A 57671-nucleotide genomic window follows, 5' to 3' on the forward strand; every position below is an offset into this window, starting at 1 on the left:
CCGCGTTCTCCGCCCCCCCCCGGGGGGGGGCGGGGGGGCCCCGGGCGGGGGGGGGGGGGGGGGGGGGCGGGTGGCGGCGGGGGGGGGGGGGGCGGCCGGGGCCCCCCCCCCCCCCGCGCCGCGCCCGGTGGCGTCGGCAACGGGGCGGGCGGGGCCGGTGGGGCCCGCGGGACGCGGGAAGTGCGGCGGAAATGGGGCGAGCGGCCGGTGCCCGGTTCGGTACGCTGCACTTGCCCGCAGTAGACCGTGTTCTGTGCGGCGGCGGCCCCGGCTGCCGGCTCCGACGGCGGGCCGGGCGCGGCCCAGCTCGAACACCGGAATTTGGAGCGTCCGAGGATGTCCCGACACCTGATCACCAGCGCCCTGCCCTACATCAACGGGATCAAGCACCTGGGGAACATGGTCGGCTCGATGCTCCCCGCGGACGTCTACTCGCGCTACCTGCGCCGGCGCGGCCACGAGGTGCTCTTCATCTGCGCCACCGACGAGCACGGCACCCCCGCCGAACTGGCGGCCAAGGAGGCCGGGCTGCCGGTCGCCGACTTCTGCGCCGCGGCGCACGACCTGCAGAAGGCCGTGTACGACGGCTACGAGCTGTCCTTCGACCACTTCGGCCGCAGCTCCTCCCCGCAGAACCGCGAGATCACCCAGGAGATCGCCCGCGAGCTGCACCGCGGCGGCTTCATCGAGGAGCGCGCGATCCGCCAGGTGTACTCGATCACCGACGAGCGCTTCCTGCCCGACCGCTACATCGTCGGCACCTGCCCGCACTGCGGCTACGACAAGGCCCGCGGCGACCAGTGCGAGAACTGCACCCGGGTGCTCGACCCCACCGACCTGATCGACGCCCGGTCGGCCATCAGCGGCAGCTCCGACCTGGAGGTGCGCGAGACCAAGCACCTCTTCCTGCTGCAGTCCCGGCTGACCGACGAGGTCGAGCGCTGGATCGAGGCCAACGGCGACCACTGGCCGGTGCTGGCCTCCTCCATCGCCCGCAAGTGGCTCACCGAGGGTCTGCACGACCGCTCGATCACCCGCGACCTGGAGTGGGGGGTGCCCGTCCCCGCCGACGTCTGGCCGGAGCTGGCAGCCGAGGGCAAGGTCTTCTACGTCTGGTTCGACGCCCCGATCGAGTACATCGGCGCCACCAAGGAGTGGGCGGACGCGGCCCCGGCCGGCGAGGTCCGGGACTGGAAGTCCTGGTGGTACGAGGCCGCCGACGTGCGCTACACCCAGTTCATGGCCAAGGACAACGTCCCGTTCCACACGGTGATGTTCCCCGCCACGATCATCGGCTCCGGCCGGCCCTGGAAGAAGGTCGACTACGTCAAGGCCTTCAACTGGCTCACCTACTACGGCGGCAAGTTCTCCACCAGCCAGCGCCGCGGCATCTTCACCGACGCCGCTCTGGAGATCCTCCCGGCCGACTACTGGCGCTACTTCCTGATCGCCAACGCCCCCGAGTCCGATGACTCCAGCTTCACCTGGGAGCTGTTCGCCACCACCGTCAACAAGGACCTCGCCGACACCCTCGGCAACTTCGTCAACCGCGTGCTGTCCTTCAGCCGCAAGCGGTTCGGCGACGACGTCCCGGCCGGCGGCACCCCGGGTGCGGCGGAGGAGCGCCTCGGCGGCCAGATCGCCGAGCTGCTCGCCGAGTACGAGAGGCAGCTGGAGGCCGTCAACTTCCGCAAGGCCGCGCAGGCGCTGCGCGCGCTGTGGAGCGCCGGCAACTCCTACCTGGAGGAGAAGGCGCCCTGGATGCAGGTGAAGACCGACCCGGAGGGCGCGGCGCTGACCCTGCGCACCGCGATGAACCTGATCTACGTCTACTCGGTGGTCTCGGAGCCCTTCATCCCGGCCACCGCCCGGGCGATGCGGGAGGCGTTCGCACTCGACCAGCAGGCCCCGGCGCGCGGCCTGGCCTGGGTGAGCCCCGAGCGGGCCAGGGCACTGGAGTTCGTCACGGCCGGTGTCGGCTTCACCGTCCCGCCGGTGCTCTTCGCCAAGATCACGGACGAGGATCTGGACGCGTACCGCACCCGCTTCGGCGGCGACCCGGACGCCGCCTGACCGGCCCGGCCTCGTACGCTCCCCCGGCACCGCCCGTCCGCGGCGCCGGGGGAGCTCCCGGCGGGGGCTCGGTGGGGCGATCCGCTGGCCGGCTCACCGCTGCGGCTCGGCCTGCCGCGCGAGTTCCAGCGCGGTGAACTCCTCGATCAGCAACCGGTAGCACCGCTCGGCCAGAGCCGGCGGCAGGCCGTGCCGCTCGGCCTGGGCGCGGACCCGGCCGATCACCTCGCCCACCCGGTCCGGAGCCCGGACCGCCGCCGCATCGGGCTTGAAGCGCGCCACCTCCCGGACGATCTCGTACCGCTCGGCCAGCAGCCGGACGATCTGCTCGTCCAGCGCGTCGATCCGCACCCGCAGCTCACCGACCCGGGGGTGGAGCCCGCTCACCGCGCACCCGCCGGGACGGCGTCCGAGAACACCCGGACGCCCGGACGCTGCGCCGACAGCAGCACCGGCTCGCCGACCGACCCGGCGGACCCGGCCGCCCCGGTCAACCGGGCCACCTCGGCCGCCAGCCGCCGCACGGCCGGCTCCACCTCGGCCGGCCCGCCCGGGTGGGCCGACTCCACGGTCAGCAGCAGGCGGCGCTCACCGGCCAGGGTCTTCGCCAGGTCACCCTGGCGCCAGTTCCAGCGCCGGGAGTGCGCCCGCCCCTCACCGTCCGCGTAGATCACCTCGCCCGACTCCACCGGCTCGGTCACTCCCCCGCCGCCGAGCGGCGCGAACGGCTCGCCGCCCGTGGCCCGACGGATCGTCAGCGCCGGACCCACGTGCTCCAGCGAGAACGCGGCGACCGGCAGCCGGCTCTCCAGCGACAGCGCGTTGCAGAGGTCCACCAGGGTGTTGATCCGCGGCAGCCGCCCACCCTTGGCCACCCGCCGCAGCACCGACTCGGCCGCGCACGGGAAGCGCGAGGCACTGATCCCCACGGCCTGGTAGGCGGCGCGCCAGGCGGCGATCTGCGGCAGCGCGGCCACCCCGGGACGGTCCAGGCCGGCCGCGTGCAGCCGGTCCTCGGCCGCGGTGAGCAGCGCCTCCACCCCGGAGTCGGCGTCGCGGACCTCGATCGCCGGCACCGCGACCAGTGCGAGCAGATAGTCGGGGGCGGCGGCGAAGACCTCGGGTGAGATCTCGACGTGCAGGCTCATGGTGCTCCGTTCGACCGGTCCTGGGACAACGTGAACCACTCCACCAGGTGCGAGGATTGACCACCCACACCACTTCCCGACCAGCGAGGCAGTCCACTTGGCCCGGCAGCTCGCGCTCACCCTCGACCGCTCCCTGCGCCGCCCGCTCTCCGCGCAGGTCCGCGAGGCGATCCGGGCCGCCGTCGAGGACGGCACGCTGAAGCCGGGTACCAGGCTGCCGTCCAGCCGTCAGCTCGCCGCCGACCTCGCGGTGTCGCGCAGCGTCCTGGTCGAGGCGTACGAGCAACTGACCGCCGAGGGCTACCTGCTGACTCGGCGCGGCTCGGGCAGCGTGGTGGCCGAGGGGCGCGGCCCGGCCCTGCGCGCGCCCGTACGGTCGATGCTCGCGCCCGTGGACGGCCCGGCCGCGGCCGGGGTCTGCGACCTGCGGACGGGCAACGGCGTGGTGCGCAGCTTCCCCCGGCAGGAGTGGCTGCGCAGCGCGGCCGCGGTGGTCAGGCAGTCCAGCACGGACGCCTTCGGGTACGGGCCGCCGGCCGGGCTGCCCGAGCTGCGCGAGGTCCTGGCGGGGTACCTCGGCCGGGTACGCGGGGTCCGGACCACGGCGGAGAACGTGATGGTCACCGCGGGCTTCGCGCAGGGCCTGGCGATGCTCTGCCAGGTGCTGCGGGCCCGCGGCATCACCCGGATCGCGGTGGAGGACCCGGGCCACCCGGGCGAACGCGAGTTCATCGCCAGGGCGGGCCTGGAGGTGGTCGCCGTGCCGGTGGACGGGCAGGGCCTGCGGGTCGAGGAGCTGGCCCGCAGCGAGGTCCGGGCGGTGCTGGCCACCCCGGGCAACCACTTCCCCACCGGCGTCCCGCTCGCCCCCGAACGCCGCGCGCTGCTGGCGGACTGGGCCCGGCAGGTGGACGGGTACGTCATCGAGGACGACTTCGACGGTGCGTTCCTGCCGGCCGGCCGCGCCCGCCCTGCCCTCCAGGCCCTCGCCCCCGACCGGGTGGTGCACGCCGGCACGGTCAGCAAGGTGCTGGCGCCCTCGCTCAGGCTGGGCTGGCTGGCCGGGCCGCCCGTGCTGATGGCGGAGCTGGAGGCGTTCCGGGCCGGCCTGGACATCGGCTGCCCGGGCCTGGACCAGCTCACGCTGGCCCATTTCATCGACACCGGCGCCCTGGACCGCCACCTGCGCCGCCTGCGGCGCGACCTCTCCAACCGGCGCGGCCAGCTGCACGGCGCCCTCGGGCCCGTGCCCGGCATCTCGCTGTCCGGGCTGGACGGCGGACTCCAGGCCTACGTCCGGCTGCCGGCGGGCGCCGACGAGAACGCCCTGGTCACCGCGGCCGCCCGCGGCTCGGTGCTGCTCCGGGGCGCCTCCCACTACGCGATGACCCCCGGGCCGCCGGGTCTGGTGCTCAACTACGCCGGGCCGCCGCCGTCCGCGCTGACCCAGGCGCTGGCGGTGCTGGCGGACCTCTGCCGGCGGCTCTGAGCAGCTGGGCGCCGGTCGGGGCTGCTCGGCTCTGGTCGGGCTGCTGGGGCCGTTCGGCGCTGGTCGGGGCCGTTCGGCGCTGCGCCGGTGTCGGGAGGAGCGCCGTGGGATGTCCGGGGCGCCGGGGCCGCCTGAGCGCCCAAGGGGCGCACCGCCGCAGCGATGCGCCCCTCCGACCGGGTTCGGGCAGCGGGTCCGGGCCCGTCAGCCCTCCCCCTCGGGTCAGCCTTCCAGCTCCTTGCGGAACGCCTCGGCCGTCGACAGGAAGATGTCGTTACCGGCCACCTCGCCGATCGAGACCCGCACGCCCTCGCCCGCGAACGGCCGGACGATGACGCCCGCGGCGGCGCAGGCGGCGGCGAAGTCCAGGGTCCGCTCGCCCAGGCGCAGCCAGACGAAGTTGGCCTGCGAGTCGGTGATCGTCCAGCCCTGGGCGGTGAGCGCGGCGGCGACCCGGGCGCGCTCCTCGACCAGCGCCTCGACCCGGACCAGCAGCGCGTCCTCGGCGCGCAGCGAGGCGACCGCCGCGTCCTGGGCGAGCTGGCTGACGCCGAACGGCACGGCGGTCTTGCGAAGCGCGGTGGCGACCGGCTCGTGCGCGATGGCGAAGCCCACCCGCAGGCCCGCCAGCCCGTACGCCTTGGAGAAGGTGCGCAGCACGCACACGTTCGGGCGCTCACGGTAGAGCTCGATACCGTTGGGGACCTCGGGGTCCCGGATGAACTCGATGTACGCCTCGTCGACGACGACCAGGATGTCGGACGGCACCGCGTCCAGGAAGCGCTCCAGCTCGGCCCGGTGGATGGCGTTGCCGGTGGGGTTGTTGGGGTTGCAGACGAAGATCAGCCGGGTCCGCTCGGTGATCGCGGCGAGCATCGCGTCGAGGTCGTGGTCCTCGGTGGCCGTGAGCGGCACCGGGACGGGCGTCGCACCGGCGACCTGGGTGATGATCGGGTAGGCCTCGAAGGAGCGCCAGGCGAAGATCACCTCGTCGCCCGGGCCCGCCGTGGCGAGGATCAGCGACTGCGCGACGCCGACCGAGCCCGTGCCGGTGGCGATGTGCTCGGCGGGCACGCCGAAGCGCTGCGCGAGCTCTGCGGTCAGCTCGGAGACCGCCATGTCGGGGTACCGGTTGAACGAGCCGGCCGCCGCGACCGCCGCGTCGAGCACGCCGGGCAGCGGCTCGTACGGGTTCTCGTTGGAGGACAGCTTGTAGGCGTCGGCACCGGCCGGCTTGCCCGGCTTGTAGGTCGGGATGCCGTCCAGGGTCGGCCTCAGTCGGGGGCCCTGCGCTGCCGTACCGCTCACGGTCGTCTCCTTCATGTGCTCTGCGCTGTGGTCCGCGCGCTGCTGTGCCGGCGCTCGGCCGCATGCGCTGCTGTTGGTCTCCGTACGCACGGGATCGCCGTGGCACGGAGCCCTCGGTAGGCACCCGTACCTCCCCGGTCGGGTGCCTTGAACGATACCGACCGCCCTCACCCGTAGGAGTGACATGCCCGGCCGGGTTATGGGTGCAGATCAGCCATTCTGCCGGGTTCCTATGGCACATGTCAGAGGTAAGACGGCCGATTTCAGGCGGGTATCGAAGGGCTCGGAGCCGCCACGTTCATGGAGAAACGTATCTTCTCCACCTTTGTCGCCCCCGGTCACAGAGCTGTGCGATGCGCCATACGATCGGTCCGCCATGACAGCAGCAGCCAACCAGAGCGGTCGGCGACCCACCACCTCACGGCGTCTGGAGCGGGCCGGCATCCGGGATGTGGCAGCAGCCGCCGGAGTGTCGATCACCACGGTCTCCGACGCGCTGAACGGTAAGGGCCGCCTGCCCGACGAGACCAGAAGCCGGGTACGCGAGGTCGCCGAGCGCCTCGGCTACCGCCCCTCGGCCGCCGCCCGCACCCTGCGCACCGGCCGGTCAGGACTGATCGGACTGACCGTCACCACCTACGGCGAGGAACCCTTCACCTTCACCGAGTTCGCCTACTTCGCCGAGATGGCCCGCGCCGCCACCAGCGCCGCGCTCGGGCGCGGCTACGCCCTGGTGGTGCTGCCCGCCTCCTCCCGGCACGACGTCTGGAGCAACATCGCCCTGGACGGCACCGTGGTGATCGACCCGCCCGACCAGGACCCGCTGGTCAGCGAGCTCTACCGGTCCGGCGTGCCGGTCGTCAGCGACGGCAAACCGGGCAACTGCCCGGTCACCGCCTGGGTCGACAACGACCACGAGGCGGCCGTGCTCGGCATCCTCGACCACCTCTCCGAGGCCGGCGCGCGCCGGATCGGCCTGCTCACCGGCACCAGCACCGACACCTACACCCGGCTCTCCACCGAGGCCTACCTCGGCTGGTGCGACCGGGTCGGCCAGGAGCCGGTGTACGAGGCCTACCCCGCCCACGACCCGGCCGCCGGCGCCCTCGCCGCCGACCGGCTGCTCGCCCGCCCGGACCGGCCGGACGCGGTGTACGGCCTCTTCGACCCCAACGGCACCGACCTGCTCGCCGCCGCCCGCCGCTACGGGCTGCGGGTGCCCGACGACCTGCTGCTGGTCTGCTGCTCCGAGAGCGATGTGTACGCCGGCACCGAACCGCCGATCACCACCCTGTCGCTCAAGCCGCGCCGGATCGGCACCACCGTGGTCAACCTGCTCATCGACGCCATCGAGGGAGTCGACTCGGGCACCGGGGTGGACCTCGGGCGGCTCTTCCCGCCGCGCTACCGCACCGCCGGGACGGGCCCGCCGCCGGGCACGCTGATGCCCACCGAGTTGATCATCCGGGCCTCGTCCCAGCGCCGCAGCCCGCGCACCACCATCAGTCCGCCCCGCCCACCGGGCGAGGTCTAGACCGATTCAGCTCATCCCAGCCCGGGACAAAACGGACCTGATGTGCCGCCCGGCTGACGCTCCGGAGGATTGGATACCCACCAGGTGAGGACGCCGGGAGAGTGGTCTTCCTATGATGGGCGAATGACACCCGAGGACCGCTTCCCCGGGCCTGAACAGTCGGACTCAGGCCCCCGCCACCAGCCGGACCTCGACGTGCTGCCCTACGGCTCCTACTACGAGCCAGCCGAGGCCCCGGGTTACGGCGCCGACGGCTACGGCGAGACGTACAGCGGCTACGGCGGCGCCCGCTACCTGGAACAGCACTGGCCGGCCGCGCACCAGCAACACCCGCAACACCCGCAACAACAGCCGCCGCACGGCCAGGAGCACCTCCAGCTCGCCGACCACGCCGCGCTCCACGACCACGGCCGGCCGCAGATCCAGGACCACCTCCAGCTCCAGGAGCACCTCCAGGTCCACGGCCAGGTCCAGGAGCACGGCCAGGACCACGGCCAGGACCACGGCCGGGTGCTGCACCACGAGGACCCGCCGACCATCGAGCTCGGCCCGCCGCTCAGCGAGGACGACCTCCCGTACTCCACCCCGTACCCGCCGCCCGAGCCAGGCGCCCCGCCCGGCCCGCTGTACGTGGTCGGCGACGTGCACGGCTACCTCGACGAGCTGGTCGCCGAGCTCCAGCACCAGGGCCTGATCGACGCCGACCGGCACTGGTCGGCCGGCCGCTCCCGGATCTGGTTCCTCGGCGACTTCACCGACCGCGGCCCCGACGGCATCGGCGTCATCGACCTCGTCATGCAGCTCGCCGCCGAGGCAGCCGCGGCCGGCGGCTACTGCCGCGCCCTGATGGGCAATCACGAACTGCTCTTCCTCGGCGCCCACCGGTACGGCGACGAGCCCGTCCAGTCCACCGCCGGCACCGCCTCCTTCCTGGCCGCCTGGCGGCTCAACGGCGGCCAGCAGCACGACCTGGAACGGCTGGAGGCGCACCACGTCAGCTGGCTGTCGCGGCTGCCCGCCATCGCACTGGAGGACGGCCACCTGCTGCTGCACTCCGACACCACCGCCTACCTGGAGTACGGCGAGTCCATCGCGGCGGTGAACGACGCCGTCCACGACCTGCTCGCCGACGAGGGCGCCGACGAGTGGTGGGACGCCTTCCGCCGCTTCACCAAGCGGTTCGCCTTCCGCGGCGAGGGCGGCCCGGTGGCCGTCCACGAGCTGCTGGGCGCCTACGGCGGACAGCGCATCGTGCACGGCCACAGCCCCATCCCGTACCTCACCGGCACGGCGCACGCCGAGGACGGCGCGCCCCCGCACATCCCGGGGCCCTACGTGTACGCGGACGACCTCGCCATCGCCATGGACGGCGGCGTCACCATGGAGGGCCGCCTGCTGATCGCCCGACTGCCCGTCAACTGACCATCCGCCAGGACAGCTGCCGGAACGCCCCTGAACACTCACCTGAAGGCCCGTTCTCGGCGCTGAACTACCCTGCCGACGCTGAAATTCCGGAAACCGACTGTCAGTACTCCCGCACCCGCCCCTACCATCGAGGCACACCACACCAGGCCGCCCCGGCCCCGTCCGCCGGGCCGCCCGCGTGGCAGTCCACCTCCGTGACGGAGCGAACGGGGACCTCATGAACAACGCCCCGCACCTGCTCGCCGAGGACCGCCCGGACTTCGAGCGCCTCCTCGACGACACGCTGCGCGACGGCACCATCCAGGCAGCGCTGCATCCACCGGGCGGCGAGGCCACCACCGACACCGGCCCGCGGCTCACCAGCGAGCAGCTGCGCACCAAGACGCTGCTCGCCGCGAACGAGGTGGCGGCCGGCGCGGCCGCCGAGTACGAGCACTACACCCGGCTGCGCGCGAACCTGCGCGACACCGGCGAGCAGCCACCACCCGCCCCCGCGCCCGACCACCGGCCGGCCGTGCGCCGGGCCGGCGCACGCGGCGGCGGGCAGACGCTCGGGGAGCTGGCCGCCCAGCTGCGCTCCGAGGACGGCGCCGGGCTCCTCCCCGTACTGGTCGTCCTGGCCCCGATCCTCGCCGGAGCGGCGGCGGTCGTCTTCCTGCTGATCGGCTACGTCCTGCGGGCCGCCGCTCCCCGGCTGGTGCTCGGCCGCTCACTGCTCACGGCCGGCTGGCTGGCGCTGGCGATCGGCACCGCGGCCATGGTGATCGGCATCATCGGGCTGCTGCTCACCGCCCTGCGGGACAGCTCCGCCACCCCCGACGGCGCCGACCCGGACCTGCACGCGGAGGTCGCCGACGCCCGGCGCGCGTGGCAGCTCGCGCTGCGCGAACGCGCCCTCCTGCCCTACCTGCGCGCCAACCTGGACTCCGAACCCGCCCTGCCCCCGCACCCCCCGGCCCCCCGGCCGGCCACCGAGGAGACCACCGAACCACGCGAGGCCCGGGAGCCCAGCACCCCACCGGACTTCACCAGCCCCGGCTACAGCAGCGCGGGCTACAGCAGCCCCGGCTTCACCAGCCCGGGCGTCGAGGGCGTCACCGACCCCGATGGCCGCACCCCCCGCACCGCCGATTTCAGCAGCCCCGGCTACAGCCCACCGTCCTTCACCAGCCCCGACGACGTCTGACCCGGCGCCGAAGACCCAGCACGGCCGGCCGCAGCCCCCGCCCCGGCGCAGCGCGCCACGCGCCGACCACGAGACCGGGCCGGAAGAGCACACGGCCCCGGCAGATGACGAGGCGCTGCCCTGGGAGACCCCCCTCCGGACTCCCAGGACAGCGCCTCGTTGGTATGCGGGTCAGTCTGCCAGCGGCAGGTAGACCCGGTTACCGGTCGGCGAGCAGACCGTTCAGGACGCCGGGGACGTCGAAACCGCCGGGGGTCCGGATGGCTTCGATGACTTGGCACCGCAGACCGTCGTCCCGGAGGAACACCCACACCTCGTGCTCCTTGCGCGGTTCACCGTTCGCCCTCGGTGACAGCCGCCAGGCCGGAAACCATCCAAGCCCCTCCGCTGTCAGACTCTCGGCCACTTCGTCCAGGACGTACTTGCCGAGCCTCCGATACCCGAGTTCCTCGCGCAGCTCCCCGAGCGTGACTCTGAGCAGGCCACCGGCGACGCGACAGCGTTCGACCACAGTGCCGGCGTTGCCTTCGGGTGCCGCGAGCAGCCCGCCCTGCGAATTCGTTGGGTCGTTCATATTCGGGCCAACGAATCCGTCCACCGGGCGATACGTCACTTCACCACCCTGGACGCGGCCATGAGGAAGAGCGGTACTGCTAAGGCGTGAGCGGCGGCTCGGGGAGGGTTGCGGTGGCGGTCGGATTGACGGGCTCCGCCGAAGGCCAAGCCGGGTTCCGTCGGCATGGCCGGACCCGAGGGAGCCGACCGAGACTGAAGCCGACGGCCCTGTACGCGGCATTGAGTACGCAGGCAAACGACACGCCGGAGCGCGGGAAGCATGCCCCGTTGGCGCCAGAGCGTCACCTGTTTGCATCCTTACCATTCTTTCCTTTCTATGTTGTTGTTGCACGGTGTACCGAGTTGGTGACGGTGCATCACCATCCCTGACTGGCTGCCGCTCCGCGGCCCCTCCTGGGGGTGACGCCCACGGCGCCCTGGCGCGTGTACGAGGGCTTGTGGTCCGACCAGAACTCACCATCGGCGCTCCGAATCCTCTTTCCGAGTGACGGAGCTAAACGGCGACAAGAAAGGGTCCTGTCCTATGGCAGTCGATGCCATTTCGCCCGCCCCACCTGAGAGAGGGCGCAGACGCTCCCGACTCACGGGGACACTCGTCCTGCTGTCCGGACTGACGTTGCTTGCGACAGCGGGTCTGGTCGCGAGCCCTGCGCACGCCGCACCGGCGCCGGTGACGCTGGGGACCGACACCAGCTACGCAGTCCTGGGCGCCTCAACAGTCACCAACACCGGCCCCAGTGTGATCAACGGGGACCTGGGCCTCAGTCCGGGCACCAGCGTGACGGGCTTTCCGCCCGGGATCGTCAACGGATTTCAGCACGTCAACGACGCACAGGCCGCACAGGCTCAGTCCGACCTGGTCATCGCCTACAACGACGCCGCAGGCCGGGCCCCCACGGCCAGCCTGACATCTCCGGGCGACATCGGCGGACTGACGCTGACGCCCGGCGTCTACAAGGCGACGTCGTCGCTGAACCTCACCGGGACGGTCACTCTCGACGCCCTGGGTGATCCAAGCGCCGTCTTCATCTTCCAGATCGCCTCCACCCTGATCACCGCCCCGTCGAGCGTCGTCAGCCTGGTCAACGGGGCGCAGGCCTGCAACGTGTTCTGGCAGGTGGGAAGCTCCGCGACCATCGACGTCAACTCCTTCTTCAAGGGCAACATCCTGGCCCTCGCGTCCATCACGGTGAACCACGCCTCGGTGATCGAAGGCCGTGCCCTGGCTCGCACGGGGGCCGTCACGCTGGACGACAACACCATCACGAGGGCGGCCTGCACCGTCGGCCCGCCTGGACCGCCCGGACCGAGCGGACCGGCGGGCCCGAGCGGTCCTGCCGGTCCCAGTGGGCCCGCCGGCCCGGCCGGCTCTCCCGGTGCGCCCGGTCCCAACGGCGCTCCCGGTCCGGCCGGCTCTCCCGGTGCTCCAGGTGCGCCCGGTCCCAACGGTGCTTCCGGCGTTCCCGGCGCGCCTGGTTCCCCGGGTGCCCCCGGCCCCAACGGTGCTCCTGGTGCTCCGGGTGCTCCTGGCGCGCCTGGTCCCAATGGCGCGCCTGGCGTGCCAGGTGCGCCTGGCTCTCCGGGCGCCGCGGGGCCTAATGGCGCCCCTGGAGCTCCTGGCGCCAACGGCTCACCCGGCGCCAACGGACTCCCCGGTGCCAACGGCTCACCCGGCGCCCCCGGACTTCCCGGTGCCAACGGCTCACCCGGCGCCAACGGACTCCCCGGTGCCAACGGCTCACCCGGCGCCCCCGGACCCGCTGGGCCGGCGGGGCCCGCAGGCCCGGCGGGGCCCGCAGGCCCGGCGGGGCCCGCAGGGCCACCCCAGTCTCCAGGCGGTCACGGCGGCGAGGGGCACGGCGGTCACGAGCAAGGTGATCATGGGAACGGCCAGGGCAACCACGGCAACGTGCCGGGCGGTCACGACCAGGGCGGCAAGGTTCCGGGCGGTGCCGCTCAGCACCCGAAGGAGTCGGGGCAGGCACTCGCCGCCACCGGCCCGGGCGGATCGATCGGCATCGTGGTCGGCTCGACGGTAGCCATCGCCCTGGGCGGTGGACTTGTCATCCTCGTGAGGCGAAGCGGACGAGCCGCAGCCCGCCGACGGCACTAACCCCGGCAGGGAACACCAAGGACGACGCACAGGAGGCCCCGTTGAAGTACGTCGCCGGCAGCTGGTCTCTACCGCTCGCGGTGCTGTCGGCAAGTCTCACAGCGACGGTCGAGGGCTGGCCAGAGCCGATCGTGACCACCCGGAACGTCTGACAACGCCTGAGCGCACCGGCCCGCGACCCGCCCTCGGGATGCGGGCCGGTGCAGTCGGTGGTGGTCAGTCCGCCAGCGGAAGGTAGACCCGGTTGCCCTGGGCGGCGAACTCCTCCGACTTGGCCTGCATGCCAGCCACGGCCTCGGCGTCGTACTCGTTGTTCTCGGCCTTGTCGCCGTAGAGCTCTGTGATGGATCGACTGATCTTCATCGAGCAGAACTTCGGCCCGCACATCGAGCAGAAGTGCGCGGTCTTCGCGGGCTCCGCCGGCAGCGTCTCGTCGTGGAACTCGCGGGCCGTCTCGGGGTCGAGGGCCAGGTTGAACTGGTCCTCCCAGCGGAACTCGAAGCGGGCGTCCGAAAGGGCGTCGTCCCACTCCTGGGCGCCGGGGTGGCCCTTGGCCAGGTCGGCGGCGTGCGCCGCGATCTTGTACGTGATCACGCCGGTCTTCACGTCGTCCCGGTTGGGCAGGCCCAGGTGCTCCTTGGGGGTGACGTAGCAGAGCATCGCGGTGCCCCACCAGGCGATCATCGCCGCGCCGATGCCCGAGGTGATGTGGTCGTAGCCGGGCGCGACGTCGGTGGTCAGCGGGCCGAGGGTGTAGAACGGCGCCTCGTCGCAGATCTCCTTCTGGAGATCCATGTTCTCCTTGATCTTGTTCATCGGGACGTGGCCCGGGCCCTCGATCATCACCTGGACGTCGCGCTCACGCGCGATCCGTCCGAGCTCCCCGAGCGTCTCCAGCTCGGCGAACTGCGCCTGGTCGTTGGCGTCGGCGATCGAGCCGGGCCGCAGGCCGTCGCCCAGCGAGAAGGTGACGTCATAGGAGGCGAGGATGTCGCAGAGCTCCTCGAAGTTGGTGTAGAGGAAGTTCTCCTGGTGGTGCGCCAGGCACCAGGCCGCCATGATCGAGCCGCCGCGCGAGACGATGCCGGTCTTGCGGCGGGCGGTCATCGGCACGTACCGCAGCAGCACGCCCGCGTGGACCGTCATGTAGTCGACGCCCTGCTCGCACTGCTCGATGACGGTGTCGCGGTAGACCTCCCAGCTCAGCTCCTCGGCCTTGCCGTCCACCTTCTCCAGCGCCTGGTAGAGCGGCACGGTGCCGATCGGCACGGGGGAGTTGCGCAGGATCCACTCGCGGGTGGTGTGGATGTTGCGGCCGGTGGAGAGGTCCATCACCGTGTCGGCGCCCCAGCGGGTGGCCCAGGTCATCTTCTCCACCTCCTCCTCGATCGAGGAGGTGACGGCCGAGTTGCCGATGTTGGCGTTGATCTTCACCAGGAAGTTGGTGCCGATGATCGCCGGCTCCACCTCGGGGTGGTTCACGTTCAGCGGGATCACCGCCCGCCCGCGGGCCACCTCGGCCCGGACGTAGTCCGGCGAGAGCCCCTCGCGCAGCGCGATGAACTCCATCTCCGGCGTGGTGATCCCGCGCTTGGCGTACGCGAGCTGGGTCACCGCCACCCCGCCGCGGCCCCGCAGCGGGCGGCGCGGGCGGCCGGGGAAGACGGCGTCGAGGTTGCGCAGATCCCCGCCGCGCGGCGAGGTGTGCTTGATCCCGTCGTCCTCGGGGCGGGCCTCGCGGCCGTCGTACTCCTCGACGTCCCCGCGCTGGCGGATCCACGCGTCGCGCAGCGCCGGCAGACCGCGCCGTACGTCGGGCTGGTACGCGGGGTCGGTGTACGGGCCGGAGGTGTCGTACAGCGGGACGGTCCCGCCGTTGGTGAGGAGGACCTCGCGGTACGGCACCCGCAGGTCGGGGCGGGATCCCTCGCGGTAGGCCTTGCGCCAGGCCGGGGTCGGGTAGCCGGTGGCGGCGCTGCTGACGGCGCGCCGGGCAGACTTCTCCTGCGAATCAAACGTGGTCATCAGACCTTCTACTCCCTACGCCGGCATTACCCGGTCCAGGTTCCTGCGGTCGGCGCAGCCGCTGGTACGTGTGGTGACGTACCGTTCAGCGCCCTCTCAGCCCGGTGCTCCGAGCTCCCGTTGTGTGCGGACGGTTTTGCCCGCAACAAGACGTCCAACACCGTAGCGGCAGCATCCGCGCCGGTCCAGAGGGGGTCCGGGCAACGGTCACCGCCGGCCCGGTACCCCGGCGGTTGCACGGGCGGTGCCCGCGCGCATACCCGCGCGCGTACCCGTCCGCGAGGTCGTGATCCCAACGCAGTAGTCTCTCCCGCGCATGTGTTCACGTGCATGAGTGGCATGCAACCCAACACGTGCATCACCTCCAGGGGAACCAGACATGAGGGCCTCGCGCCTCCTCGCCGCCTCCGCGGCCATCACCGTGAGCCTCGGCATGGGTACGGGCATGGCAGTCGCCGCCCCGCTCGCCGACCCGACCGCGACCACGGTGCCGACCAGCCCCGCCGGCCCGACCGGCCCGACCACGGCGGGCGCCACCGCCCCGGCCCCGAGCGGAAGCACCACGCCGGCCCCCGGGCCCACCGGTACGGCCTCGGCTCCGACGTCCGCCCCTGCTCCGAGCGGCCCGGCCACGGGCCCGACCGGCGGGGCGGCCACCACACCCGCCGTCGCCACCGGGCAGCCCTGCCACCAGGACGGTCGGGTCCCGCTCAATGCCTCCTGGACCGGGCTGCAGAACGTCAGGCTGGTGAAGGGCGGGCCGGCCGCGGAGTCCACCCTGACCATCCGGAACACCTCCGGCCGCGCGCTGCCGGACTTCTCCGCCTACCTGGTGCTGAACTCCTCGCGCTCCCTCACCTGGGAGGACGACCTCACGATGGAGATCAAGCCGCCCGGCGGCGCGTGGAGTCCGATGCCGCTGGGCGAGCGACGTCCGACGAACCTGGGCAAGCCCAGGCCGTACCAGCTGGCCAAGGACGAGGTGCTGACGTTCGCTCTGCGCCTCACCGCCTCCGGCTCCCGGGCGGGCGGGGACGTCAGCCTGGTCTGGCTCAGCACCGCCAACCTGAGCGCCGCCGAGGCGGGGCCCGGCAACTGCACGATCTACACGGCGGATGCCCATGCCGAGTTCACCGTGCTGGACACCACGGCCCCGGGCCCCACCCCCTCGACCTCGGCCGACTTCGTCTTCCCCGCGCCGAGCGCCACCCGCCCGGCCGCCTCGTCCGCCTCGCCGGGCATCGCCCTGAGCCCCGTCTCGGCGAGCACCTCGACGAGTTCGTCGAGCACCTCGGCGAGCACCGCCTCGCGGACCGTCCCGCCGAGCCCTGCTCCGCCGAGCACCGGCAACCTCGCCCAGGCCGGCGGCCAGGGCGACGGGCTCGCCCACACCGGCTCCGGCTCCACCACCGCGATGGCGGTCGGCGGCAGCGCCGCCCTGACCGCCGGTCTCGGCACGCTCCTGGTGGCCCACCTGCGCAGGAGGCGCGCCTCGTCCTGACCCGGGGCCCGCCCGGCGCCCGTTCGTCATCCGGCGGACGGGCACCGCCCGTTCCCGCTGCGGGATGGCACACTGACCGGCATGGTGGGACTCACAGGCCGGGTCACCGGGACGGTCGGCCCCGGACTGGTGGGCGAGGTGCTGGTGCACGTGCGCGAGCGGCAGGGGACGGAGGCGTTCCTGGCGTACCCGGCCGTGCCCGGCGAGACCCTGCCGGTCGCCACGCCGGTGGTCGTGGTGGAGTACCAGCCGCCGCGCACGGTGTACGTCGCGCACGCGCTGGGTTGACGCCCCGAAGTCCTGCCGCCCGCCCGCCCGGTGGCGATCTTGACGCCGTCTTGACGCGCTGACGCGAAGTCAGGACGAAATGTCCTTCCAACTGATCGGCAACAGGCGCAGAATCTCGTGCTGCCACCGGTTCCGCGCCATCCTGCACAACAGAGCGCAGCCACGGATCGCCGGTGTGCCCTGAAGGGGGAATTCGCCGATGCTGATCGGCATCGCGGGGGCGGCAGTCGCCTCCATCGTCATCCTGATCGTGCTCTTCAAGCTCATGTGGCGGGTCGCCGAGCCCAACGAGGCGCTGATCATCTCCGGGTCCAAGCACCGCGCCGAAGGGGTCGGCGAGGGGTTGGGCTTTCGAATCGTCACCGGCCGGGGAACGCTGGTGATGCCCGGCGTCCAGGTGGTCCGCAAGCTCTCGCTGGACCTCAACGAGGCCGAACTGGACGTCGAGTGCGTGACGTCGCAGGGCATCCCCGTGCACGTCAAGGGAGTCGTGATCTTCAAGGTCGGCGACGACAGCGTGTCGATCGCCAACGCCGCCCGGCGCTTCCTGGACCAGCAGCAGATGATGGGCCACCGGGTGCACAACGTCTTCGCCGGCCATCTGCGCTCCATCGTCGGCGGGTTGACCGTCGAGCAGATGATCCGCGACCGGGAGCGGCTGACCGGGGAGACCCGGGCGGCCTCCGGCAGCGAGATGGAGAAGCTGGGTCTGATCATCGACTCGCTGCAGATCCAGGAGATCCTCGATCCGACCGGCTACATCCAGAACCTGGCCGCCCCGCACGCCGCCGCCGTGATGCGCGACGCCCGTATCGCGCAGGCCGAGGCGGACCGGCAGGCCACCGAGGCCGAGCAGGAGGCCTTCGCCCGCAAGGCGGAGGCGACCCGCAACAGCGGTATCCAGCAGGCCGGCTACCAGGCCGAGATGGAGACCGCGACGGCCCGGGCGATGCAGGCCGGGCCACTGGCGCAGGCGGCCGCCCGGCAGGAGGTCGTCGTCCAGGAGACCAAGGTCGCCGAGCTGGAGGCGCACCGCAAGGAGCAGCAGCTCCAGGCGGACGTCCGCAAGCCCGCCGACGCCCGGGCGTACGAGACCCGTACCAAGGCCGAGGCCGACCGTGACGCCCGGATTTCCGCGGCGCAGGCGCAGGCCAAGGAGACCGAACTCAAGGCGGGCGCCGAGGCGAACCGGGTCAAGATCGCCGCGGTCGCGGAGGCCGAGGCCACCAAGGCCCGCGGTCTGGCGAGCGCCGAGGCCACCCGGGCGACCGGTCAGGCCGAGGCTGCGGCCGCCGAGGCCAAGGGTCTGGCCGCAGCCGAGGCCGCCCGCGCGCTGGGTCTGGCCGAGGCCGAGGCGATCAAGGCCCGGGCCGCGGCGCTGGCCGAGAACCAGGAGGCCGTGGTCGCCCAGCAGCTCGCCGAGAACTGGCCGGAGATCGTCCGGGCCGGGGCCGAGGCGTTCGGCAACGTCGAGCACATGGTGCTGCTCAACGGCGCCGAGGGCATGGGCGAGATGTTCGCCAAGGCACTGACCATGGGCGGTACCGGCCTCGGCCTGGCCCGCCAGCTGCTCGGCAGCATGAACGCGGGGCCGGCCGCCGACGGCGCCGGCACCGCGGCCGGCACCGGTACGGCTGCCGCTGCCGCCACTGCCGTGAACGGCTCGGGCCCGGACCGCCCCCGGGCGCAGGCCATCCCCGTCCAGGACGCCTGACCGCCGCCGCACCTGCGGGAGGCCCGCACCCCGATCCGACGGGGTGCGGGCCTCCGGGCGTTCGCGGGGAGAGGTCAGCTCTTGGCGGCCTTCTTCACCAGGATCACCACGGCGGCGGCGATGCCGACCACCACCAGGGCCTTGATCAGCAGGCCGATCAGCGCGCCCACGATGCCGACCACGAACCAGAGCAGGTTCCACGCGAGCACCAGCACGATGATCGGGACGACGATGTTGCGCACCCACGAGGGCAGCGACTTCCAGAGCTCAGCCATGTCAGGTCCTTCTCTCCCCTCGGGCCGGCTGCCTGTCCGGTGCCGCATCCCGTCTGCTTCGGTACTTCGATCGTACGGGCGCGGACAGGCCGGAACGAGGGGCAGCGGCCCCGAGAGAACCCGGAGATCACCCCGAGGCCCCACCCCGGGGTAACCCCCCATGTGCCCGCTCAGACGGGCCAGGTCTCGCCCCGCCAGGCGGCGTCCCAGAACATCCACTCGTAGCGCGAGGTGGTGGTGAAGTGCTCGACGACCCGGCGCCGTTCGGCGGGGGAGATCTCCTCGCCGAGCCGGTCCGTCAGTGCCAGCACCCGGCGCACCACGGCCTGGAAGGCCTCGTCGCCGTAGGTGGAGATCCACTTGGCGTAGAGCGGGTTCGGGGATGACCTGGTGAGCAGTTGCTCGCCGACCCGGGCGTAGATCCAGTAGCAGGGCAGCACCGCGCCGACGGCCTCCGCGAACGAGCCGCCGTACACGGTGGCCAGCAGGTAGCTGGTGTAGGCCCGGGTGGTGGGCAGCACCGGCTCGGCGGCGGCCTGCTCGGCGCTGGCCCCGAACGCGTCCATGAACTCGGCGTGCATGCCCTGCTCGGCGGCGAGCGCGCCGACCGCGTCGTCGGCGAAGGCCCGGACGTCCTGCTCGTCGGGCGCCTTGGCGGCGCACACGGCGAGGGCGCGGGCGTAGTCGCGCAGGTAGTGCGAGTCCTGGACGACGAAGTGGCGGAAGGCTTCGCGCGGCAGTGTGCCGTCGGTGAGACCGCCGATGAAGGGGTGGTCGAGGATCTCCGCGTAGATCGGCTCGATCGACGCCCAGAGTTCTTCGGTCAGGGTCACGGTGCGACTCCCTCCCTGTCCCGGACGGGGGGAGTGCCCCTGTCACGGCCAGGTTCTGGCGGTCGGCGCGGCGGGGGCCGTGGGGAAACCCGGCCGTCAGCGCCCTCTCAGCCCGCTGCTGCGGGCTCCCGCGGTGTTCGGTGTGTTGTCGCGCCCGACCCTATCGGGGCGCCGGCCGGGGCGGGCCCGGCGGTTCAGTCCTCGGGCGGGGAGAACACCACCAGCACCCGCAGCTCCTCGGTGATGTGGTGGAAGTGGTGCTCCACCCCGGCCGGTACGTACACCACGGTGCCCCGCCCGACGGTGGTGGTCTCGCCGCCGACCGTCAGCTCGGCCCGGCCGCTGATCACCTGGTAGATCTCGTCCTGGGCGTGCGCGGACTGCGGGTCGGTCTCACCGGGGGAGAGCGCGTACAGACCGGCGGACATCTGCCGCTGCTTCAGGAAGCGCAGGTACGCGCCCTGGTTGGCGGCGCGCTCCGCGTCCAGCTCGTCCAGCCGGAACACCTTCATGGGACTGCTCCTCTACTCCGTGCACGGGGCTGAGGGCATTCAACAACATGCCGCCTGGAGCTTCCCCCGGCCACGCCTGCCTGCGACGATCGCGCCATGAAGGGTTTCGCAATCAAGACACTTATCAACGCCGCCGCGATCTGGGTGGCCGCCGCGATCGTCACCGGGATCACGCTCACCGGTGACGACTGGACCAGCAAGACGCTCACGGTGGTCCTGGTCGCCCTGATCTTCGGGGTGGTGAACTGGCTGATCAAGCCGGTGGTGAAGCTGTTCTCACTGCCCTTGTTCGTCCTCACCCTGGGGCTGATCACCTTCGTCATCAACGCCCTGATGCTCTGGCTGACCTCGTGGGCCTCCGGCAAGCTCGAACTGGACTTCCACGTCCAGGGCTTCGTGCCCGCGCTGCTGGGCGCGCTGATCATCAGCCTGGTGTCCTGGGGCCTCAGCCTGGCCCTCGGCGACGACTGAACCCGCTCCCGCGCGCCCGCCGCGCCCTACCGTGCCCCGGCGGCAGCCACGACGGGGCCGCTGCCCGGGTATGCCACCGGCCGGCGGCCCCGTCGTGTCGTCCTCGTACCGCTCACCCTCTTGTCCCGGTACCGCTCGTCCGCGTACCGCGTACCGCGTGCCGCGCACCGCGTCCGTCACATCCACGGCGCCCCGAGCCGGTCACCCGGCGTTCTCGCACCCCCGGCTGAGGATGTCGGCGAGCTGCGCGTCCAGTTCGCCGCCGGTGAGCTCCTCGCCCATCGGCACCAGGCGGTCGGTCCGGCTGAGGAAGGCGATCAGCGGCGGGGCCGAGGCCAGCAGCAGCGCATCGCCCTCTGGGGAGTGCAGCACGATGCGGACGTCCGAGAGCTCGTCCCCGACGGGGTGGATGTGCACATCGCCCTCACCGGTGGGGCGGCTGATCCCGTCGAGCAGCAGCTCCCGGGCGAAGATCCAGGTCACCGGCTCGTCGCCGGGCAGGTGGAAGGTGAAGCGAACCGCGTACGGGTCGATCGGGTCGTACTCGAGATCGACCACGATGCGGAAGGAGAGCTCGCTGGAGACCACGAGGTTCATGACCACGTGGCCCTGGACTGTGCTGTGCATGCGCCAGTACCTCTCGTTCTGCCCGGCCTTGCGTGCTGAGTGGCTGAGTCTGTTGTGCTGCCAATTCTGTAGTTTTGGTCGTGGTTCCCTGTTCAAACCTCATCGTCCGGGTTCGTGGACGTATGGGGACAAGGTCCGCTTCTTCTCACACGGTGAACACCCGGGTACCCCTGAGGTGGGCCCCGGTCCGGCTCATGGCACAGGAGGGCATACGGAGCAAGCAGCTCCGCTTTGCCCAGCAGGCGCTCATTGCAGCACAGGCGGGCCGGGCCCGCAATCACTCCCGCATGCTTCGCCACACAAAATCGCTTGAATCAAAGATCAGCAGATCACTCTCCGAGATGAATTCAAGGGGATCCGGCACTCCGGCCTGGCTATTCAAGATCCATCGAGCCTGCTCCCTACGCCCGAACGGACGCACCCGGGCCAGGGCGCGTTTCGGCCCGGCCGAGGTGCGGCAGACTCCCGCACAACGCTCCAGCCCCGGAGGTGGCCCATGGCCAACCCGCCCCGTCCAGTCGTCAAGCGCACCGCACGGGCGATCCTGCTGGAGCTCGACCCGGACGCCCCGCACGCGCCGGCCTCCATCATCCTCATCAAGCGCACCCGGCCCGGCTCCCGGCCGTACTGGATCACCCCGGGCGGCGGCGTGGAGCCGGCCGACCGCACCGTCGTCGAGGCCCTGCACCGCGAGGTGGACGAGGAACTCGGCGGCAAGATCGTCGACGTCGTCCCCGCGTTCGTGGACACCATCGCGCACACGCACCACGACGACGGCACGCTCGCCCACCCGCACGGCGTCAAGGTGCAGCACTTCTTCGTCTGCCGGCTGGCCACCATGGACCCCTCCCAGCGACACGGCCCCGAGGTCGAGGAGCCGAACGGCGAGTACGAGATCGTCCGGCTGCCCTTCACCCGCGAGGGCGTGACCTCGGTCAACGTCGTCCCGCCCGCTCTGCGTGCCTTCCTGGCCGCCAATATCGAGGGCGTCCGCGCGATGCTCGCACCCGACCTGGCCTGAGCCCGGGCGACCGGGCGCGGAACGCGGCCGGACGCCCGCGCTACCCGGCGACCGACTCGCCGGCCAGGTCGTGGCGGATCCGTTCCTGCGGCACCCCGGCCCGCAGCAGCACACCGGCCCCGCGCCGCACCATCGCGGCCGGCCCGCTGAGGTAGGCGTCCCGGCCCTGCCACGGGCCGAACCGGCCGATCACCTCCGGCAGTTCACCGGCCAGTACGTCCCCCGCTCCGGTCCGCTGCCCGGACACCACCGGGCGGACGGAGAGCCAGGGGTGGCGCTGCGCGAGCCGGCGCAGCGCCTCCAGCTCGTACAGCTCGGCCTGCTTTCGCGCGCCGTAGAACACCTCCACCGACCGGCCGGCCGCGCCGTACTCGGCGACCTCCTCGACCATCGCGGCGATCGGCGCGATGCCGGTGCCGCCGCCCACGCAGAGCAGGTCGGCGCCGCCCGCGTGGTCGACCACCATCGAACCGGCCGCCGGCCCCAGCCGCAGCACGTCCCCGGGCGCGGCCCGGCGGACCAGCGCGTTGCTCACCCAGCCCGCCTCCACGGCCTTGACGTGGAAGGTCAGCAGGCCGTCCGGCCGGGGCGCGCCGGCGAAGGAGAAGGGCCGCCAGACCCGGGGCCACCACGGCGTCTCCAGGGTGGTGTACTGCCCGGCCCGGTACGGGTACGCCTGGTCCGGGCGGACGGTGATCACCGCGATCTCCGGGGTGCGCTGCTCGTGCGCGACCACCTCGGCCTGCCACCAGGCCGGCGAGCCGCCGGCCGCGCGCTCGGCCGCCGCGATCATGATCGAGGAGACCAGCCCGTACACCCGCCGCCAGGCCCGCTCGGTCTCCGCGTCCCAGCGGCTGCCCGCGTACCGGGCCAGGGCCGCCACCAAACACTCCCCCACCGGGCCGTAGTGGCCGCTCAGGGTGCCGTACTTGCGGTGGCCCCGGCCGAGGGCGCTCAGGTACTCGGTGAGCCCGGCCGGGTCGTCCGCGCTGCGGGCGGCCATCAGCAACACCCGGAACAGGCGGTCACGCTGTACGTCCATGGCGGCCGGGAACATCGCGCGGATCTCGGGGTGGTGCAGGAAGATCAGGGCGTAGAAGTGCGCGGTGGCCCGGTCCGCCACCGGCTCGACGACGGCCAGGCTGGCCCGGACCAGCTCGATGTCGCGGGCGGTGGGGGGCTGCTCCACCGCCGAGCGGAGCTCGGGAACGGCGGCCGGGGCAACTGCGGGGGACCGCGCGGCTGCGGGGGCCTGGACGAGGGCGGGGGCGGGGGCGGCCGGGCCGGCCGGGCCAGGGGCGAGGGCCCCGGTGGCCGGGGTGGCCGGGGCCCAGGCCCGGCTCCAGTGATCCCCCGGGCCGGCCCAGTTGAGGCTGGGTGCGCTGCTGAACAGCGGCTCGATCGCGGGGGCAGCCGGCGTCCGAGGGGCTGCCGGCGGGGCGAGGGGAGGTGGCGGGATCGCGGGCGGTACGGGCGGTGCGGGCGGCGGGTCCGGGATCGACATCGTGGCGGCCGTGGGTCCGCCCGACAGGGGAGGCAACCCGGGAGCGGGGACCGGCTCCAGGACGGGCTCCGTCGCCGGCCTCGGAGCGCGGCCGACGGCCGGCCCGGTGGTGTCCGGCACGGTCTCCGGCTCGGGTTCGGCGTCCGGCCCGGATGCGACGGGGGTCGCCCCCGGTACCGCGGTCGCCGTGCTCGAACCGTGTCCGACACGGACCAGGAGTGATCTGCGTGATTTCACCGCAACTTGACGAGTACTCAAGAGAATCGTTTCGCCTCCGGCCGTCCCTGCACCACCTGGCTCGTCCCTGCTGACGCCTTCGGTAGCGTGGCACGCCCGAACAGCTCATCCGACAAGTCAGGCGAAAGCCCGGACATCCGCGCCGTCCGCGCGCTACGCTCCCTCGTCCACCGCCTGCCGGCCGCCCGCAGCGGCGGCGGCGCGTCCGTGGGGCTGGCGGGATCGCCGCAGGTCAGGAAGCACGGACGGCCCGATCGCGGGATCGATCACCGCGATCGGGCCGGTCAGTGGAGGCCGGTCGGGACAGGCCGTCGGAGCCGGCTGTCAGAGTCGGCGCATCAGGGTGCCCGGCTGCTCGACGCAGTCGGCGACGAAGCGCAGGAAGCCGCCCGCCGTGCCGCCGTCGCAGACCCGGTGGTCGAAGGTGAACGACAGCTGCGTCACCCGCCGGACCGCCAACTCGCCCTGGTACACCCAGGGCTTGGCGACGATCCGGCCCACTCCGAGCATCGCGGCCTCGGGGTGGTTGAGGATCGGGGTGGAACCGTCCACGCCGAACACCCCGTAGTTGTTGAGCGTGAAGGTGCCGCCGGTGAGCTCGGCGGGAGTGAGCGAACCGGCCCGCGCCGCCTCCGTGAGCCTCCCGAGTTCGGCACCCAGCTGCTCGGTGGTCAGCAGGTGGGCGTCCCGTACGACGGGGACGACCAGCCCGCGCTCGCTCTGGGCCGCGAAGCCCAGGTGCACGGCGGAGTGCCGGCGCAGCGCCGTCGGGGCACCCGAGGCGTCGGTGTCCACGCTCGCGTTCAGCTCCGGGTAGCGGGCCAGCCCGGCGGTGCAGATCCGCGCGAACAGGGCCAGCAGGCTGACCTTGGGCATGCCGCTGTCGCGGTTCATCTGCTCGCGCAGGGCGAGCAGTTCGGTGGCGTCGGCGTCCACCCAGCAGGTCGCGGCGGGGATCTCCCGGTGGCTGCGGCTCAGCTTGTCGGCGATCGTCCGGCGCAGCCCGCGCAGCGGGACGACGTTCTCGGCCGGGAGCGCCGGTGCCGCTGCGGGGGCCGCAGTTCTGGCCCGTTCCACATCGGCCCGCATGATCAGCCCGTCCGGCCCGCTGCCCGCGAGCGTCGTCAGGTCGATCCCGTGCTCGCGGGCCATCCGGCGCACCAGCGGTGAGATCACCGAGACCACGCCCGGTGCCGCGGGGGCGGGTGCCTGCGGGGCGGGGGCCGCCGGGGCGGAGGCCGTCACGGTGCCCGCCGTGGCGGCCCGGACCCGGCCGCGCCGGGCGCCCTTGGGCGTGTCCGCGACCCCGAAGCCGACCAGCGGACGCTCGGCCGCGCCGCCGGCCACCTGCCGCCCGTCCGCCCGGTGCTCCTGCGCGCCCTCGGCGCCCACCGCAGGGGAGACCGCCACGGTCACCAGCGCGGCGCCGACCGGTACCTCCTCCCCCGGCTCGCCGTACCGGGCGGTGACCACCCCGCCGTACGGGCAGGGCACCTCGACGACCGCCTTGGCCGTCTCCACCTCCACCACCGGCTGGTCGACCGCGATCACCTCGCCGACCTCGACCATCCAGCGCACCACCTCGGCCCCGGTCAGACCCTCACCGAGGTCGGGCAGCGTGAACTCGCGAACGACAGGCATCATTTCTCAGTCCTCCCACTGCAACCGGGCGACGGCGTCCAGGATCCGGTCCACCCCGGGGAGGTGGTGGTGCTCCAGCATCGGCGGCGGGTACGGGATGTCGAAGCCGGAGACCCGCAGCACGGGCGCGGCGAGGTGATGGAAGCAGCGCTCGGTGACCCGGGCGGCGATCTCCGCGCCCGTCCCGCCGAAGCCGGTGGACTCGTGCACCACCACGGCCCGGCCGAGCGAGCGCACCACCTTGCAGACCGTCTCGTCGTCGAACGGGACCAGCGTGCGCAGGTCCAGTACCGCGAGGTCCCAGCCCTCGGCGGCGGCGGCCTCGGCCGCCTCCAGGCAGACGGGCAGCGAGGGGCCGTAGGTGATCAGTACGGCGGAGCGGCCGGTGCGGCGCAGCACCGCCCGGCCGATCGGCTCGACCGGCGCGGCCGGGTCGAGCTCGGCCTTGCCCCAGTAGAGCCGCTTGGGCTCCAGGAACACCACCGGGTCGTCGGAGGCGATCGAGGCGCGCAGCAGCCCGTACGCGTCGGCCACCGTCGCGGGGGCGACCACGTGCAGGCCGGGGGTGTGGGTGTAGTACGCCTCGGAGGCGTCGCTGTGGTGCTCGACACCGCCGATGCCGCCGCCGTACGGGATCCGGATGGTGATCGGCATCGGCAGCCGGCCCGCCGTCCGGTTGCGCATCTTGGCGACGTGCGAGACGAGTTGCTCCATCGCGGGGTAGGCGAAGGCGTCGAACTGCATCTCCACCACCGGGCGCAGCCCGTACATCGCCATACCGACCGCCGTGCCGAGGATGCCCGCCTCGGCCAGCGGGGTGTCCAGGCAGCGGTCGGGGCCGAACTCGGCGGTCAGCCCGTCGGTGATCCGGAAGACCCCGCCGAGTGCGCCGACGTCCTCGCCGAGCACGTGCACCGCCGGGTCCTCGCGCATGGAGTCCCGCAACGCGGAGTTCAGGGCCTGCGCCATGGTGCGGGTGGAAACGGCTGTGCTCATCAGTGCTGCACCTCGGCCTCGGCGGCCAACTCGGCGGCGAGCTGCGCGGCCTGCTCGCGCAGCTGCGGGGTGGGCTCGGCGAAGACGTGGGCGAAGAGCGACATCGGGTCGAGCTCCGCGTCGGCGTGGAACTCGGCGCGCATCCGGGCGGCGAGTGCCTCGGCCTCCTGCGCCGCCTGCTCGACCAGGGCGCCGTCCAGCACACCGGCCTCGCGCAGATGGCGTTCCATCAGCAGGATCGGGTCGTGCTCGCGCCAGGCGACGACCTCGTCGTCCTCCCGGTAGCGGGTGGCGTCGTCGGCGTTGGTGTGCGCCTCGACCCGGTAGGTGAGTGCCTCGACCAGGGTCGGGCCGCCGCCCGAGCGGGCCCGCTCGACGGCCTCGGCGAGCACCGAGTGCACGGCGGGCGCGTCGTTGCCGTCGACCAGCCGGCCCGGCATGCCGTAGCCGACGGCCTTGTGGGCCAGGCTGGGCGCGGCGGACTGCTGGGTGAGCGGCACCGAGATCGCGTAGCCGTTGTTCTGCACCAGGAACACCACGGGGGCGCGCAGCACGGCGGCGAAGTTCAGCGCCTCGTGGAAGTCGCCCTCGCTGGTGCCGCCGTCGCCGAGCAGTGCCAGCGCGACCACCGGCTCGCCGCTCAGGCGGGCGGCGTGGGCCAGCCCGACGGCGTGCGGGGCCTGGGTGGCCAGCGGGGTGCAGAGCGGTGCGGTACGGGTGGCGCGCGGGTCGTACCCGGTGTGGGCGTTGCCGCGCAGCAGGGTGAGCGCCTCCAGCGGGTCGACTCCGCGGGAGACCACGGCGAGGGTGTCGCGGTAGCTGGGGAAGAGCCAGTCGCCCTCGCCCAGTGCCATCGCGGCGGCGACCTGGCAGGCCTCCTGGCCGGTGGAGGCGGGGTAGACGGCCAGCCGGCCCTGCTTGGTGAGGGTGGTGGCCTGCTGGTTGTAGCGGCGGCCGACGACCAGCCTGCGGTAGAGCTCGCGCAGCAGCGCCGGGTCCTGCTTGTCCAGGGCCGGCGTGCCGAGCACCCGGACCGGGGCTGCGTCCGGGAGGAGGGGGGCCGGGTCGGTGCGCGGGGCGGTGGCCCCGGGAAGCCAACCGGGTACCGATGTGTGCGGTCTGTGATCGAGAACGGTCATCTCGGGCACCTCCAAGGGTGGGGGAGGGGCTGCGGGGGCAGCGATGGTGCCGTGGTGCGCGAGGGGCCGCGACAGGAGGTCGTGGAAAGGCTTTCCTCCCTACCGATTGTTCGGTTGTCTGTTCATTCTGGCCACAGGTCGGTGAAGGTGGTGGACAATCGGCCGCGACAGCGGTCGACTGGAGGCAGCACGTCCATTTCTTCAGAGTGGGGGGCCATGTCCGCTGAACAGATGTCCAGAGCCTCGGCGGCGGCCCAGCCGCTCGACCGGGTGGACAGATCCATCCTCCGCCTCCTCCAGCAGGACGGCAGGGCGTCGATACGCTCCGTAGCCGAGCGCGTGCACGTCTCCCGGGCGAACGCCTATGCGCGGATCGCTCGGATGGTCGAGGACGGCATCATCCGCGGCTTCACCGCCAGGGTGGACCACGAACGGGCCGGGCAGGGCGCATCCGCGTACATCACGCTGAAGATCGTCCAGAACTCCTGGCGGATGGTGCGCGAGCAACTGCTGACCCTGCCGGGGGTCGCGCACATCGCGCTCGTCGGCGGCGAGTTCGACGTGCTGCTGCTGGTGCACGCCGCCGACAACCGGGGCCTGCGGGAGCTGGTGCTGGGCCGGATCCAGGCGATCCCGCAGGTCCTGGCGACCCAGACGCTGATCGTCTTCGAGGAGACCGACCAGGTGCCGCCTGATTGATTGGGGCGCCCCCTCGTCTCCGGGGCGCTCCTTCTTCTGGTGCGCCCGCTCGCCTCCGGGGCGCTCACGTCCGGTGCCGATGGTCGGCGCTCCGGCGCTCGCTTCGCTCGCTTGTCGCTTCTCCCTTTCGGCACCGGCGCGCCCCTTCGGCTCGGGGCGCGGCCGGCGGGGGTGGGCGTCAGGACGCGGGGGCGGGGTCTGCGGGGTCCGCGGGCGGGTGGGTCAGGCGCGGAGGCCGTCGAAGGCCAGGTGGACCACGGTGTCCGCGACGCCGTCGGCGGCCTTCAGGCCGGGGCGGTACCACTCCACGATCGAGTTGATCATCCCGAAGAGCAGCCGGGTGGCCAGTCTCGGTTCGAGGTCGGAGCGCAGCGAACCCTCCGCGACGGCGGCTCGGAGCAGCTCGGCGACCTGGTGGTCGAAGTCCCGGCGGCGCTCCAGCGCCCACTGCTCGGTCACCGTGTTGCCCCGCACCCGCAGCAGCAGGGTGACGTACGGGAGCTCCGCGAGCAGCACCTCGGCGGTGCGGCGCACCACGTGCTCCAGCCGGTCCACGGCCGGGCCGGTGGTCGCGCCCGGCTCGGCGAGGATGCCGAAGAGGCCGTCCAGCGCCCGTCCGACGGCGAGGCGCAGCAGCTCCTCCTTGCCCCGCACGTGGTGGTAGATCGAGGACTTGGAGATCCCGGCCGCCCGCGAGAGGTCCTCCATCGAGGTGCCGTCGTAGCCCCGCTCGTTGAACACGTCGACGGTCACCGCGAGCAGCGACTCGACGGTGTAGGCGGTGCGGGTGGTGTGATCGGCCATCCTCCGAGTATCCCCGGCGGGCGGGGGCGCGGTCAGGCCGGGGGCGGTCAGGGACGGTCAGGGACGGGGCCGGCGGCGGTCCTTGGGCCGGGGTTCGGGCACCCGCTCCGGGCCGCCGTCCTCCTCCGGCTTCCCCTCGCCCGCACCCGCCTCCGCGCGCTCGCGGTCGCGGTCGCTGTCGCGGGCGATGAAGTAGGTCGGGCGCTGCTGGACGGCGGTGTAGATCCGCCCGACGTACTCGCCGAGCAGGCCGAAGCAGATCAGCTGGACACCGCCGATGAACAGCATCACGGCGAACAGCGAGGTCCAGCCGGGCACGGTGTTGCCCAGCGCATAGGCCGTCAAGGTGAAGGCGAGCAGGGCCAGGCAGGTGAAGAAGCTGACGACGCCGAGCCAGGTGGCGAGCCGCAGCGGGGCCGCCGAGAAGCCGGTGATGCTGTCGATGGCCAGGCGGACCATCTTGCGCAGCGGGTACTTGGTCTCGCCGGCCACCCGTTCGTCGCGGTGGTAGCTGACCTGGCCGCTGGGGAAGCCCAGCCAGGGCACCAGCAGCCGGTAGACCTGCTGCTGGTCGGGCAGCGCCTTGAGGGCCTCCACGGCGTCGCGGCTGAGCAGCCGGAAGTCACCGGCCTGGGAGGGGACGGTCTTGCCGACCAGCCGGCGCATCAGCCAGTAGTAGGCGCCAGCGGTGCGACGCTTGAAGCCGGTGTCGGTGGAGCGGTCGGTGCGCACGCCGTAGACGATGTCCAGCTGCTGGGCCGTGGCGAGGGCCAGCATCTCGGGGATCTTCTCCGGCGGGTCCTGGAGGTCGGCGTCGATGCTGGCGACGTAGTCACCGCGGGCGCTGTGCAGGCCGGCGGTGAGGGCCGCCTGGTGGCCGGAGTTGCGCCGCAGCCGGATCACCCGCAGCTCGGGCCATCCTGCGCGGAAGTCGTCCAGCAGGTCGGTGGTCTTGTCGCTGCTCCCGTCGTCGACGGCGACGACCTCGTACGGGACCCGGATGCCGTCCAGGACCGGGCGCAGCCGGTCCACCAGTGCCGGGAGGGCCTCCTCCTCGTTGTACATGGGGATGACGACGGACAGCTCGGTCCGGTCGTGGTGCACAGCGGTCATCGGATGTCCTGGCCCGTGGGGGGAGAGAAGGAAGCGGTCGGGTTTGCGCAAACGGTCCCAGACTGCCGTCCACGCCCATACCGTAAACTGCCGGGATGCCGCGCGGTGACCTTTGCGGTGTGACAGTCATCGATAGGTGAGACCCGATTATCCGATGAGCACATCACCTGGCGCGGTCTCTGCTGCCATCCCCCGGCCCCGATCCCCGCTCTCCTCCGGCCCCGCGGACCCCTCCGCGAAGCACGGCCACGGCCGGCGGCTGCGCGCGGCCGCCGACCGGTACGGCCCGGCGCTGGGCGTCTACGGCCTGGTGAAGCTCGCGGGTTTCACCACCTTCATGCTGTTGCTGAACGATGCCGGGGACTACCTCGGCAAGCACCCCCGGTTCGGCGGCGGCGCCCGCCCCTGGGACGTGCTGGCCTCGTGGGACGGCTGGTGGTACCAGCAGGTCGCCCAGTACGGCTACCACCCGCAGCTCGTCCCGGTGGTCGGTCAGGGCGCGTTCACCGTCCAGGAGAACTCCGCCGCCTTCTTCCCGCTCTACCCCGGCCTGATGCGGCTGGTCTCGGACTGCACGGGCCTGGGCCTGTACGGCGCCGGCATGCTCGTCTCCGTCCTCACCTCGTTCGCGGCAGCCGCCGGGATCTTCGGCGTCACCACCCGTCTCGGCGGCGCCAGGGCCGGCCTGATCGCCGCCGCACTGTGGGGCCTGGCCCCCGGTTCGGGCGTGGAGTGGGCGCTCTACTCGGACTCCACCTTCGTCGCGCTCGCCGCCTGGGCCTGCTACACGGTGATGACCGGCCGCTGGCTCACCGCCGGCTCGCTGACCCTGGTGGCCGGCCTCAACCGGCCCACCGCCGCCGCCCTGGTCGCCGCCCTCGGCGTGGCCGGCCTGATCGCCCTGTACCGGCGCACCGACGGCATCGCCCGGCCGCTCGCCGCGATCACGATGGCCCCGCTGGGCCTGCTCGGCTACGTCGGCTGGGTCGGCTGGCGGATGGGCGACTGGGGCGGCTACTTCAAGCTCCAGCGCGGCGCCTGGATGCACTACTTCGACTGGGGCGCCAGCACCCTGAACACCGTGTTCAGCGTGCTGTACGGCCACCGGGACTACCAGTTCGTCTACCCGGTCGAGGACCTGGTCGCGATGGCGGTGCTGATCGCCCTGCCCGTCCTGGTGGTCCTGCTGCTGCGGCTGCGTCCGCCCGCCGTGCTGGTGGTCTACACGCTGGTCACCATCGTCACCGCGCTCGGCAGCCAGCAGATCTTCGGCAACACCTCCCGCTACCTGCTGCCCGCCTTCCCGCTGCTCATCCCGCTCGCCCTCGCGCTGCGCAGGCTCAGCCTCCGGGTGCTGGTCACGGTGCTCGGCACCACCGCCCTGGCGTCCGGCTGGTTCGCCGGCTACGTCCTGTTCGAACTCGGGGTTCCGTAACCGATGCCCACCGACTCCTCCCCCGGCGCGCGCACCCCCGCGCCCCCGGCCGGGCCGCCGCCCGCGCGGCCCGCCCGCGTCACCCGCCAGCTGCCGGTGTTCGCGATCATCGGTTCCATCTCCACCGTCGCGTACCTGGGCCTGTACGCGGCCCTCCAGCCGCTCACCGGCGCACAGGCCGCCAACCTGATCGCACTGCTGGTCACCGCCGTCGCCAACACGGCGGCCAACCGCCGCTTCACCTTCCAGGTGCGCGGCTCCGAGGGCGCGGCCCGGCATCAGCTCCAGGGCCTGGTCGCGTTCGCCGCCGGGCTCGCGCTGAGCAGCGGCGCGCTGGCGCTGGTCCACCTCGCCTCGCCGCACGCCTCGCAGCTGCTCCAGCTGGGCGCGCTGATCGCGGCCAACGTGGCGGCGACGGCGCTGCGCTTCGTCCTGCTGCGACTGTGGGTGTTCAAGCACTCGAACGGGACGTCCACGGACAGGCCCTAGACTCGGCCGGACGATCGTCCCCGGCGTGAGGGTGGAGTCCAGTGAACGCGACACCGGCAGTCACCGCCGATGTGCCCGAGCTGCACAACGGCGGCGCCCCGGCCGGGCCGAACGGCTGGCGCGAGCGCTCCCGGCGTCTGGTGCTGCGCTACGGACCCGCCGTCTGGTGCTACGCGGTGCTGAAACTGGTCGGCTTCGCGGTCTTCATGCGGCTGCTGGAGTTCTCCGGCGACTACCTCGAGAAGCCCGCCCGCTTCGGCGGCGGCGACCACCCCTGGGACGTCCTGGCCTCCTGGGACGGCTGGTGGTACCAGCAGGTCGCCCAGTTCGGCTACCACCCGCAGCTGGTACCGATCACCGGCGCCGGCGACTTCACCATCGACCAGAACTCCGCCGCCTTCTTCCCGCTCTACCCGGGACTGATGCGGCTGGTCTCGGACTGCACGGGCCTGGGCCTGTACGGCGCCGGCATGCTCGTCTCCGTCCTCGCCTCGCTGTTCGCGGCCGCCGGGATCTTCGCCGTCGCCGAGCGGGTCGGCGGCGCCAGGGCCGGCGTCATCGCGGCGGGGCTCTGGGCCGTCTGTCCCGGCTCGGGCGCCGAGTGGGCCGTCTACTCCGACTCCACCTTCGTCGCGCTGGCCGCCTGGTCCTGCTACTGCGTGATGACCAGGCGGTGGATCGCCGCCGGAACGATCACCCTGGTCGCCGGCCTCAACCGGCCGACCTCCGCCGCGCTGATCGCGGCCGTCGGGATCGCCGCGCTGCTGGACCTGTACCGGCGCGAGAGCGGCGTCCTGCGCCCGGTGGCGGCGATGCTGATGGCGCCGCTCGGCCTGCTCGGGTACGTCGGCTGGGTCGGCTGGCGGATGGGCGACCTGGGCGGCTACTTCAAGCTCCAGCGCGAGGCCTGGCTGCACTTCTTCGACTGGGGCCAGCACACCTGGAACGCGATGCGCGGGGTGCTGCTGGGCCGCCAGGACTACCTGTTCGCCTTCCCGATCTCGGACCAGCTGGCCGCGCTGATCGTGATGGCCCTGCCGGTGCTGATCGTGCTGCTGCTGCGGCTGCGCCCGCCCGCCGTCCTGGTCGTCTACACCCTGGTCACCATCGCCACCGTGCTGGGCAGCCAGCAGATCTTCGGCAACATCTCCCGGTACCTGCTGCCCGCGTTCCCGCTGTTCATCCCGCTCGCGCTCGCCCTGCGCAGGCTCAGCTGGCCGGTGCTGGCCACGGTGCTCGGCACCACCGCGATCGCCTCCGGCTGGTTCGCGGGCTACGTCATCTTCGAGCTCGGCATCCCGTAACCACCGGCGGCGCTCGCGGGACCACCGGCCGCGCTCCCGGAACCGCCAGCGCGGGCCCTCTTGAGCCGACCGATCGTTCGGTTACTCTGTGACTTGTCCCGTCCGCCCCCTCCGAGGAGCGCACCATGGCTACAGCGGTCACCCACCCCTTCACCGCCGAACTCGTCGAACGCCACCAGGGCACCCTGAGCCGCGCGCTCACCGCCATCGCGGAGCGGGACTACTGGTCGCCCTACCCCGAGTTCCCCAAGGCGTACGGCGAGAGCGGCCCCGCGGACGGCCGCGCCGCGTTCGAGGCCCTGCTCGGCACCACCTTCGCCATCGAGGGCCAGCCCACCGACGGCGACCTGGTCGGCGGCGAGGCCTCCCCGTACGGCATCGACCTCGGCATCAGCTACCCGCACGCCGACCCGGACAGCCTGATCGCCGCCCTGCGCGCCGCGCAGCCCGGCTGGGCGGCGGCCGGCCCGGCCGCCCGCGCCGCCGTCTGCCTGGAGATCCTGGCCCGGATCAACGCCCGCTCGCACGAGTTCGCGCACGCCGTCATGCACACCACCGGCCAGGCGTACGGGATGGCCTTCCAGGCCGGCGGCCCGCACGCCCAGGACCGCGGCCTGGAGGCCGTCGCGTACGCCTACGCCGAGCAGACCAGGCTCCCGGGCAGCGCCAACTGGACCAAGCCGCAGGGCAAGCGCGAGCCGCTGCAGATGACCAAGGAGTTCACCGTCGTACCGCGCGGCATCGCGCTGCTCGTCGGCTGCAACACCTTCCCCACCTGGAACGGCTTCCCCGGCCTGTTCGCCTCGCTGGCCACCGGCAACCCGGTGCTGGTCAAGCCGCACCCGCGGGCCGTCCTGCCGCTGGCACTCACCGTCCGGATCGCCCGCGAGGTGCTCGCCGAGGCCGGCTTCGACCCCAACCTGGTGTGCCTGGCCGCCGAACACGAGGGCGCGACCATCGCCCAGGTGCTGGCCGTGCGCTCCGAGGTGAAGCTGATCGACTACACCGGCTCCACCTTCTTCGGCGACTGGCTGGAGGAGAACGCCCGGCAGGCCCAGGTCTACACCGAGAAGGCCGGCGTCAACACCGTCGTCGTCGACTCCACCGACAACTACCGCGGCATGCTGGACAACCTGGCCTTCTCGCTCTCGCTCTACAGCGGCCAGATGTGCACCACCCCGCAGAACCTGCTGATCCCGCGCACCGGCATCCGCACCGACCAGGGCGACAAGTCCTACGACCAGGTCGTCTCCGACCTCGCGGCGGCCATCGAGGGCCTGCTCTCCGACGACGCCCGCGCCGCCGCCATCCTCGGCGCGGTGGTCAACCCCGGCGTGCTCCAGCGCACCGTGCAGGCCGCCGGCGGCGAGTACGGCGAACTCGCCCTCGCCCCGCGCGTGGTGACCTCGCCCGAGTTCCCCGCCGCCACCGTCCGTACGCCCGCGCTGATCAAGGCCGACGCCGACAAGCCGGACGACCGGGCGACCTTCCTCACCGAGTGCTTCGGCCCGGTCTCCTTCGCCGTCGCCGTCGAGAACACCGACTCCGCCGTGCGGCTGCTGCGCCAGACCGTCCGCGCCCAGGGCGCGATGACCGCCGCCGCGTACACCGTCGACCCGGAGGTCGAGGCCGCCCTCGTCGAGGCCGCCCTGGACGCCGGGGTGTCCCTCTCGCTCAACCTCACCGGCGCCGTCTACGCCAACCAGACGGCGGCCTTCTCCGACCTGCACGGCACCGGCGCCAACCCGGCCGCCAACTCCGCGTACTGCGACGCGGCCTTCGTGGCCAACCGCTTCCGCACGATCGAGGTCCGCCGCCACAGCTGATCCACCCTCACCGCGGGCGGTCCGGCCCTACGGCCGGGCCGCCCGCGGCGTGCGTGGCGCGGCCGACGGGCGCCGGGAGCGCCACCGCCGCAGGGCCGGGCGACGGGCCAGCCGGGCCATCCCCCGCAGGTCCGCCAGCGCCGTACGGACGATGTCCACCCGGCTGTCCGGGTCGTCCACCCAGTCCACCGGCACCTCGTGGATCCGCAGCCCGGAGCGCTGCGCCAGCAGCAGCAACTCGGTGTCGAAGAACCAGGCGTCGTCCTCCACCCGCGCCAGCAGCCGCCGCGCCACGTCCGTACGGGCCGCCTTGAAGCCGCACTGGGCGTCGGAGAACCTCGCCGCCAGGGCGGTGCGCAGCAACAGGTTGTACGTCCGCGAGATGAACTCCCGCTTGGGCCCGCGCACCACCGCCGCCCCGTGGTGCAGCCGGCTGCCGATCGCCAGGTCGCTGTGGCCCGAGAGCAGCGGCGCCACCAGCGGCAGGAAGGCCTCCAGGCCGGTCGAGAGGTCCACGTCCATGTACGCGACCACCTCCGCCCCGCTGCGCCCCCAGACCTCCCGCAGCGCCCGCCCACGGCCCTTCAGGGGCAGGTGCACCGCGTCCACCCGCCCGAACTCCGCGGCCAGCGCGGTGGCCACCGCCCAGGTGCCGTCCACGCTGGCGTTGTCGGCGACGGTGATCCTGAACTCGTACGGGAACGTCCGCTCCAGGTACCCGTGCAGCCGGCGCACGCTGCGCTCCAGCACGTGCTCCTCGTTGTGCACCGGCACGACCACCTCGACCAGCCGCGCCCCCGCCCGCGGCCCGTCCTGCGCGCGGTCCTGTGCGTGGTCCCTGGTGGGAGGGTCGGTGGCGAGCACGGCGGGGGGCGTTGCGGGCTGAGTCATGAGTCGGAGATTCACAGGCCACCGTGGGGCAGCCATGATGGGAGGCTGAGAACGCGCTGAGAACACGCCCTCAACCCTCCTCCGATCATCGGGAGATGACATATGACCGAGAAGCAGCTCAGCTCCGACGTCCTGATCGTCGGAGCCGGACCGACCGGGTTCCTGCTCGCCGGAGACCTGGCCACGGCGGGCGTCAGGGTGACGGTCCTGGAGAAGCGCGACACCGAGTCCAACCTCACCAGAGCCTTCGCGGTGCACGCCCGCACCCTTGAGCAGCTGGACGCCCGGGGCCTGGCCGACGACCTGATCGCCACCGGGAGCGCGCTCTCCTCGCTGCGCCTGTTCGGCCGGCTGCGGGTCGAGCTGGGCGACCTGCCCACCCGCTTCCCGTTCGTCCTGATCACCCCGCAGTCCAACACCGAGCGGCTGCTCCAGGAACGCGCCGTCAAGGCCGGCGCGACCATCGTGCGCGGGGCCGAGGTGACCGGGCTGCGCCAGGACGCCGAGGGCGTCACCGTCGAGACCCGCGAGGGCGGGCGCACCGGCGTCCACCGGGCGCGCTACGCGGTCGGCACCGACGGCGTCCACAGCATCGTGCGCGACCTGCTCGGCATCCCGTTCCCCGGCGAGTCGGTGGTCAACTCCGTGCTGCTGGCGGACGTCCGGCTGGAGCGCGCACCGGAGGAGGTCCTCACGGTGGGCGCGAACGAGGCGGGCTTCGCCTTCCTCGCGCCCTTCGGGGACGGCTGGTACCGGGTGATCGCCTGGGACCGCGCCCGCCAGCTGCCCGACAGCGCACCGGCCGGCCTCGCCGAGATCGCCGACATCGCCCGGCGCTCCCTCGGCGAGGACTACGGGCTGCACGACGCCCGCTGGACCTCCCGCTTCCACAGTGACGAGCGCCAGGCCCCCAACTACCGCTCCGGACGCGTCTTCCTGGCCGGCGACGCCGCGCACTGCCACTCCCCGGCCGGCGGGCAGGGCATGAACACCGGCCTCCAGGACGCCGCCAACCTGTCCTGGAAGCTCGCCGCCGCCGTCCAGGGCTGGGCCCCCGACGCCCTGCTGGACACCTACCAGACCGAGCGGCACCCGGTGGGCCGCGCGGTTCTGCGCTCCTCCGGCGCCCTCGTCCGGCTCGCCCTGGCGCAGTCCGTGCCGGCCCGCGCGCTGCGCTCCGCCCTCACCGGCCTGGCCGGACACCTCGGCCCGATCGCCGAGCGCGGCGCCAGGACCGTCTCCGGCATCGCCGTCAGGTACCCGGCGCCCAAGGAGTCCCACCCGCTGGCCGGTCGCCGGGTGCCCGACCTGCGGCTCACCGGGCTGCGCCCGGCCGAGGACGACCGGACGGGCCCGCAGCGGCTCTACGAGGGCCTGCGCGGCGGGAAGTTCGTCCTGGTCAGCAATGACGAGCTGGCCACCGCCGAGCCCTGGGCCGACCGCGTGGTCAACGCGGCCCCCGCCGACCCGCACGGCAAGCTGCGCGACACCGTCCTGCTGGTGCGCCCCGACGGCTACGCCGCCTGGGCCGCCGTCGACCCGAGCCGCGGCGAACTGCGCGCGGCCCTGACCCAGTGGCTCGGCGCACCCACCGCCGACTGAACCACCCGCCCCGGAGAGCCCCCGTGAATTCGCCCGGGAGCTCTCCGGGGCCTCTCCGGGGGCGAACCGACGAAGACCGGAAGGCGCGGCGCTCGCGGCACTCGCGACCTGGGCCGGCGCACGGGCCGCCGACCGGCGCAGCCCGCGGCTGGCGGCCGCAGACCTCCTGACCCGGATTCAGTACGGAACTCCGCGTCCCCGTTCCGGAATTGGGCCAGACCAATTCCGGTTCACCGAAGTCGGGCCCCTGACGACGTGACCCGAAGCATCGTCAGGGGACATTCACTGTATGGATCTCCGCTCATTCTGTGTGTGCATTCTCCATCCACACTTGACTGTTCTTTAGTAATGAATTGCATGACCATAAGCCAATTCACCTGCGGATTCTGGGATGTTCGAGCAAGCGTTCTCGACTGGAACGCGTAGTCCCTGCCGGTCCCCACATACCGGCCAGAGGAGGACCCCGTGCGCCCCCGCCCGCTCGCCCTTGCCGCGGCCCTTGCCGTCCTGCCGCTGACCGCGGTCTCGCTTGGAGTCACAGCCGCCCACGCCGCGCCGACCCCCAATGCCGCCGCCTCCCGGGTGGCCCTGCCGAACACCGTCACCCCGGCGGTCGCCCGCTCCGAGAAGAAGGGCGACGTCCCCGCTGCCCAGCAGCTCTCGGTGGCCGTCAGCCTCAAGCTGCGCAACACCGCCGACCTGGACCGCTTCCTGGCCGCCGTCGCCACCCCGGGCACCGCGGAGTACGGCAAGTACCTGACGCCGGAGCAGTTCACCGCCAAGTACGGCCCGACCCAGGCCGCCGTCGAGCAGGTGAAGTCCTACCTGGCGGGCCAGGGGCTCACCGTCTCCGGTGTGAGCGCCAACCGCCAGGTGGTGAACGTCCAGGGCACCGCCGAGCAGATCGCCAAGGCCTTCGGCACGCACGAGAGCGCGTACCTGGACCCGCAGCAGCAGCGCACCTTCTTCGCCAACGACAGCGCCGCCTCGGTGCCGGCCGAGCTGGCCGACATCGTCCAGGGCCTGTCCGGCCTCAACAACCACACCGTGCGCACCACCCGGCTCGCCAAGCCCAACGCCGCCACCCCGGCCGCAGCCCCTAGCGGCTTCGGCCCGAGCCAGTACAAGGGCGCCTACAACCTGGACAAGCTGGGCGCCGACGGCACCGGCACCACGGTCGCGCTCTGGGAGTTCGACGGCTACAAGTCGTCCAACCTGACCACCTACGACAACCAGTACGGCCTGACCGGCCCGGCCGTCTCGACCGTCTCGGTGGACGGCGCCAACTACGACAGCGCCCCGGGCGACGGCCAGGGCGAGGTCGAGCTGGACAGCGAGATCGTCCGCGGTGTCGCCCCCAAGGCGACCCAGCTGGTCTACGAGGCCCCCAACAGCGACCAGGGCGAGATCGACATGGCCGCCAAGATCGTGGCGGACAACCGGGTCTCGGTCATCTCCATCTCCTGGGGCTCCTGCGAGCCGGACACCACGCCCGCCTCGATGACGGCGGTCGACAACTCCTTCAAGCAGGCCGCCGCCCAGGGCATCTCGATCTTCTCCGCCTCGGGCGACGACGGCTCACGCGACTGCACCCGCTCCACCAGCGGCTCCTCCGTCAAGGCGGTCGACTTCCCCGCCTCCAGCCCGCACCAGACCGGTGTCGGCGGCACCAACCTCAAGGTCTCCGGCACCGCCTACTCCTCCGAGAGCGCCTGGAGCACCGCCGGCGGCGGTGTCTCCACCGTCTTCGACAAGCCCAGCTGGCAGACCGGCACCGGCGTCTCCGGCAAGCGCACCGTCCCGGACGTGGCGTCCAACGCCGACCCGGCCAGCGGCTTCGCGATCTACACCGTCGGCGGCTGGCAGGTCTACGGCGGCACCAGCGCCGCCTCGCCGCTGTGGTCCGGCTACACCGCGCTGTACAACCAGAAGGCCAAGGCCGCCGCCAAGCCCGCGCTCGGCGAGGCCAGCCCGAAGCTGTACACCGTGGCCAACAGCAGCAGCTACGCCACCACCTTCCACGACACCGTGACCGGCAAGAACCAGGACTTCTCCACCAAGGCCGGCTACGACCAGGTCACCGGCTGGGGCACCCCGATCGCCGACTCGCTGACCACCGCGCTGCTCGGCGGCACCCAGACCGGCAACGCCGTGACCGTCACCAACCCCGGTGACCAGAACACCGCCACCGGCACCGCCGTCAGCCTGCAGATCGGCGCCTCGGACAGCGCCACCGGCCAGACCCTCACCTACAGCGCCAGCGGCCTGCCCACCGGCCTGTCGATCAGCGCCACCACCGGGAAGATCACCGGCACCCCGACGACGGCCGGCACCTACAGCGTCACCGTGACGGCCAAGGACACCACCAACGCCACCGGCTCCACCGGCTTCACCTGGATCGTCGGCGGCTCCACCGGCTGCACCCAGGGCCAGCTGCTCGGCAACGCCGGCTTCGAGACCGGCACCGCCGCGCCGTGGACGGCCAGCTCCGGCGTCGTCGACAACGGCTCCGGCCAGGCGGCCCGCTCCGGCTCCTGGAAGGCCTGGCTGGACGGCTACGGCTCCACCCACACCGACACCCTCTCGCAGACCGTCACCATTCCGGCCGGCTGCAAGGCGACCTTCTCCTTCTGGATGCACATCGACACCGCCGAGTCCGGCAGCACCGCGTACGACAAGCTGACCGTCCAGGCGGGCTCCACCACGCTGGCGACCTACTCCAACGCCAACGCGGCGAGCGGCTATGTGCAGAAGTCCTTCGACCTGTCGGCCTTCGCCGGCCAGACGGTGACCATCAAGTTCACCGGCGCCGAGGACTCCTCGCTGAAGACCAGCTTCGTCATCGACGACACCGCCCTCAACGTCTCCTGACCCCCGTTCCCACCACCGCCGTGGCAGGTCTTCGGACCCGCCACGGCGGTGGCATTTCCGCGTTCCTTCCACACAGATGTTTCCGCAATGTTGCAAGATCCATAACCGGACCGTTTTCTTGTCGTGACCACTGTCATACGCGCGGGTGATGACGTAGCCTCTCGACCGTGCGTAGGGTTCCCACAGCTCGGTGACGCAGCTCCCAGCGCATACCGGCAGCGGGCCGGTCCCGCCGAACTCGCTTGGTGGGGAAGGTATCCGTATGGGCTCACAACACCCACAGAACGCCGCCCGGCTCCGATTGGTCGAGGAGCGGGCCGGTGAGCCGCGCCCCGGCGACCGCCAGGCCGACCATCCGGTTGATCGTCCGGTGGACCGCCCGGCCGGCGCCGCAGCCGACCGCGCGGCGCCGAGCGACCCGCCGCCACCGGCCCGGACGGCCTCCCCCGAGGCCTTCGCCGAGGCGCTCAACCTCGCGATCGAGGCGAGCGGTCTCAGCCTGGACCGGATCAGGACCGCCCTCGCCCAGCGCGGGGTGCGGCTGAGCGTGACCACCCTCAGCTACTGGCGGCGCGGGCGCAGCCAGCCCGAGCGGGCCAGCTCGCTGCATGCCGTCCACCTGCTGGAGGAGCTGCTCGGCCAGCCGCACAGCTCGCTCTCCGCCCTGCTCGGCCCGCCCCGCCCGCGCGGCCGGTGGGCCTCCGCACCGGCCTCCGGCAGCCTGCGGCTGGAGGACGTCTGGCCCGGCGAGCAGGAGATCTCCGAGGTCTTCGCCGAGCTGGACGCACCACCCAGCGGCGAGCTGGAGCGGCTCAGCATCCACGACGCCTACTACGTCGACCTGAACCAGCGCGGCTACCTGCTGCGGATGCGGCAGGTCGTACGCGCCACCGTCAGCGGCGTGGCCCGCTGCCTGGTGGTGCACAAGGCGGACGAGGAGGCGTTCGGCTGCCCCGAGATCACCTCCGTGCGGCACGCCCGACTGGGCCGGGTCCGGCGCCGCCCCGAGATCGGCCTGGTGGTCGGCGAACTGCTGCTGGACCGCCCCCTGGGCCTGGGCGACAGCACGGTCTTCGAGTACGAGGTCGAGATCCCGCCCGGCGGCCCGACCACCGTCTACGGCCGGCGCTTCGCCGTGCCCGTGCGTGAGTACGTCCTCCAGGTCCACTTCGACCCCGGCGCGGTCCCGGCCCACTGCGAGCGCTACGACCGCGCCCCCGGCCAGGACGAGGACCGCCGGCGCGAGCAGCTCTGGATCGGCGCCTCCGCCAGCGCCCACGTGCTCGCCACGGACCAGCCGCCCGGCCAGGTGGGCATCCGCTGGGAGTGGGAGTAGCGGGCCCGGCGCGGGCGACCGACCCGAGGCGCGGCCCCACCGCACCCGCACCACCGCCGGCCTGCCCGGCCTGCCCGGCCTGCCCGGCCTGGTGCACTTCCTGCTGCCCGGACGCGCCGGCCGCCGGGCACCGGGCCGTCACCCGACCGGCGCACCCACCGCGCCGACCACCCGTCAGATTTGCGACGTTTGTCTCCCATCACCCGGAAGCGACCGGAGCCGGCCGCTCCTGCCGTGCCGTCATACCCGACCGGGAAAGAGGCGGAAGTGACGCAGCTACTGGAGTTCGAAGAGGTCGAGCCGGGCGAGGACTGCATATGCGCGGGCTGCACGGGCCGTCGCCGCGCCAGGCTGCACGCCGCCCGGGTGCATGACGGCGGCCACCCGGCCGCCCGCAGCGTACGGCGCCGCGCGGCCGTCCTGGTCGCGGCCGTCGGTACCGCGCTGGGCGGCGCGGCGGCGGCGTCGGCCGCCGCGGCCGGGCCGGCGGCATCGCCCGCGCCCGGCGGTGGCACCGCCCAGCCACCGCGGTCCCCGCAGGGCGAGGTCGGCGCGCAGGCGCTCACCGCGGCACCCGGCGTCACCCGCGCGCAGATCATCGAACGGGCGCGGAGCTGGCTCGACCAGCGCGTGCCGTACAGCATGAGCCGCTACTGGTCGGACGGCTACCGGCAGGACTGCTCCGGCTTCGTCTCGATGGCCTGGGGCCTGGACAGCAGCCAGACCACCTGGACGCTGCCGATGTTCGCCGACCGGATCACCGAGGACGAGCTGCTCCCCGGCGACATCCTGCTCTTCAACAACGCCGCCGACCCGCAGGCCGGCTCGCACGTCACCATCTTCGGCGGCTGGGCCGACGCCGCCCGCACCCGCTACACCGCCTACGAGCAGACCGCCCCCGGCACCACCAGCCGCAGCACCCCGTACGCGTACTGGAGCAACTCGGCCGGGTACCTCCCGTACCGCTACCTCGGCCTGGCCGCCGACGCCACGGGCGGCAGCGGCAGCGGGGGCGACGGCGGCGCCGGTGGCAGCAGTGACCGGGTGCCGGCGACGGCCCTCCCGGGGGTCGGCAGCTTCGGGCCCGGCGCCGACAACGCGTACGTCACCCGGCTCGGGGAACTGCTCGGCAAGCGCGGCGGAGCCCGCTTCTACGGCCAGGGCCCCGGCCCTGTCTGGGGCGAGGCGGACCGACTGGCCACCCAGGCCTTCCAGCAGGCCCAGGGCTGGAGCGGCACCGAGGCGGACGGCCTGCCGGGCGCCGACACCTGGGACTACCTGGTCAACGGCCGGGGCGGGGACATCCCCGCCGCCCCTGGCCCGGCTCCCGCACCCGGCACCCGCACCACACCGCCGACCGGCACCCCCGGCTCCGCCCCCGCCTTCCCCGGCGCGGACAGCTTCGGGCCCGGCCGGTCCGACCCCGCCGTCCAGCAGCTCGGCGAACAGCTGGTCAGGCTGGGCTTCGGCGGCCACTACACCCGCGGCCCGGACCCCACCTGGGGCGAGGCCGACCGGCTGGCCACCCAGGCCTTCCAGCAGGCCCAGGGCTGGAGCGGTGCCGCCGCCGACGGCTACCCCGGCCCCGAGACCTGGCGTCGCCTCTTCGCCTGAGCGCACCGGGCCGGGCAGCCGGGCCGGGCAGCCGGGCCGGGAGCCGAAGCAAGAGCGGGAGCGGGAGTGGCAGTGGCAGCCGGAGTGGGAAGTCGACCGGGCCGACTTCCCACTCCGTGAGCCGGTGACCGGGCGACCGGGCGACCTGGCGACCTGGCGACCTGGCGACCGGACCGGCTACCCCGCCGGGCGGTGTCCGGACATCCAGTGGAAGAGCCCCATCGCCACGCTGGTGGCCAGGTTGAAGCTGGACACCCCCGGCTGCATCGGCACCGCGACCAGCCGGGTGGCCTGCGCCCTCAGCTGCGCCGAGATCCCGTGCCGCTCCGTACCGAAGGCGAGCACCGCGTCGTCCGGCACGGCCACCGACCTGATGTCGGCGCCCTCCGGATCGAGCACGAACAGCGGCCCGGGCGGCAGCGCCTCGGGCTCCACGCGCTCCACCGCGGTGGCGAAGTGCAGCCCGGCGCTGCCGCGCAGCACGGTCGGGTGCCAGGGGTCCATGGTGCCCGTGGTGACCACGCCGGTCGCACCGAAGCCCGCCGCGAGGCGGACCACGGCGCCGACGTTGCCCAGGTTCCTGGGGTTCTCCAGCAGCACGATCGGCGCCCGGCGGGGCGTCCGCCGCAGCGCCGCGAGGTTGGCGGCCGGCGTCGGACGCTCCGCCAGCGCGGCCACGCCGGTGGCGTGCACCCTGGGCACCAGGGCGCGCAGCACCTCGGCCGGCACCTCGACCGCGAGGGCGTCCACGGCCTCGGTGACGTCCGGGGCCAGCTCCGCCGCCAGCGCCAGCAGCGCGGACCGGTCGACGGTCAGCGCCTGCCGGACCCGCCCCCCGAAGCGCAGCGCGTGCTTGAGCGCGTGGAAGCCGTCGAGCAGCACCACCCCCGGTGCCTCGGCACTCTCGCGCCAGCGCTGTACCGACTCGACGTCATCCCTCATGCCACCACTGTCCCATCCGGCGGGCCACCGGCCCGCCCACCCCCGGCCCGCCCACCCCCGGCCCGCCCACCCCGGCGCCCCACCCCGGCGGCTCGCCCCACCACCGACCCCCGACCGCCCCCGCCGGGCTCAGCGGCCGGACGGCTCGCGCTCGCGGACGTGCGCCGTGCTGCCCGGCCCGCCACCGCCGCCGCTGTGCTTCAGGGCCCGCTCCAGATCCCGCAGGGCCTGGAGCATCAGCAGGACGCCCGAGCGCACCACCTCCACCCCCTCGCCCGCCGGGGCGGCCGCCAACTGCTCCGCCAGCTCCGCGCCGGCCGCCCGGACGTCCTCGAACTCGACCGGCTGCCCGGTCAGCAGGGCCGCGGCGGCCAGCGCGGTGCCGTACCGCAGCTCCTCGGCGAACCGCGCCACCCCCGGCACCGGACCGGCGTCCGCGGGCGGCAGATGGGCCTCCAGCAGGACGGCGACCCGGGCCAGGTGCCCGATCGCGGCCCGCGCCCGGTCGATCTGGCGGCGCGAGGCGTCCGGCAGGTGCGCGGCATGCCGGACCGGCTCGGTGTCGGCCCGCTGCATGGCCTGGAGCAGCTCCGAACGGGCCTCCCGGGAGTCCAGCAGCGCCTCCCGTACCTCCTGCCGGCCCTCGGCGGCGGCGGGCTCGCCGTACACCGCGAGCACGACGGCGGCGAACCGGCCGGCCGCCGCCAGCCACTCGGCGAGCCGCTCGCCGAGCCGGGCCGTCTGCCAGGAAGCTGCGCTGGAAGGTCGCGGTGCCGGCGATGAAGCCGCCCATCGCGGCGGGGGTGGCGCGGTCGGGGCCGCCCAGCGCCAGCGTCGGGAAGAGCACCAGCGCGACGGCCACGGCGCCGCGCATCGCCCGTTTGGGGTCGGTGAGCGCGCGGTCCAGGTGCAGCCCGGTCCGTGCGGTGTCACGAAGGGCGGCAAGCCACGACATGTCGGACAGCCTAGGGCCTGTCCGACAATTCGCGCCGGACGGGCGCACGGCGTCGGGCGCCCGGCGGGAGTCGCTCGGACGGGCCCTACGGGAGCGCCCCGCGCCGGGCTGCAAGGCGCAGGGCGCCGATCCGGCCGCCGGCCCAGCGCAGCGCGGCGGTGGGCAGGAAGACCGCGTCGGCCGCGATCATCGCCAGCGAGAAGACCGGCAGGCCGAGCACGACCGCGATCGACAGGTGCTCGGCCATCATCACCGCGAGCAGCACGTTCTTCAGCCGCCGGTTGAACAGCGTGAACGGGAAGGCGACCTGCACCGCCACCGTGCCGTACGAGATCAGGAAGACCGGCAGCAGCGCGGAGCCGAGCAGGCCGGACAGCCCCGGCCAGGGCGCGAAGTAGTCCAGGTGCAGCGGGTAGTACAGCGCGGTGCCGTCCTGCCAGCGCGAGCCCTGGACCTTGTACCAGCCGGCCGTCGAGTAGATCAGCACCACCTCGGCGGCGATCACCAGCATCGCGCAGTTGTGCACCATGTTGGCCAGCGCGTCCAGCACCGCGCGCGGCTCGCCCGCCGGGCGCCACCGGTTGACGGCGTACCAGGCGGCGGCCGCCGTCCACAGGCCCCAGTACAGCGGGGCGGTGCCCAGGTACGGGAACGCCGGGTCCGTCCAGCCGAGCATGCCCTGGTCGAAGCCGCCGAACTGCGCGGCGGCCAGCACCCCGCCCAGCACGGCCCACAGGGCCGGCCCCGACCTCCCGGCCGGGCCGGTGAGCGCCCACCCGGGCAGGGCCCGCCCGGCGGCCGCCCGCCGGGCATCCAGCGACCACACCGCGGCGCAGCGGGTGAAGACCAGGTAGACGGCCATCAGGTGGACGACGTTGTCGCCGCCGTCCCCGATGAAGACGTTGCGGTTCTGCAGCGACAGCACGGTGACCATGAACAGCACCGTGCTCGCCCTGGTCCGCCAGCCGAGCACCACGGCCACCGCCGCGAGCACGGCCAGGTGGTACACCAGCTCGAACCAGAGCCGCCCGCCGAACCACGGCAGGACGGTGAACGCGCCGTTGTCCGCCAGCAGCCTCCCGGCCAGATCCGGCGACCAGGGCGAGAGGTCGCCGTACAGTACCCGGCGCTCGGGCCACTCGCGCAGCAGGAAGGCCAGCCAGGCCAGGCCGAAGCCGATCCGCACCGCGGCCGCCTGGTACGGGCCCACCGCCCGGCCGGTGAACGCCGCGAAGGCGTTGCCGAAGGCCGTGGCGAAGACGCCGGCCGGACCGGCGGCCGGGTGCCGGAGCCCGGTGGCGGAGCCCGGAGCCAGAGCCGGCTCGGGCTCGGGCTCCTCGGTGCCCAGCTGGCGGGGGATGCCGGTCAGCAACCGCTGCTGCTCACCCGCCGCCGCCGAAGCCACGGGCCCGCCCGAAGCATCCGAAGCCTCCGAAGCGCCCGCACCCGCCGCCGGCTCCGCGGAGACCGCGCCCGCGGGAGTCTCGCTCACACCAGCCCCCGGTAGTCCTCGTCGTTGACCGGCCACCAGCCGAGCTCACGACTCTGCGGCGCACCCGCCGGCCCGTCCCCGCTCCAGGCCGGCGGCGCCACCGGCGTGGTGACGGCCCGGAACTGGATCTCCAGGATCCGGTCACCGTCCGCCGTCCGTCCGATCCGCTGCAACGCGATCCGCTTCAGGTACTCCTCGGCCAGCTTGCCCCGCGGGTTGCTCAGGGCGCCGTCCTGGCCGCCGTGCGAGCCGTCGTAGAAGTCCCAGGCCCGGCGCAGCAGGTTCTGGTCGGCATGGCTGGGCGCCGGGTTGCCGCGAACGGCCGCCATGTCCTGGGCGGTGAGCCCGATCCAGTCGTGGGTGCGGGTCGCGCCGCCGTCGACGACCGTACGGACCCTGGCGGACAGGCTGATGTTCTGCTGGAGCGGGTTGGGCGCGAAGAGCTTCCAGTTCTGCTCGAACTCGGGGTACACCAGCCCGTCGACCTCGTCGCGGTACTCCCGGGAGAGCGCGTTGGCGGGCGCGACGTGCAGGAAGACCGCCCCCAGGAACATCCCGGTGCCGCCGAGCAGCAACGCGCCGGTGATGCACAGCACCGCCAGCGCGGGTGCGGACCAGACCCGCTCCGGCGGGGCGCCGGTGTTCTCCGCCATGGTCTCCCCCGCGTCCGTGGTCGCGCCGCCGCCACGGGGCCACCACCGCGGGGCACGGCTCGGCGCGCCCGCCCATCTTGCCCTACGGGCGGACGGGACCGGTCCGGAAGGTCGGGGCCGGCAGCCGCGTGCCGAACGGGTCGGGGCCCGGGCCGCCGCCGGCTACAGGACGAAGGCGTCCTGCCCGCTGCTGCTGACCATCGGACGGCCGGCGCCCTCCCAGGCGAACATCCCGCCGTCCACGTTCACCGCGTCCCAGCCCTGCTGGACCAGGTACTGCACGACCTGCGCCGAACGGCCGCCGACCCGGCAGAGCACGTACAGCTTCTCCTGCGGCACCTCACCGAGGCGGGCGACCACCTCGCCGATCGGGATGTGCAGCGCGCCGTCCACATGGCCGGCGTCCCACTCGTCCTGCTCCCGGACGTCGAGCAGGGTGGCGTCGGCGGGCACGGAGGCGGCGTCGGTGGTGGGGAGCTGGGCGAACATCGTCTGGGTCTCCTGGGGTCGGGGCTCGGCACTGCCATTGTCACCCGGCGCCGGGCCGTCGGTGAGCAGCCGCTCCAACTCGGCCTGCTGGGCCGCGGCCTTGGCCAGCAGCTGCTCGGCGAGCTCCTCCAGCAGCCGGTCCGGATCCTGCGGGGCGAGCGCGAGCAGCTCGCCCATCGCGGTGTTCTCCAGCCGGACCTGCTCGGCGGCCACCTCGGCGATCTTGCCGTTCAGCCACTCCAGCCGCTGGCGCAGCCAGGCGAGGCGGTCGGGGGAGTCGGGCGCCGGCGCGGCCTCGGGGTCGGTGGACCACTCCTCGGCGAGCTGTTCCAGCGCGGCCGTGTCGCCGTACGCGTACGCCTCGTTGACGCGGGCGATGAACGCCGAGCGGCGCTGCTGCTCGGCCGGATCGGTGGACAGGTCCGGGTGGGCACGCCGGGCCAGGTCGCGGTAGAGCCGCTGGGCGTCCCGGCCCGGGCGGACCCGGGCGGGCGGCTGCGCCGGCGCGGCCGCCTCCTGCTCCTGGATATCCGCGAACAGCGCGTCCAGGTCGGGCAGTTCGTCCACCTGCCGGCGCGCCTCGGCGGCCCGGTGGACGTCCTGCGGGTCCCCGGTGCGGGCGGCGACCGCCTCCGCGATCAGCGCGTCCAGCTCGTCGAGCCGGGCGTACAGCGGCCCGAGGAGCTGATGGTGGATCAGGGCGAAGTTGTCGATCTCGACCCGCAGGGTCTGCGCGTCGACGTCCATGGTGAGCCAGGCGAGCTCGGTGGCGGCGACCCGCTCCTCCAGCTGCTGCTGCTCGGGGTCCGTCCAGCGGACGGGGCTCTGCGCGGTCACCTTCTCGCCTCGTGTCTCGTCCAGCGGTCCGGGCCCCGGCCGGTCGGCCGGTCCGGCCTGCCACCCTACCCCGGGTGGGCTACTCCGATCGGGTGGACAGGGTGTGAACACCGGCGCACAGTGGGTGACGCGCAACTGATACTTACGAATCTCACCGTTTCGCTATCAGTCCAGAGCTTCTCCGTGCTTCGCTGGAATCCGAAATCAGCGTGCCGCCCTCCATCCATCGGCTGCCCTCAGGCGTGGCGGCCAGGCGGGAGCAGACCGAATCCATGGTGGACGAGCCCAACTCCACACCGAGAACGGACGCCGCCCCGGCCCACCGGGGCGGCGGCGCCGAGCCAGGTGACCAGCCGTCAGGCGTGTTCGCCCTGGTCCGGCTCGCCGCCGTGCTGGTCGACCCGGACGGCCGGATCGCCCAGTGGAACCGGGCGGCCGAGGAACTGTTCGGGCACCGCGCCGAGATCGCCCACGGCCGCACCGCGAGCGGGCTGCTGCCGGCCGTCGAACCACGCTCCGGCGGCGCCGGCGTGGCCGGGCGCCGCTGCGACGCCTTCGACACCCTGGACGACCTCACCCAGCTGGACACCCCCTGGGCCGGGCCGATGGCCGTCACCGACCGCGAGGAACGGCTGCGCGACATCCTCTGGTGGGCCTACCCGCTGGTGGAGCCCGCCGGCCGGAGCATGCTGGCGCTGGCCGCCGACGCCCGGCCGCTGCGCTCGGCCGGCCCCCGGATCGCGATCGGCGAGCGGCTGCTGCCGTACACCGCCGCCGCCACCGCCCGGGGCGGCTTCCACCGGGTCGCCGCGACCTTCGGCCCACCCGGGCAGGGCACGGCCGACCCGCTGGCCGCGCTGCTGCCGGCCGGCTCGCCCGAGCGCCAGGGCCGGCTGCTGACCCGGCTGCGGCGAGCCGGACTGCCCGCCCTGTGGGTGGACGCCGGCACCAGCCTGCCCGTCCTGCCGTTCGAGCCGCCCGCCTCCGGCACGGCCCGCGCCGCCGCCGGCCTCGGGCGCCGCTACCCGACGGCGCAGCAGCGCGCGACCAGGGTCGGCCCGCCGCACCCGGAGCCTGCCGCCGTCGGGCGCCGGCTCGAACCGGGCCGGGCGGCCAGCCCCCGCGCCGGGCAGTCGATCGGGCTGCGGGTGCTGCCGCCGGGCTCCCCTGAGCAGTCCGGGCCGGCCCCCGCACCGGCCGGACGCGGGGTCCGGACCTGGCGCCCGCCCGTCCCCGCACCGGCCCGGGCCGCGCCGCCGCAGGCCACCTTAGACCGGAACTCCCCACCCCAGGACGCCGCACCCCAGGGCGCCGCCGGCCAGGGCGTACCGAACCCGCGCGAGGGTGCCGCGGGCCCACCCGTGCCGCCGGCCCCGACCTCGTCCAAGGGAGGCAGCACCATCGAGCAGACTGCCGTCGAGCCCTCCGTCGCCGGGCACCAGCCCCGCCGTCCGGACGCCGTCCCGGCCCCCGGCGGCGCGCCCCTGGCCGACCAGGTCGTCCCGATCCTCACCAACGGCCAGGCGGGCGAGCAGCTCGCGCTGCTCAACGAGGTCGGCGGGAAGGTCGGCACCACCCTGGACCTGGACAACACCGCCCGCGAGCTCTGCCAGGTGCTCGTCCCCCGGGTCGCCGACTTCGCCTGCGTGGACCTGCTGGACGGGCTCATCTCCGACGCCGAACTCCCCGACGCGAGGCCCCACGACGGCACCATGCTGCGCCGGGTCGCCCGCAGCTTCAACGCCGGCTCCGGCCACTGGGACCACGTCCTGGAGGAGGGCTCGCTGCTGGCCATGCCCGGCAACACCCCGCCCGGGATGGCCCTCCAGCTCAACCAGCCGGTCCTGGTCCCGGTGATCAGCCCGGACGTGGCGCTGGACTACGCCGCCTCGGTGGGCGGCGCGGGCCTGGCGGCCATAGTGTCCGGCCGCTCGATGCTGGTCCTGCCGCTCGCCGCCCGCGGCACGGTGCTCGGCACCCTCAAACTGCTCCGCCTCAGTGACCGCACGCCCTTCGACGAGAGCGACGCCGCCACCCTCAAGGAGCTGGCCGCCCGCGCCGCGCTCTCACTCGACAACGCCCGGCTGCACCGCGCCGAGTCCAAGGTCGCCACCACCCTCCAGCGCTCCATGATCCCGACCCGCCCGCCGCGGATCCCCGGCGTGCAGATCGCCCACCGCTACATGCCGGGCGACCGCCGGGCCGAGGTCGGCGGCGACTGGTTCGACGCCATCCAGCTGCCCGGCAGCCGGGTCGCCCTGGTGGTCGGCGACGTGATGGGCCACGGCCTGCACTCGGCCGCCGCGATGGGCCGCTTCCGGACGGCGATGCAGACCCTGGCCGCCCTCGACCTGCCGCCGGGCCAGCTGCTGCGCCACCTGGACAACCTCGCCCACAAGCTGGGCGACGACCACCTGGCGACCTGCCTGTACGCCGTCTACGACCCGATCAACCGGACCTGCGAGCTGGCCAGCGCCGGCCATGTCCCGCCGGTGCTGGTGCACCCGGACGGCACCGGCGAGCTGCTGGAGATCCCGGCCGGCGCGCCGATCGGGGTCGGCGGGGTGCCGTTCGTCGCCAAGACCATCGACGTCTCGGACGGCTCGATGCTGGTGCTCTGCACCGACGGCCTGGTCGAGGTCCGCGGTGGCGACATAGGCGCTGGGCTGGCCGCGCTCTGCGGCAATCTGATCGACCCCAAGCAGACCCCCGAGCAGGCCTGCGACGTGGTGCTGGAGCGGCTGCACTCCGAAGACCGCAAGGACGACGTCGCCCTGCTGGTGGCCCGCTTCGACGGCGTCGCCCCCTCCGAGGTGGCCACCTGGGACCTCACCGTGGACACCACGGAGGTCCGCCGGGCCCGCACGCTGGTGCGCGAGCAGCTGGCCGGCTGGCACTTGGAGGCGCTCACGGACACCACCGAGCTGCTGGTCAGCGAGCTGGTGACGAATGCGGTGCGGGTCGCCAGGGACCGCGTGCAGCTCCAGCTGATCCGGGTGGACAAGCTGCTGGTCGAGGTCAGCGACGACAACCACAACCTGCCCTCGCTGGAGCCCGCCGAGCAGCTCGGCGAGACCGGCCGGGGCCTGACCCTGGTGACCAAGCTGGCCGAGCGCTGGGGCACCGCCCGCAAGGCCGTCGGCAAGGTGGTCTGGTTCGAGCTGCCGCTCCCCCGCGGCTCCCTGGACTGACCACCACCCGGCCGGGGCCGTCAGGAGGTGACGGCCCCGGCCGAGGCCGTCACCCGGCCCTCGGCGCGCCGGGTGACCTCGACCGCGAGCGAGGACGCGGCCAGCGAGGACGCGAAGGACGAGGCGGTCGCGACCGAGGTGGCCGCCGCGACACCGCCCAGCACCCGCGGCCAGAAGTCCCCGAACACCTCCACCGACACCGCGATCAGAACCGCCGTCAGCAGCGCGACCACGTGCTCCAGGCCCGCCAGATTCGGCAGCACGACGGCCTCGCCGACCATCAGCACCAGCACCGTGCCGCCCGTCACCCAGGCCCGGCAGCGGAACGCGATGCAGACGGCGAGGGCCACCACCGCGGCGGAGGGCCCGGTGTCCCGGACGTGCGCGACCCAGTGCGGGAACCCGAAGACGTGCTCGGGGCCGATCGCCACCCCGACCCGGGCGAACAGCGTCCCCGCGAGGGTGCAGGAGTAGGCGACGACGAGCGTCAGCCGTCGGCCGAGCACGATCTCGGCGATCCCGAAGACCACGAAGACCTGGGCCAGCGCCCCCCAGACCGGCAGGTCCAGCGCCGGCACGTACAGCGACAGCGGTGTGCGCAGCAGCGACACGTCCAACGGCAGCGAGGCCTTGACCACGCCGATCCGGGTGACCAGCCGCTCCCCACCGGGAAGGTGCTGGACGACGCTGAAGAACAGGATCAGGAACGTCGCGGCCGTGGCCAGCGGAACGGCGGCGAACTTCTTACGCGCCACCCGTTCCCGCACGATGCCGAACAACGGCCCCCACTCGGCGACAGCGGCCCGTTTGGCAATAGCCACCGGCCCCTTTCGCACGCCCCCCGCGTGGGTCCTCTGAATCACAGTGTGTCTCCAAATCCCCTGCACCCCGAAACGGTGTTCCACTACCTCAACATTAGAAGCCGGTGAGCGAATCCCCATCGCCTTGAAAGGCGAACCGGCGTCATCCTCAAGTGGGATATCGAGCGTGCAGAACACCGTCATCCGGACGAAACAGCGTCATCCGGACGAGGCCTGGTCCCCCTCCGCCCCCCGGCGGAGGGGCTACCTACCCCTTCCCACTGCGCTCCGCCACCGGCACCCGCGGTGCCGCCACGGCGGCCCGCATGTGTCGGCGACGGAACAGAGCGGGGAGACTCGGAGCGGTGATGAAGCCCTCCGCGCGGGCGCTGGCGATACCGATCCGCGGAATCTCACTGCTCTTCTCGAACAGCAGGTAGCGCGGCTCCCAGATCGGGCGATACTTCGCATTGGCCCGGTACAGCGACTCGATCTGCCACCACCGGGAGAAGAAGCCCAGCACGGAGCGCCAAAGCCGCAGGACCGGCCCGGCACCGAGCTTCGACCCGCGCTCGAAGACCGAACGGAACATCGCGAAGTTGAGCGACACCCGCTCCAGCGCGACTTCCTCCGAACGCTGAAGAAGTTCGATCACCATGAACTCCATCAGGCCGTTCTCGGTGTCCCTGGCCCGGCGCATCAGATCGAGCGAGAGACCGTTCGCGCCCCAGGGCACGAAGCTCAGCAGCGCCTTGAGCTCGCCGTCCCCGTCGTGGCACTCCAGCATCACGCAGCGCCCGTCGTCCGGGTCGCCGAGCCGGCCGAGCGCCATCGAGAAGCCGCGCTCGGTGGCGCCGTCCCGCCACTGGTCCGCCTTGGCGACCAGCGCGGCCATCTCCTGCTCGGGGATCTCCTCGTGCCGGCGGATCCGCACCGTGTACCCGGCCCGCTTCACCCGGTTGTAGGCCTGGCGCACCACCCGCATCGCCCGGCCGTCCAGCGAGAACTCGTCCAGCTCGACGATCGCCTCGTCACCCAGCTCCAGCGCGTCCAGGCCGTGCCGGGCGTAGATCACCCCGGCCTCCTCCGAGGCGCCCATCACGGCCGGCGCCCAGGCGTGCTCACGCGCCTCCTGGAGCCAGGCGTCGATCGCCCCCGGCCAGGCCTCCGGGTCGCCGATCGGATCCCCCGAGGCCAGCGAGACCCCGCCGACCACCCGGTACGTCACCGCCGCCTTGCCACTGGGGGAGAAGACCACCGCCTTGTCGCGGCGCAGCGCGAAGTAGCCCAGCGAATCCCGCTCGCCCTGCCGCTCCAGCAGCGCCCGCAGCCGCTCCTCGTCCTCGGGCGTGAGCAGCTCCTTGTCCTTCGGGCTGCGGAACGCCACGTAGATCACCAGCAGGAAGAGCACCGCGCTCATCGTGTTGATCACGGCGTTCACCCAGGTCGGCACCGAGATCACCGAGTCCAGGTGCTGCGACGGCGTGATCGTGATCATCCGGCCCACCGAGTAGCGGAAGAGATCCCAGAAGCCCGCCCCGTGCAGCGAGTTGTTCAGCCCCACCAGCAGCGCGCCGACCGCCCCGCCGACCAGCAGCCCGCCGACGAAGGTGGCCGCCGCGGTCTTGGGGTTGGAACGGTCGCCCTTGGAGGTGAACTCCCTGCGGCCCACCAGCAGCGCCACCAGGAACAGCCCGGTCAGCGTGATGGAGAACCAGTTGAAGGGGTGCTCGGTGTAGTTGTAGCCGTCCTCCGGCAGGGACATCAGCAGGACGTAGACCAGGAAGGTCAGCCCGGCCAGCGCCATGTTGAAGATCCACGCGGCCCGCTTGCGGCGGCGCATCGCGACGGCCAGGAAGACCGACAGCACCACGGAGCTCAGCCCCGAGGTCATCAGGTACGGGGTGAAGTACTCACCCTCGTTGTGCGACTCCACCTGGTCTCGGAACGGCACCGCGAGCACCGTCACCAGGTTGAGTAGCGCAAGCAGCCGCAGGTACCAGACCGTCGCGGCTGCCGCCCTGGGGCGCCAGCGGGCGAGCGGGGAGGTGCGGCTCGCGCCGACTGGTGCGGTGGACGGCTCCGAATTCACAGTGGACGACACAGCTCAATTCCAAACGATCAGATGGTGGGGCGCATCCGCACGGCCCGGCGCCGGCCACCGCAAAGCCCACCGGAACGCAGGTCCGCCCGGCCGGGCCATTGCCTCGCGCCGACCCGTACCAGCAGGGGATCCGCCGATTCAATGGTTGCTCACCGAAGATGAGAATCGCGTGAACCCGGTAGCCGATTCACACCCCCGCCGATCGGCGGGGGTGGGCCAGGCCCCGACCGGTGCGCGGGCACATCCCTCCTGGCCCTAGGCTCGAAGCGGCCCGCACCCCCCGACCGGGCCCACCACCCGCCGGCCCGTCCGGCCGCACCGAACGATGGAGGGACCATGGCCCTGACCCGGGTGCTGATCGTGGACGACGAGATCCTGGTCCGCTCCGGCCTCGGCCTGATCGTCGGATCCGCCCCGGACCTGGAGGTGGTCGGCGACTGCTCCGGCGGCCAGGCCGAGGAGTCCGTCCGACGGCTGCGCCCACACGTGGTACTGCTCGACATCCGGATGCCCGACCTGGACGGCATCTCCGTGCTGCGCCGGGTGCGCGCGCTGCCCGACCCGCCGGCCGTCGCGATGCTCACCACCTTCGACACCGACGAGTACATCGGGACCGCGCTACGGGCCGGCGCCGCCGGGTTCCTGCTCAAGGACACCGCCCCCGACCAGCTGGTGCACGCCGTACGGGTGCTCGCCGCCGGCGGCAACATGCTCTCCCCGACCGTCACCCGCACCGTGATCGGCGGCTACGTCGACGGCGGCGGCCCCGACGCCGACGCCGCCGCGCTCGCCCGCACCCTCACCGGCCGCGAGCTGGACGTCCTCGCCCTGCTCGGCGAGGGCCTCGCCAACGCCGAGATCGCCGACCGCCTCTTCCTGGGCACCGGCACCGTCAAGGACCACATCAGCGCGATCCTGGGCAAGCTCGGCGCGGCCAACCGGGTCCAGGCCGCCGTGATCGCCCACCGCGCCGGTCTGGTCAGACCGCAGCAGCGCGGCCAGGCATGACCCCCGCCGACCCCGGCCGCCGGCCCCCGGCCTGGCTCACCGCGCCCTGGCTGATGCTGCTGCTGCCCGTCCTCTTCTCGCTGCTGGACGCGGCCCTGGTGATCGGGAACTCCTCCTGGTGGGAGAACTGCCTCGCCGTCGTGGCGGCGCTCGCCCTGCTGCTGCGCCGCCGCAAGCCCGTGCTGGCCCTGCTGCTGACGCTGCCGGGCAGCTTCTTCGTGGCGATCTGGCTGGCCCCGATCACCGCGGTCTACTCGGTGGCCGCGCTCCGGCCACGGGTCCTGGTGACGGTACTGTGCGCGAGCGCCTTCGCGCTGGTCGAGTTCTTCCACTGGCCGCTCTCCGACCTGCTGAAGGCGGGCGGCCGGGACACCGCGCTGTACGCGATCCAGAGCGTCATGCTGGCCGCCGGGCCCGCCGCCCTCGGCCTGCTGTCGCGCACCAGGCGGGAGCTGGCGACCCGGCTGGAGGAGCTGACCAGAGGCCAGGAGCGGGAGAGCCGGCTGCTGGCGGAGCGGGTGCTGATCAGCGAGCGCGGCAGGCTCGCCCGGGAGATGCACGACGTGGTCTCGCACCAGGTCAGCCTGATCAGCATCCAGGCCGGCGCGCTCCAGGTCAGCACCAGCGACCCGACGGCGGTGGCCACCGCAAGGACCATCCGCGAGCTCTCCGTACGCACCCTGGAGGAGCTGCGCCAGATGGTCGGCGTGCTGCGGGCCGCGGGTGTGCGCCGGGACGTACCGCTGGCCCCGCAGCCCACCCTGGCCGACCTGCGGCGGCTGATCGAGGAGAGCGGGCTGAGCGCCGAGACGGAGTGCGCCCCCGGCGACCTGCCCTGGCCGGAGGCGGTCGAGCGGGCCGCCTACCGGACGGTGCAGGAGGCGCTGACCAACATCACCAAGCACGCGCCGGGCGCCGACATCCACGTCCGGGTGGTGGGCCGGGGCGGCCGGCTGCGGGTCGAGGTGCGCAACGGGCCCCCGCCGGGGCCGCCCGCCGGGACGCTGCCCGGCGGCGGCCACGGCCTGGTGGGCCTGCGCGAGCGCGCCCAGCTCCTCGGCGGCACCCTGACCACCGGCCCCACCGCCGACGGCGGCTTCGAGGTCCGCGCCGACCTGCCGGCGACCCCGGGCTGAGCCACCCGCCGCGTTCGCGGGCCGGCCGCAGCGGCAGCGGCCGGCCTCGGGCCGGCCCGAGCCACCCCGGGCAACGAGAAGAGCGCCGGACAACGAGAAAGCCCCGCAGATCCGAAGATCTGCGGGGCTTCGCTGTGCGCGAGGGGGGAGTTGAACCCCCACGCCCTTTCGGGCACTGGAACCTGAATCCAGCGCGTCTGCCTATTCCGCCACCCGCGCATGGGTGTTGTCGTAGATGCTAGCCGATCCTAGGACCAGATCCGAACCACTTGGGTTCTTCCCTGCTCTTCGGTTTGGCTCCCTCTCGGGCGCCCCTTCCGACATGGAAAACATTAGCACGCCCCGGGGGCTACCTCCGAATCCATTACCCGGGACAGCCGAGCGCATCCGAACGGCTGCCCGGTGCACTGGCGAGCGAGGGATGAGCGTGCCCCCGGCCGGGTA

Annotated in this window: 45 protein-coding genes, 1 tRNA gene, 1 pseudogene and 1 riboswitch; of the genes and pseudogenes, 23 read left to right on the forward strand and 24 right to left on the reverse strand. The window is 73.1% G+C overall.

Annotated features, from left to right (window positions below; translation table 11 throughout):
• Positions 1-336: 336 nt before the first annotated feature.
• Positions 337-2073, forward strand: a complete 1737-nt coding sequence (gene metG / locus ACIBH3_RS23365; protein WP_396313991.1) for a methionine--tRNA ligase — start codon at positions 337-339, stop codon at positions 2071-2073.
• A 93-nt stretch (positions 2074-2166) separates the two neighbouring features.
• On the opposite strand, the gene ACIBH3_RS23370 is transcribed toward metG, so the two are convergent.
• Positions 2167-2460, reverse strand: coding sequence for a chorismate mutase (locus tag ACIBH3_RS23370; RefSeq protein WP_396313992.1), 294 nt, complete (start codon positions 2458-2460; stop codon positions 2167-2169).
• The gene (locus ACIBH3_RS23375; RefSeq protein ID WP_396313993.1) at positions 2457-3221 is read right to left on the reverse strand and encodes a B3/4 domain-containing protein; all 765 of its coding nucleotides are present in this window, start codon (positions 3219-3221) and stop codon (positions 2457-2459) included. The genes ACIBH3_RS23370 and ACIBH3_RS23375 overlap by 4 nt, the downstream gene beginning before the upstream one ends.
• 97 nt (positions 3222-3318) lie before the next feature.
• Here ACIBH3_RS23375 and ACIBH3_RS23380 point away from each other — a divergent pair, with 97 nt between their 5' ends.
• On the forward strand, positions 3319-4710 hold the full coding sequence (locus ACIBH3_RS23380; RefSeq protein ID WP_396313994.1) for a PLP-dependent aminotransferase family protein: 1392 nt from the start codon (positions 3319-3321) through the stop codon (positions 4708-4710).
• Between the two features lie 222 nt (positions 4711-4932).
• On the opposite strand, the gene hisC is transcribed toward ACIBH3_RS23380, so the two are convergent.
• The gene (gene hisC / locus ACIBH3_RS23385) at positions 4933-6033 is read right to left on the reverse strand and encodes a histidinol-phosphate transaminase (RefSeq protein WP_396313995.1); all 1101 of its coding nucleotides are present in this window, start codon (positions 6031-6033) and stop codon (positions 4933-4935) included.
• A 361-nt stretch (positions 6034-6394) separates the two neighbouring features.
• On the opposite strand from hisC, the gene ACIBH3_RS23390 reads away from it, so the two are divergent.
• The 3 genes from ACIBH3_RS23390 to ACIBH3_RS23400 all read left to right on the forward strand — a co-directional run bounded on the left by ACIBH3_RS23390 (position 6395) and on the right by ACIBH3_RS23400 (position 10163).
• The gene (locus ACIBH3_RS23390; protein ID WP_396313996.1) at positions 6395-7552 is read left to right on the forward strand and encodes a LacI family DNA-binding transcriptional regulator; all 1158 of its coding nucleotides are present in this window, start codon (positions 6395-6397) and stop codon (positions 7550-7552) included.
• A 123-nt stretch (positions 7553-7675) separates the two neighbouring features.
• Positions 7676-8974, forward strand: a complete 1299-nt coding sequence (locus ACIBH3_RS23395) for a metallophosphoesterase (protein WP_396313997.1) — start codon at positions 7676-7678, stop codon at positions 8972-8974.
• Between the two features lie 220 nt (positions 8975-9194).
• Positions 9195-10163 (forward strand): hypothetical protein, encoded by a 969-nt coding sequence (locus ACIBH3_RS23400; RefSeq protein WP_396313998.1) that lies wholly within the window; start codon positions 9195-9197, stop codon positions 10161-10163.
• 199 nt (positions 10164-10362) lie between these two features.
• On the opposite strand, the gene ACIBH3_RS23405 is transcribed toward ACIBH3_RS23400, so the two are convergent.
• Positions 10363-10776, reverse strand: a complete 414-nt coding sequence (locus ACIBH3_RS23405) for a hypothetical protein (protein WP_396313999.1) — start codon at positions 10774-10776, stop codon at positions 10363-10365.
• Between the two features lie 486 nt (positions 10777-11262).
• Here ACIBH3_RS23405 and ACIBH3_RS23410 point away from each other — a divergent pair, with 486 nt between their 5' ends.
• Positions 11263-12852 carry an ice-binding family protein gene (locus ACIBH3_RS23410; RefSeq protein WP_396314000.1) on the forward strand — a complete coding sequence of 530 codons (1590 nt, stop codon included), beginning with the start codon at positions 11263-11265 and terminating at the stop codon, positions 12850-12852.
• Between the two features lie 216 nt (positions 12853-13068).
• On the opposite strand, the gene thiC is transcribed toward ACIBH3_RS23410, so the two are convergent.
• A complete protein-coding gene (gene thiC, locus ACIBH3_RS23415; RefSeq protein WP_396314001.1) occupies positions 13069-14877 on the reverse strand; it encodes a phosphomethylpyrimidine synthase ThiC in 1809 nt (602 codons plus the stop codon).
• Positions 14873-15008, reverse strand: a riboswitch (TPP riboswitch). It overlaps the preceding gene by 5 nt.
• A 248-nt stretch (positions 15009-15256) precedes the next feature.
• Between thiC and ACIBH3_RS23420 the strand changes: the two genes are divergently transcribed.
• The 3 genes from ACIBH3_RS23420 to ACIBH3_RS23430 all read left to right on the forward strand — a co-directional run bounded on the left by ACIBH3_RS23420 (position 15257) and on the right by ACIBH3_RS23430 (position 18380).
• A complete protein-coding gene (locus ACIBH3_RS23420; protein ID WP_396314002.1) occupies positions 15257-16378 on the forward strand; it encodes a hypothetical protein in 1122 nt (373 codons plus the stop codon).
• 81 nt (positions 16379-16459) lie between these two features.
• Positions 16460-16666 carry a hypothetical protein gene (locus ACIBH3_RS23425; protein WP_396314003.1) on the forward strand — a complete coding sequence of 69 codons (207 nt, stop codon included), beginning with the start codon at positions 16460-16462 and terminating at the stop codon, positions 16664-16666.
• Positions 16667-16865: 199 nt separating this feature from the next.
• Complete coding sequence (locus ACIBH3_RS23430; RefSeq protein WP_396314004.1) at positions 16866-18380, forward strand: SPFH domain-containing protein; 1515 nt, start codon at positions 16866-16868, stop codon at positions 18378-18380.
• Between the two features lie 74 nt (positions 18381-18454).
• On the opposite strand, the gene ACIBH3_RS23435 is transcribed toward ACIBH3_RS23430, so the two are convergent.
• The 3 genes from ACIBH3_RS23435 to ACIBH3_RS23445 form a co-directional block, all read right to left on the reverse strand.
• Positions 18455-18655 carry a DUF5326 family protein gene (locus ACIBH3_RS23435; RefSeq protein ID WP_396314005.1) on the reverse strand — a complete coding sequence of 67 codons (201 nt, stop codon included), beginning with the start codon at positions 18653-18655 and terminating at the stop codon, positions 18455-18457.
• Positions 18656-18825: 170 nt separating this feature from the next.
• Positions 18826-19488: a thiaminase II gene (tenA, locus tag ACIBH3_RS23440; protein ID WP_396314006.1), complete on the reverse strand. Its 663-nt coding sequence runs from the start codon at positions 19486-19488 to the stop codon at positions 18826-18828.
• A gap of 194 nt (positions 19489-19682) precedes the next feature.
• On the reverse strand, positions 19683-20000 hold the full coding sequence (locus ACIBH3_RS23445; RefSeq protein WP_396314007.1) for a cupin domain-containing protein: 318 nt from the start codon (positions 19998-20000) through the stop codon (positions 19683-19685).
• Positions 20001-20096: 96 nt separating this feature from the next.
• Here ACIBH3_RS23445 and ACIBH3_RS23450 point away from each other — a divergent pair, with 96 nt between their 5' ends.
• Positions 20097-20471, forward strand: coding sequence for a phage holin family protein (locus tag ACIBH3_RS23450; RefSeq protein ID WP_396314008.1), 375 nt, complete (start codon positions 20097-20099; stop codon positions 20469-20471).
• Positions 20472-20672: 201 nt separating this feature from the next.
• Here the strand turns inward: ACIBH3_RS23450 and ACIBH3_RS23455 are convergent, their stop codons facing one another.
• Complete coding sequence (locus tag ACIBH3_RS23455; protein WP_396314009.1) at positions 20673-21098, reverse strand: SsgA family sporulation/cell division regulator; 426 nt, start codon at positions 21096-21098, stop codon at positions 20673-20675.
• A gap of 496 nt (positions 21099-21594) precedes the next feature.
• On the opposite strand from ACIBH3_RS23455, the gene ACIBH3_RS23460 reads away from it, so the two are divergent.
• Positions 21595-22119: an NUDIX domain-containing protein gene (locus ACIBH3_RS23460; RefSeq protein WP_396314010.1), complete on the forward strand. Its 525-nt coding sequence runs from the start codon at positions 21595-21597 to the stop codon at positions 22117-22119.
• A 40-nt stretch (positions 22120-22159) separates the two neighbouring features.
• Here the strand turns inward: ACIBH3_RS23460 and ACIBH3_RS23465 are convergent, their stop codons facing one another.
• From ACIBH3_RS23465 to pdhA, 4 genes are all read right to left on the reverse strand, one after another.
• Positions 22160-23623 (reverse strand): globin domain-containing protein, encoded by a 1464-nt coding sequence (locus ACIBH3_RS23465; protein ID WP_396314011.1) that lies wholly within the window; start codon positions 23621-23623, stop codon positions 22160-22162.
• Positions 23624-24184: 561 nt separating this feature from the next.
• Positions 24185-25501 (reverse strand): dihydrolipoamide acetyltransferase family protein, encoded by a 1317-nt coding sequence (locus ACIBH3_RS23470; protein WP_396314091.1) that lies wholly within the window; start codon positions 25499-25501, stop codon positions 24185-24187.
• Between the two features lie 6 nt (positions 25502-25507).
• Positions 25508-26497 carry an alpha-ketoacid dehydrogenase subunit beta gene (locus ACIBH3_RS23475; protein WP_396314012.1) on the reverse strand — a complete coding sequence of 330 codons (990 nt, stop codon included), beginning with the start codon at positions 26495-26497 and terminating at the stop codon, positions 25508-25510.
• Positions 26497-27636 carry a pyruvate dehydrogenase (acetyl-transferring) E1 component subunit alpha gene (gene pdhA / locus ACIBH3_RS23480; protein ID WP_396314013.1) on the reverse strand — a complete coding sequence of 380 codons (1140 nt, stop codon included), beginning with the start codon at positions 27634-27636 and terminating at the stop codon, positions 26497-26499. The genes ACIBH3_RS23475 and pdhA overlap by 1 nt, the downstream gene beginning before the upstream one ends.
• A gap of 216 nt (positions 27637-27852) precedes the next feature.
• Between pdhA and ACIBH3_RS23485 the strand changes: the two genes are divergently transcribed.
• Positions 27853-28335: an Lrp/AsnC family transcriptional regulator gene (locus ACIBH3_RS23485; RefSeq protein ID WP_396314014.1), complete on the forward strand. Its 483-nt coding sequence runs from the start codon at positions 27853-27855 to the stop codon at positions 28333-28335.
• 222 nt (positions 28336-28557) lie between these two features.
• On the opposite strand, the gene ACIBH3_RS23490 is transcribed toward ACIBH3_RS23485, so the two are convergent.
• Both ACIBH3_RS23490 and ACIBH3_RS23495 read right to left on the reverse strand, forming a co-directional pair.
• Positions 28558-29139 (reverse strand): TetR/AcrR family transcriptional regulator, encoded by a 582-nt coding sequence (locus tag ACIBH3_RS23490; RefSeq protein WP_396314015.1) that lies wholly within the window; start codon positions 29137-29139, stop codon positions 28558-28560.
• Positions 29140-29196: 57 nt separating this feature from the next.
• Positions 29197-30252 carry a glycosyltransferase family 2 protein gene (locus tag ACIBH3_RS23495; protein WP_396314016.1) on the reverse strand — a complete coding sequence of 352 codons (1056 nt, stop codon included), beginning with the start codon at positions 30250-30252 and terminating at the stop codon, positions 29197-29199.
• A 154-nt stretch (positions 30253-30406) separates the two neighbouring features.
• Here ACIBH3_RS23495 and ACIBH3_RS23500 point away from each other — a divergent pair, with 154 nt between their 5' ends.
• The 4 genes from ACIBH3_RS23500 to paaN all read left to right on the forward strand — a co-directional run bounded on the left by ACIBH3_RS23500 (position 30407) and on the right by paaN (position 35306).
• Positions 30407-31687: a hypothetical protein gene (locus tag ACIBH3_RS23500; RefSeq protein WP_396314017.1), complete on the forward strand. Its 1281-nt coding sequence runs from the start codon at positions 30407-30409 to the stop codon at positions 31685-31687.
• Positions 31688-31690: 3 nt separating this feature from the next.
• Positions 31691-32176: a GtrA family protein gene (locus ACIBH3_RS23505; protein ID WP_396314018.1), complete on the forward strand. Its 486-nt coding sequence runs from the start codon at positions 31691-31693 to the stop codon at positions 32174-32176.
• Between the two features lie 41 nt (positions 32177-32217).
• Positions 32218-33480, forward strand: a complete 1263-nt coding sequence (locus ACIBH3_RS23510) for a hypothetical protein (RefSeq protein WP_396314019.1) — start codon at positions 32218-32220, stop codon at positions 33478-33480.
• A gap of 125 nt (positions 33481-33605) precedes the next feature.
• Positions 33606-35306, forward strand: a complete 1701-nt coding sequence (paaN, locus tag ACIBH3_RS23515; RefSeq protein WP_396314020.1) for a phenylacetic acid degradation protein PaaN — start codon at positions 33606-33608, stop codon at positions 35304-35306.
• 90 nt (positions 35307-35396) lie between these two features.
• Here the strand turns inward: paaN and ACIBH3_RS23520 are convergent.
• A pseudogene (locus ACIBH3_RS23520) lies at positions 35397-36197 on the reverse strand (dolichyl-phosphate beta-glucosyltransferase); the annotation flags it as partial.
• Positions 36198-36299: 102 nt separating this feature from the next.
• Between ACIBH3_RS23520 and ACIBH3_RS23525 the strand changes: the two are divergent.
• The 4 genes from ACIBH3_RS23525 (at position 36300) to ACIBH3_RS23540 (ending at position 43620) form a co-directional block, all read left to right on the forward strand.
• On the forward strand, positions 36300-37799 hold the full coding sequence (locus tag ACIBH3_RS23525) for an FAD-dependent monooxygenase (RefSeq protein ID WP_396314021.1): 1500 nt from the start codon (positions 36300-36302) through the stop codon (positions 37797-37799).
• 465 nt (positions 37800-38264) lie between these two features.
• Entirely contained in the window at positions 38265-40670 is a 2406-nt protein-coding gene (locus ACIBH3_RS23530; RefSeq protein WP_396314022.1) for a protease pro-enzyme activation domain-containing protein, read from the forward strand.
• 262 nt (positions 40671-40932) lie between these two features.
• Positions 40933-42006 (forward strand): hypothetical protein, encoded by a 1074-nt coding sequence (locus ACIBH3_RS23535; protein WP_396314023.1) that lies wholly within the window; start codon positions 40933-40935, stop codon positions 42004-42006.
• Positions 42007-42273: 267 nt separating this feature from the next.
• Complete coding sequence (locus tag ACIBH3_RS23540; protein WP_396314024.1) at positions 42274-43620, forward strand: peptidoglycan-binding protein; 1347 nt, start codon at positions 42274-42276, stop codon at positions 43618-43620.
• A gap of 177 nt (positions 43621-43797) precedes the next feature.
• On the opposite strand, the gene ACIBH3_RS23545 is transcribed toward ACIBH3_RS23540, so the two are convergent.
• From ACIBH3_RS23545 to ACIBH3_RS23565, 5 genes are all read right to left on the reverse strand, one after another.
• Complete coding sequence (locus ACIBH3_RS23545) at positions 43798-44562, reverse strand: TrmH family RNA methyltransferase (protein ID WP_396314025.1); 765 nt, start codon at positions 44560-44562, stop codon at positions 43798-43800.
• Between the two features lie 129 nt (positions 44563-44691).
• Positions 44692-45240, reverse strand: coding sequence for a hypothetical protein (locus ACIBH3_RS23550; RefSeq protein WP_396314026.1), 549 nt, complete (start codon positions 45238-45240; stop codon positions 44692-44694).
• 362 nt (positions 45241-45602) lie between these two features.
• Positions 45603-47009 (reverse strand): HTTM domain-containing protein, encoded by a 1407-nt coding sequence (locus ACIBH3_RS23555; RefSeq protein ID WP_396314027.1) that lies wholly within the window; start codon positions 47007-47009, stop codon positions 45603-45605.
• Positions 47006-47662: a DUF5819 family protein gene (locus ACIBH3_RS23560; protein ID WP_396314028.1), complete on the reverse strand. Its 657-nt coding sequence runs from the start codon at positions 47660-47662 to the stop codon at positions 47006-47008. Before ACIBH3_RS23560 ends, ACIBH3_RS23555 begins: the two co-directional genes overlap by 4 nt.
• A gap of 162 nt (positions 47663-47824) precedes the next feature.
• The gene (locus ACIBH3_RS23565) at positions 47825-48988 is read right to left on the reverse strand and encodes a rhodanese-like domain-containing protein (RefSeq protein ID WP_396314029.1); all 1164 of its coding nucleotides are present in this window, start codon (positions 48986-48988) and stop codon (positions 47825-47827) included.
• 272 nt (positions 48989-49260) lie between these two features.
• Between ACIBH3_RS23565 and ACIBH3_RS23570 the strand changes: the two genes are divergently transcribed.
• Positions 49261-52179 carry a SpoIIE family protein phosphatase gene (locus ACIBH3_RS23570; protein ID WP_396314030.1) on the forward strand — a complete coding sequence of 973 codons (2919 nt, stop codon included), beginning with the start codon at positions 49261-49263 and terminating at the stop codon, positions 52177-52179.
• Between the two features lie 20 nt (positions 52180-52199).
• Here the strand turns inward: ACIBH3_RS23570 and ACIBH3_RS23575 are convergent, their stop codons facing one another.
• Both ACIBH3_RS23575 and ACIBH3_RS23580 read right to left on the reverse strand, forming a co-directional pair.
• Entirely contained in the window at positions 52200-53000 is an 801-nt protein-coding gene (locus tag ACIBH3_RS23575) for a hypothetical protein (protein WP_396314031.1), read from the reverse strand.
• A 247-nt stretch (positions 53001-53247) separates the two neighbouring features.
• A complete protein-coding gene (locus tag ACIBH3_RS23580; protein WP_396314032.1) occupies positions 53248-55083 on the reverse strand; it encodes a phosphatidylglycerol lysyltransferase domain-containing protein in 1836 nt (611 codons plus the stop codon).
• Positions 55084-55419: 336 nt separating this feature from the next.
• Here ACIBH3_RS23580 and ACIBH3_RS23585 point away from each other — a divergent pair, with 336 nt between their 5' ends.
• On the forward strand, positions 55420-56091 hold the full coding sequence (locus tag ACIBH3_RS23585; RefSeq protein WP_396314033.1) for a response regulator: 672 nt from the start codon (positions 55420-55422) through the stop codon (positions 56089-56091).
• Entirely contained in the window at positions 56088-57227 is a 1140-nt protein-coding gene (locus tag ACIBH3_RS23590) for a sensor histidine kinase (protein WP_396314034.1), read from the forward strand. The genes ACIBH3_RS23585 and ACIBH3_RS23590 overlap by 4 nt, the downstream gene beginning before the upstream one ends.
• Positions 57228-57362: 135 nt before the next feature.
• Here the strand turns inward: ACIBH3_RS23590 and ACIBH3_RS23595 are convergent.
• Positions 57363-57446, reverse strand: a tRNA-Leu gene (locus tag ACIBH3_RS23595).
• Positions 57447-57671: the final 225 nt, after the last annotated feature.

The organism is Kitasatospora sp. NPDC050543 (assembly GCF_044457565.1).
In the GTDB taxonomy this organism is placed as follows: Bacteria; Actinomycetota; Actinomycetes; order Streptomycetales; family Streptomycetaceae; genus Kitasatospora.

Bases quoted from the DNA above. Each gene is read 5' to 3' on its own strand.
- thiC (WP_396314001.1), bottom strand. From the start codon at position 14,877: ATGACCACGTTTGATTCGCAGGAGAAGTCTGCCCGGCGCGCCGTCAGC.
- ACIBH3_RS23545 (WP_396314025.1), bottom strand. From the start codon at position 44,562: ATGAGGGATGACGTCGAGTCGGTACAGCGCTGGCGCGAGAGTGCCGAG.
- ACIBH3_RS23585 (WP_396314033.1), top strand. From the start codon at position 55,420: ATGGCCCTGACCCGGGTGCTGATCGTGGACGACGAGATCCTGGTCCGC.
- ACIBH3_RS23560 (WP_396314028.1), bottom strand. From the start codon at position 47,662: ATGGCGGAGAACACCGGCGCCCCGCCGGAGCGGGTCTGGTCCGCACCC.
- ACIBH3_RS23375 (WP_396313993.1), bottom strand. From the start codon at position 3,221: ATGAGCCTGCACGTCGAGATCTCACCCGAGGTCTTCGCCGCCGCCCCC.
- ACIBH3_RS23460 (WP_396314010.1), top strand. From the start codon at position 21,595: ATGGCCAACCCGCCCCGTCCAGTCGTCAAGCGCACCGCACGGGCGATC.
- ACIBH3_RS23525 (WP_396314021.1), top strand. From the start codon at position 36,300: ATGACCGAGAAGCAGCTCAGCTCCGACGTCCTGATCGTCGGAGCCGGA.
- ACIBH3_RS23485 (WP_396314014.1), top strand. From the start codon at position 27,853: ATGTCCGCTGAACAGATGTCCAGAGCCTCGGCGGCGGCCCAGCCGCTC.
- pdhA (WP_396314013.1), bottom strand. From the start codon at position 27,636: ATGACCGTTCTCGATCACAGACCGCACACATCGGTACCCGGTTGGCTT.
- ACIBH3_RS23535 (WP_396314023.1), top strand. From the start codon at position 40,933: ATGGGCTCACAACACCCACAGAACGCCGCCCGGCTCCGATTGGTCGAG.
- ACIBH3_RS23445 (WP_396314007.1), bottom strand. From the start codon at position 20,000: ATGAAGGTGTTCCGGCTGGACGAGCTGGACGCGGAGCGCGCCGCCAAC.
- ACIBH3_RS23455 (WP_396314009.1), bottom strand. From the start codon at position 21,098: ATGCACAGCACAGTCCAGGGCCACGTGGTCATGAACCTCGTGGTCTCC.
- ACIBH3_RS23395 (WP_396313997.1), top strand. From the start codon at position 7,676: ATGACACCCGAGGACCGCTTCCCCGGGCCTGAACAGTCGGACTCAGGC.
- ACIBH3_RS23390 (WP_396313996.1), top strand. From the start codon at position 6,395: ATGACAGCAGCAGCCAACCAGAGCGGTCGGCGACCCACCACCTCACGG.
- ACIBH3_RS23475 (WP_396314012.1), bottom strand. From the start codon at position 26,497: ATGAGCACAGCCGTTTCCACCCGCACCATGGCGCAGGCCCTGAACTCC.
- ACIBH3_RS23420 (WP_396314002.1), top strand. From the start codon at position 15,257: ATGAGGGCCTCGCGCCTCCTCGCCGCCTCCGCGGCCATCACCGTGAGC.
- metG (WP_396313991.1), top strand. From the start codon at position 337: ATGTCCCGACACCTGATCACCAGCGCCCTGCCCTACATCAACGGGATC.
- hisC (WP_396313995.1), bottom strand. From the start codon at position 6,033: ATGAAGGAGACGACCGTGAGCGGTACGGCAGCGCAGGGCCCCCGACTG.
- ACIBH3_RS23400 (WP_396313998.1), top strand. From the start codon at position 9,195: ATGAACAACGCCCCGCACCTGCTCGCCGAGGACCGCCCGGACTTCGAG.
- ACIBH3_RS23470 (WP_396314091.1), bottom strand. From the start codon at position 25,501: ATGCCTGTCGTTCGCGAGTTCACGCTGCCCGACCTCGGTGAGGGTCTG.
- ACIBH3_RS23495 (WP_396314016.1), bottom strand. From the start codon at position 30,252: ATGACCGCTGTGCACCACGACCGGACCGAGCTGTCCGTCGTCATCCCC.
- ACIBH3_RS23505 (WP_396314018.1), top strand. From the start codon at position 31,691: ATGCCCACCGACTCCTCCCCCGGCGCGCGCACCCCCGCGCCCCCGGCC.
- ACIBH3_RS23410 (WP_396314000.1), top strand. From the start codon at position 11,263: ATGGCAGTCGATGCCATTTCGCCCGCCCCACCTGAGAGAGGGCGCAGA.
- ACIBH3_RS23500 (WP_396314017.1), top strand. From the start codon at position 30,407: ATGAGCACATCACCTGGCGCGGTCTCTGCTGCCATCCCCCGGCCCCGA.
- paaN (WP_396314020.1), top strand. From the start codon at position 33,606: ATGGCTACAGCGGTCACCCACCCCTTCACCGCCGAACTCGTCGAACGC.
- ACIBH3_RS23425 (WP_396314003.1), top strand. From the start codon at position 16,460: ATGGTGGGACTCACAGGCCGGGTCACCGGGACGGTCGGCCCCGGACTG.
- ACIBH3_RS23450 (WP_396314008.1), top strand. From the start codon at position 20,097: ATGAAGGGTTTCGCAATCAAGACACTTATCAACGCCGCCGCGATCTGG.
- ACIBH3_RS23435 (WP_396314005.1), bottom strand. From the start codon at position 18,655: ATGGCTGAGCTCTGGAAGTCGCTGCCCTCGTGGGTGCGCAACATCGTC.
- ACIBH3_RS23570 (WP_396314030.1), top strand. From the start codon at position 49,261: ATGGTGGACGAGCCCAACTCCACACCGAGAACGGACGCCGCCCCGGCC.
- ACIBH3_RS23465 (WP_396314011.1), bottom strand. From the start codon at position 23,623: ATGTCGATCCCGGACCCGCCGCCCGCACCGCCCGTACCGCCCGCGATC.
- ACIBH3_RS23490 (WP_396314015.1), bottom strand. From the start codon at position 29,139: ATGGCCGATCACACCACCCGCACCGCCTACACCGTCGAGTCGCTGCTC.
- ACIBH3_RS23590 (WP_396314034.1), top strand. From the start codon at position 56,088: ATGACCCCCGCCGACCCCGGCCGCCGGCCCCCGGCCTGGCTCACCGCG.
- ACIBH3_RS23430 (WP_396314004.1), top strand. From the start codon at position 16,866: ATGCTGATCGGCATCGCGGGGGCGGCAGTCGCCTCCATCGTCATCCTG.